The sequence below is a fragment of the Ligilactobacillus equi DSM 15833 = JCM 10991 genome, from assembly GCF_001435735.1.
Taxonomy (GTDB): Bacteria; Bacillota; Bacilli; order Lactobacillales; family Lactobacillaceae; genus Ligilactobacillus; species Ligilactobacillus equi.
Window position 1 is genome coordinate 1 of sequence record NZ_AZFH01000037.1, and the last position, 57671, is coordinate 57671.

The following is a 57671-nucleotide window of genomic DNA, read 5'->3' on the forward strand; positions in this document are numbered from 1 at the left end:
CGTTTGAACTACTGACACGCAAGTGTCGTGAGTTACAAGCCCCCGAACTTGTTCGGAGGTAGTTGACTTTAGATGTGAATCAGCTATAATAACTAAGTTGTCGCTACGATTAGGTGGCGAAAGTAGTTTTGGAAAGATGTGATAAAAATATGACTCAATCAAAGAAGGGGATCTTTTTTGCGGTTTTCGGAACAATGATGTGGGGGTTATCTGGAAACTTTGCTCAACTGTTTTTTGAAAGAACGGGTTTAGAAGCCACGTGGTTGGTTTCGGTACGTATGCTGATTGCGGGAATTTTGTTGACACTAATAGCAGCGTTTAGGGTATCAAGGAAACAATGGCATCGTTATCTACAGGCGAGTAATCTTTTACGCTTAGTAATTTTTGCACTTTTTGGGATGGTTCCGTCACAACTGACATATTTTTTGGCGATACAACATGGTAATGCCAGTTCTGCTACAATTTTACAATTTCTTGGTCCTCTATTTATCATTATCTATTTAGCTTTGAAAAATTGGAAATTACCTCGGCGAATTGATGTAATTTCAATTGTGATGGCGCTAGTAGGAACGGTTTTAGTGGTTACGCAAGGGAATTTAGCTAAGTTGGCCATTGCACCTTTGGGACTTTTTTGGGGAATTATGGCAGGAGTTAGCCAAGCATTATACACGCTTTTACCTCGGAAGTTACTTCAAGAATTTGATGTGGTTTTAGTTACAGGTAGTTCCATGGTAATTGGTGGCTTAGTCTTTACTCCGGCTTTAGTTCAAGAAGGATCAGTCCACTTAGATGGGCTTGAAATAGGCTATATCGCTTTTATTGCTTTAATGGGAACCTTGATAGCATACCTTTTTTATCTCAATAGTTTAAATTACTTGGCTCCTGAGACCACAGGGATGTTATCTTGTTTTGAACCATTGACTGCAACTTTAGTGGCTGTCTTTTTCATGGGGCTACAGTTACAGCTTTGGGGAGCTTTAGGAATTATTATGGTGCTTTCAACGGTTTTTCTACAAGGACTAAGCACTAAAAAACAAAATTCACTTCAAGATCGTTGTTAAGACGGTCTTTTTTAATTGCCAAAGCGGGGGGATTTAGAGTAAGATTAAATTGAGAGAGCGTAAAATAGAAATGGGGTAAAGAGATGTTATTAGATTTTTTAAATGATTATTATCAGGCTGAACTGGAAAATATTCATGATGTTGCCGGTAATCAACATTTGGTTGGCTACAGTCAGCTTTATGATTGCGATTTGTTTGTTAAAATTTTCGAAGATGAAGCCATGTTTTATGCTGAACAACATGTCAATCAAGTTTACTGTCCAGAAATTTACCTAGATAGTGTGCTTTATGAAGATTATTATGTGGTGGTATTGAAGGACCGGAAGATGCAAGAGGTTACCGCTGAAGAAAAGAATTTGCTACCTAAACAAGCGCAAAAATATGGACGGATGTTAGCAGATTTTCATAATCAACTGACAGGGCAAGTTAAAGTTTTCAATGACGAGCGTCCTTTAAGTCAGCGTTTGGCAGAAAAAATAGCAAATTTAAAGGGCACGGAACATGAAACTGACGTTGTTCAGGCTTACCAGATTTTACAAGCTGATTTAGCGGCTGCCGACCAAGAGTATCAACAATTACCTAAGGTTGTGGTTCATGGCGATTTTTCTTTGCGTAACATTATGGTTTACGACAAACATGAAATCCTGATTGATTTTGAAAAAGCGCATATGGGTGTAGCTTACGAAGATATGTTAAAATTTTTTTATAATGAAGTACATGCAGTTACCTTGCGCAAGGAATTTTTGAAGGGTTACCGTCGGCAACGACGTTTTGAAATTCCGCAAATTCAACTTCAAAGAGTGATGCTCTTCTTTGTTGCCTTAGACATTTTGGAATATCATGTGACCCACCCCAAGAAAAAATTTGGTAATATGGCCACGCGGATGTTGCAAACTATTGTGGCAGGTGACGCTTTATTGACTATCTGATTCTGATTAAAAATTTGTAATTAAAATTAAGCATCCTGACAGCGGATGTTTTTTGTGGTAAAATTAGAAAGTAAAAGGTTTCTAATGGTCTTTTTCAGGAAAGACTATAACTGAAAACCAATAATAAAATAACAAAAAGTTAGAGGATGACAGATAATGACAAAAAAACTTCATATTGCCTTGATGTTTGGTGGCAATTCATCTGAACATGATGTTTCCAAGCGTTCTGCCCATAACATTTATGATGCTTTAGATAAGGATAAGTACGACGTTTCTGTTTTTATGTTCACTAAACAAGGTTTCTTATTAGGAAACGAAGATTCCATGAAGATTTTTGATGGTGAAAACGAAGATGAAGTTGTAGCTGAAGCGATGAAGGGTGTGGATATGTCTAACCCATTGGCTAATGTACAAAACTTATCTGAAGTCAAGGATGTAGATGTCTTTTACCCAGTTATTCACGGAAATATGGGTGAAGACGGGACTATCCAAGGGTTATTCCGTCTTTTGAATAAACCATGGATTGGTTCTGGCATCACTTCTTCGGGGATTTCTTTTGACAAAGATTTAACAAAGCAATTGTTAACTTTACACGGTATCCGCAATACAAAGTATGTGGCCTTTACTCCAGAAACGATGGATCAATATCCATGGGAAAAAGTTTCGGCTGACTTAGGAGAAACTTTATTTGTGAAAGCTGCGCGTCAAGGTTCTTCAGTAGGAATCTACAAGGTTCGCAACAAGAAAGAATACGATCAAGCCGTGAAAGATTGTTTGCAATATGACTACAAGATTATGGTTGAAGAGGCTATTAAGAACCCACGTGAAGTAGAATGTTCTGTTTTGGGTAACCGTCAAGCCAAAGCTTCTAAGTTAGGGGCCTTGACAATTCCTGAAGGTGACGACTTCTATGACTACAACAATAAGTTCGTAGATGCTTCTGGGGTGGTTTTCGAATTACCAGTTGAATTACCAGAAGCCTTAACTAAAGAAATTCAACAAATGTCCTTAGATGCCTTCCGCGTCTTAGATAACCGTGGTTTAGCGCGAATGGATTTCTTAGTTGACGAAAATGATGTGCCTTACTTCGGGGAAGTTAATAACTTACCTGGCTTCACCAATATTTCTCTTTACCCTCAAATGTGGGCTGTTTCTGGAATTGAATACAGTGAATTAATTGACCAATTAATCCAATTGGCCATTGATGAATTTAATGACAATGCTAAGTTAAGCTTTGATTTCGTAGAATTAGGTCAAGAAAAAATTGGGAAGGGTCTTTTAAAGAGCCAAAATTAAACTAAGAAGGCAAGTTTCTGAATCGGAACTTGTCTTTTTTCGTGTAAAATTCTTGTAATTAGGGTAAAATTAAAAAATAAACTAAAAAGTAAGGATGGGAGACATGGCGCAAGATTTTGCAAACTATTTAAATCAAAACCTCGCTAAATTAGATTTTGATGGGGACTTGTCCTTGGAGTGGCAAAAAAAAACGCGAACATTTACTTTAGAGATGATTTTTTATGCTGCTAATCCGGATAGTCAGGAGATTGTTGATAGTGATGATGTTTTGACGGATGCGGATTATATTACCTTTATTGATGAAATTCTTTTCTTTGATGAACAAAAACCTGTAAACTTTAATCCGGAAGATTACCTAGCTTGCTTACCTTTTGCGGGAAAACGAGGTTGGACCAAGCAAGAAGCTGACGGTTTCTTGGCTTACTTACAGGAGGTACTCGACAATGGTCAGAGTGATCTTTTGGACTTTTTAAACGATGACACAGCAGAAGAATTTGGTTTGACTTGGGATGGATCGCGCCTGGCTAGCTTGATAGCCCAAACTGCCGGTAATAAAATTATTTTACCTTATCCCAAATTTTAGGAGGAAGAAACGTGGAATGGATTAAATTAGAAGTCGTAACAACTAATGAAGCTAGCGAAGCGGCAGCAAATATCTTAATGGAAAATGGTGCTGGAGGGGTACAATTTGATGATGAACGTAGTGATGATAATGTCGCTTTAATTACCTATTTTCAAGAAAATGAAGCTAGTCCAGAATTGGTGCAAGAATTAACCGTCAAGATTCAAGCTTTAAGTGATTTTGGACTTAACCCCGGTCCTGCAACAGTGACCATTGAAACCACTAATGACGATAAGTGGGCGACGGCGTGGGAAAAATACTATCGGCCGGTGCGTTTAACCCGTTATTTAACGGTCGTGCCTTCTTGGACCGATTATCAAGCAAGTCAAGCTGATGAAAAAATTATGCGTCTAGACCCAGGTAAGGCATTTGGGACGGGGACCCACCCCACAACTAAGCTGTCTTTGCAAGCTTTGGAAACTGTGATGCGTGGTGGTGAAGTGGTCTTAGATGTTGGGACTGGTTCAGGGGTTTTATCGATTGCAGCTAAGTTGTTTGGCGCCGGTGAAATTTATGCGACAGATGTTGACGATGAAGCTGTGAAATCTGCTCAAAAAAACTTGGACTTAAATCCGGTTGCTAAGAATGTACATGTACAAGTTAGCGATTTATTGAAAGGAATTGATATCCAGGCGGACTTGATGCTAGCCAACATTTTACCGGATGTTTTGGTGCGTTTAATTCCTGAGGCACCTAAAAATTTAAAACCCGGTGGTTTATTGATTACTTCTGGAATCATTACGGCTAAGCGGGACTTAATTTTAACAACCATGCAAGACGCCGGCTTTGAAATTTTACAAACTCTAAATGAAGGTGATTGGCATGCTATTATCGGACGTTTAAAGACGGAGGAAAACTAATGCAACGTTACTTTTTAGAGAAAAATTTGCAAGGTCCCAACCTAATTTTACCCCAAGAGATTTTCCACCATGCTATTACAGTTATGCGAATGAGAGTAGGAGCAAAATTTGAAGTTGTGACTCCTGATGAATTTGTCAACATTATGGAAGTGACGGAGATTAAAGGGAAAGTTGCCAAAGCTAAATTAGTATCGAAAAGTCGCCAAACAGTAGAAATGCCTAAACAAGCAGTGATTGTTTGTGGTTTGTCCAAAGGTGATAAGGCGGAATGGATTGTCCAAAAGGGAACCGAAATGGGCGCAGCCAAGTTTATTTTTTTCCAAGGTGATTACTCGGTAGCCAAGTGGGATCAAAAAAAACAAAAGCGCAAATTAGAACGCTTGTATAAGATTGCTCAAGGAGCTGCTGAACAATCCCACCGCACCCAGGTACCTGATGTGGAATTTATTGCCAAGGTGGCTGATTTAGAATTACCAGCAACAGCTTTAGGGCTGGTTGCCTACGAAGAAGAAGCTAAACAAGGAGAAAAGACCATGTTAATGCAAACCTTCGAGAATTTGAAGAATAAGGATGCTTTGTGGGCTGTCTTTGGACCAGAAGGGGGACTAGCACCCAAAGAAGTTGAGACATTGTTAGATAAGGGCTTCGTCAAGGCAGGGTTAGGACCGCGAATTATGCGGGCGGAAACCGCCCCTTTATATTTTTTAGCATCCATGAGTTTCTATCTAGAATTAGCGCATGATTTAGGGTAGAATAGTGATAAATATTAAGAAGAGAGGCTAGTAGAGCATGAAAGCACTCAAACAACTTTTTTCGCTCCAAGCAATTTGGTATTTAGCTTTTGCAGCATTTTTTAGTTATGTCGTTCCAATTATATTTGCAGTTGCAGGTACGAATGATGTCTTACGCATTGAATTTATTTTATTTTTAATTAATGTAGCTTATGCCGTTTTGGTTGGTATTATAATTGGTAAGAAAGATCAAACCATTATCTTTACTATCTTTTTTCCGTTACTTTTTCAAATTAGTTACAGTAGCTTTTTTGGTGGTTTTAGTAGCTATGTGCGCTACTTTGGCCCGGTTTACCTATTGATGACGCTGTTAGCTTACGGTGCAAGTAAAGACTAGTTATGAGGTGATGCTTTATGGAAAAAGATGTATTATGGACAGCTGACGATGTCATTAGCATGTGTCGTGACTACATGAATGAAAAGCATGTGGATATGGTGCAAAGAGCTTATAATTTTGCAGCCTATGTTCATAAAGAACAGGTACGTAAGTCTGGGGAGCCGTACATTATCCACCCCATTCAAGTGGCAGGGATTTTAGCAGAATTAAAGATGGATCCTGAAACGGTTTCGGCCGGTTTTTTGCATGATGTAGTTGAAGACACCAAGGTGACTTTAGGCGATATAGGGGAACTTTTTAATCATGATGTGGAAGTAATTGTTGACGGAGTTACCAAATTAAGTAAAATTCAATACAAGTCTCACCAAGAACAATTAGCAGAAAACCACCGTAAATTACTCTTAGCTATGTCCAAGGATTTACGGGTAATTATTGTAAAATTGGCAGATCGTTTGCATAATATGCGGACTTTAACACATCTACGACCTGATAAGCAAAGACGGATTTCCAATGAAACTTTGGAAATTTACGCGCCTTTGGCAGAACGTTTGGGTATTTCTACTATCAAGTGGGAACTGGAAGATATTTCTTTACGTTATTTAAATCCCCAACAATACTACCGCATCGCTCACTTAATGAATTCCCGACGGGATGAACGGGTGAAATATATTAATGAAGTGATTGTCGACATTAATGATGCTATTAAGGATTTAAATATCGATTGTGATATTTATGGACGACCTAAACATATTTACTCCATTTATCACAAGATGAAGGATTTACACAAGCAATTTGGGGAAATTTATGATCTTCTAGCAGTACGGGTGATTACTAAATCTATTCGGGACTGTTATGCCGTCTTAGGGGCCATTCATACACGGTGGACACCAATGCCGGGGCGTTTTAAGGATTATATTGCCATGCCAAAGGCCAACATGTACCAATCCCTTCATACCACGGTGATTGGGCCAAATGGAACACCATTTGAAGTACAAATTCGGACCGAAGAAATGCATCGTGTGGCCGAATACGGGATTGCTGCTCACTGGGCTTACAAGGAAGGTAACACCCAAGGTGTTTCTCAAACGAGTTCTGGCGACAAATTAAATCTGTTCAAAGAAATTATTGAATTTCAAAAGGAAGCCACGGATGCCAGTGACTTCATGGAGTCTGTTAAGGGCGATTTATTTGGGGATCGGGTTTACGTCTTCACTCCCAAAGGCGATGTGTTCGAATTACCAAAGGGAGCAGGTCCTTTAGATATGGCCTATACTATCCACACGGAAGTCGGCAATAAGACCACCGGAGCAAAGGTTAATGGTAAGATTGTGCCTTTGGATTATCAGGTGAAAAATGGGGACATTGTTGAAATTATGACTTCCCAAAATTCGGCGGGTCCAAGTCGTGACTGGTTGGACTTAGTGCATACTAATAAGGCTCGCAATAAAATTAAGCACTTCTTCAAACTTCACGAACGGGAAGAAAATATTGAAGAAGGGCGTGAACTTTTACAGCATGCCATTGAAGAATCAGGTTACAAAGCTAGTGAAGTTATGACCACAGAAAATCTGGAAAAGGCTGTGGCGAAGAAAAATTTGAAGTTAGTCGATGACTTACTGGCATCGATTGGTTTTGGTGGAATTCAACCTATGGGGATTGCCAACATTATGTTGGAAGATGTACGTCAAGAAGAAGAACGCCTACGGAAAGAAGAACAGGAGCGAGCTGTTCTGGAAGAGCACCAAGAAATCGAAGCCAAACCTGCTAATAATGACAAAAAGCATTCTGAAAATGGAATTAACGTTCAAGGAATTGATTCTATGCTGGTGCGACTCAGTCATTGCTGTAGTCCAATTCCAGGGGACAAGATTATGGGCTATGTGACCAAGGGGCGTGGTGTTTCTGTACACCGTGAAGACTGCCCTAATATCAAGGCGGCTGGTAAAAACGGGATGCCATTGATTGATGTTTCTTGGAATACTATCCCTGATCCTCGTAAATACTATGATGCGGAACTGGAAGTTGAAGGTTATAACCGTAATGGTTTAATCAATGATATCCTTCAAGCGATTAACAATTCTGCCAAGAGTCTATCTTCAATTAACGGACGGGTAGACCATAATAAGCAAGCCGTTGTAACTGCGACTGTGGGAATTAAAAATTCTGAACACTTACAAAGAGTGGTTGATAAGATTAAGCAAATTCCTGATGTTTATGTAGTTAAGCGAGTTATTCACTAGGAGGATTTATGCGCGTCGTATTACAAAGAGTTAAAGAAGCCAAAGTCGAAATTGAAGGTCAAATTAAGGGTCAAATCGGACCTGGATACATGTTATTGGTTGGCTTTACAGAGGGTGATGACAACCAAGACATTGACTATTTAGTGCGTAAAATCATCGGAGCTCGACTTTTCTCCGATGAAGCGGGGAAGATGAACCTTTCCATTGGGCAAGTTGGCGGGGCGATTCTTTCGATTTCACAATTTACTTTGTATGCTGCCGTTAAGAAAGGCAATCGTCCAAGTTTCACAGCGGCTCAAACCCCAGCTTTGGCGGAACCTAATTATTTGGAATTCAACCAAAAGTTGCGCCAAGCGGGCTTGATTGTCGAAGAAGGCATCTTTGGCGCTGATATGCAAGTGAGTTTAGTTAATGATGGTCCAGTAACCATCATCTATGAATCACCAAAGAAGTAAACTGAAAGGATGAGCGATCATCCTTTTTTGAATTTTTTGAAAGGAAAATGTAATGCAATATCGTGATTATTTTTGGGATTTTGATGGTAATCTCTTTGACACCTATCCAGCCATGACTGCATCCTATGTCAAGGCCTGGCAAAGTTTTGGTGTTAGTATCGACGGGACTCAAGCTTACCGCCAAATGCGTCAAAATTCTCTAGGAGCCACCATGCAGGTAGATTTAGCTTCACATCCAGAGATTGATTTGGCAGAATTACGGGCCGAATATGAGTCTATTGAATCTACTTATCAAGCTGATTTTCAACCTTTTGAATATGTTAAAGAGGTTTGTCAAGCCGTGGTGGCGGCGGGCGGACGTAATTTTTTGTTAACTCATCGATCTCAAGGCGCATTAGAGGCTCTGGAAAAACATAATCTAAGTTCGCTTTTTAGTGGTGGGGTGACGGGCAAACAACATTTTGCTCGTAAACCATCACCTGACTCTCTTAACTATTTGTGTCAAAAGTATGGTGTTGATAAGAATCAAGCCGTAATGGTTGGTGACCGCGACTTAGATGTGATGGCGGGACACAATGCGGGAATGGCAGGAATTCTATTTGATCCCGATGATTTAATTATGCCCCAAAGTAAACCAGAACTTAGAATTCGCTCTTTTAAAAGTTTATTGGATTAAAAAAGGCAATGTTTATTTTCAAATGTGAAAAGTAAACATTGCTTTTTATTTGAGATAAGTTTGGACTTGCTTGATTTTGGCCTTAGTAGCAACTTGCATGGTCGAAGGGGTGCCAGCATACCATTTACCTTGTCTTTTTTCTAAGACGAACAGATAGGTATGCTGAGCTTGGGGAATTTTATCACCTTGATAGAGAATGTAGCCCCCGGTGCGGTGTTTTTGGGCGCCTGCCTTATATAAATTAAGTTTCTGCCCGGTAGTTGCGGTACCTTTTAGAACTTGTTTAACTGTGACTTGATAGGAAGTTGCTGGTAGTTTGTCAAAGTTTTTTTGCTTAAGATTTGATTGTTTCACTTCGGCTACAATAATTAAGTCACTCTTTTTGACGACGTTTGCTAAGTTAGTCTTAGGCACGGGTCGGTAATCAACTTGGGGATGGCTCTTGGAGTAAATTACATGTCCTAAGGAGGCTATCCCTAAAATTACGAGTATAATTAGGCTTAGATTAAGGAGTCGTTTTTTATTGGCCATTTACTTCGTCTCGCTTTCATCATCCGCTTTGGCGGTAAAGTAGTTGTTTAAACCTTTAATAATATCATTGGTAGCAGCATTTCTGTATTTGCTGGATTTAATCATGGCGAAGTCATTATCGCTATTGATGTAACCAAATTCCAGTAAGACAGCTGGTCGTTGATTATCTCGTAAGACCTGAAAGTTCCCAAAATCAATTCCTTTGTTATCTAATCCCAGGGAAGAAAATTGGGAAGAAAGATTATAGGCTAAGGAATAAGAAAGTTTCTTGCTGTAGTAGTAAGTTGTCACCCCGGAAGCCGTATTAGCATCGGGCGAAGAGTCAAAGTGAATTGAGATAAAGGCATCGGCGTGGACTCGGTTGGAAAGTTGAGGTCGAGCTGCCAGACTGATATATTCGTCTTTGTTACGGGTCAAATAAACCTTGGCTCCACGCGCCTGGAGTTTACGGGCTAATTCCTTGATGTAGATTAAAGTGTAAGTTTTTTCTTCAGCTTCACCGCTTGATAAGGCTCCGGAATCCCTTCCCCCGTGCCCGGCGTCCAATACAATGGTAGCATTTTTAAGACTAGTTACGGTAATTTGCTTGTCAGTGCTAAAATACCAGTCGGGAATCCAGCCAAGGTGACCATCATCAGTTTTAATGTAGTACCAGTGGTAGCGTGAAGACAAGATAGTAATCCGGCTACCTTGGGGTAAGCTGGCAGTTTTTTGGGAATCAAGGTCGCTTTTTTGATAAAGGTAAGCCTGATTGACGGAAATTACGTCTTGCTTGAAATAGCGACTGACACGAAAAAGAAAAATTGTCAAAATTATCGCTACCAATGCGAGGAGTACAGTGTGACGGGTTGACCATTTTAATGTCGTTTTTTTGGATTGATGTTTACGGGAACGAGGCCCTAAATTATTTTCCATATTATGCACCTTCAAATAATAGCGTATGTGTCTATTATAGCAAATCAACATGTTATAATAAAAGCTGAATTTATGAACTGTTAATTTTTAGGAAAGGTGTGAGGTTTTGAAACCAGGAATAAGAGCACGCTTGCAATCGGGCAAAGCCTATTTTTGTTTACTGGCCAGTGTCGACCTCGTTAATTTCTATATACTTTGGCCACTTTTTCGTCTCTTAACGACGTTTTTACTACAGGAGATTGCGTTACCTTTTATTTCTCTAGCTAGCACACTGACAATTCTTAGCCAACATCCCTTTTTAGTCATGTTGTTGTTATTTGAGCTAGGAATATTTTTAGCTTGCCTTTATGGTCAGTGTATTTATTTGATAGTAGGTGTGGTAGCCATAAAAATGGGAATTACTTCTTTATGGGTAGTTTTAGGTTCGACGTGGATTAAGTTAAAGCAATTAGGTTGGACACCGGTACCGTTTTTTATGGTTGGTTTGGCAGTACTTGGGCCTGGAATAACCGTAGTTTATCACACGCCTCTGTTAGGTAAATTAAACTGGTCTATGCTTTTACATTACCTAATGGTCGAAAAAAGCAGTATGGTTTTGATTTTAGGAATATTATATTTATTTTTACTCTATATTCTTCTTAGTAAAGTTCCTAGAAGAAGCGACTGGCGTCAAATTATCAAGTTGAATCTTGTGGGAATCTTCGGAGTTGGAATTTGTGATGCTGGGATTTTAGGATTGCAGTTTTTTATCGACCATCAAGGAGGACAATGGTCCGGAGTAAGTATCTGGCTGAATCTGACCTTAATTCAGTTCAGTAATCAGCTAATTTTAGGAACCATGATGGTTTTAAATATAAGCCAATTACTTCCAGTAAGTAAGTCGTTACAGACCACTAGCATCCAGAGTCGGTATCAAGGTCTTGTAGTGGCAGTGTTATTAATCTTAGCTGGTGGCGCCATCGGCTGGGAGAGTTGGCTTAATGTACCCGATAGTGGTCAGCGGGGGGCTGAAATTATCTCCCATCGAGGAGTGAGTCAGCAAAATGGAGTTCAAAATAGCTTACCAGCCTTAATCCGAACAGCGCAGATCAAACCTGACTATGTTGAAACTGATTTACATGAAACACGAGATGGTCAATTCGTGGTCTTGCATGACGAAAATCTACAAGGCCTAGCTGGAATCAAACGTGCCCCTTATCAATTAACTTTGAAGCAATTAGAAAAGCTTCACGTTCGAGAAAAAGGACAGACTGCTTCTTTGATTAGTGCGGACCAGTACCTAACGATGGCCCAAAAGAAAAAACAAAGACTTTTGTTAGAAATTAAGACGACCCCTCATGACTCAAGGGGAATGTTAACGCATTTTTGCCAACATTATCAGGCGCTAATTTTACGTAACCACTGGATGGTGCATAGCTTAGATTACCGGGTAATTAAGGACCTTAAGTCTGAAGCTCCACAAATCAAAGTTGCCTACCTCTTGCCTTATAATGTAATTTATCCAATAGGTTTGGCCGATGCCTACGGTGTACAGTATGCGACCCTGACGCGGGAGTTTGTGGCCTGGGCGCATTGGCAAGATAAGCAAGTTTATGCTTGGACGGTCAGTGACCCCGCTAGTGTAAAAAAACTCTTGGCTTTTGGGGTTGATGGCTTAGTCACTGATGATGTTCAACGGGTACGCCAAGCCCAAAAAGATTATCGCCGGCAAAATTCTTCTGTTAGATATTTAGCAAATTATTTAGGCTGGCCAATTTGGTGAAATTTTTCGGAAAAGTCGTGGTCAAAGCTTGACAAAACAAGGAAAAATCAGTAAGGTAAATAATATAAATCAGACCGGAGAAAAAAGAGGAGTAACCAAGTTATACTGACTAGAGAAATGGACCTAGGCTGGAAGTTCATAAGTGGCGCTTGGCCAAAGACACTTTTTGAGGTGTATGGAAACATACCGTTCGTTACGTTATCACGCAGAGTAAAAGTAAAGGTGGTACCGTGCGATTTTGCGCCCTTGTCAGGTGACAGGGGCTTTTTTTTCGGTTGTAAAGGAGGAAAAAAATTGAAGTACCAACGTCCAAAAGGAACTGCGGATATTTTACCCGCACAAGCTAAAAAATGGCAATATGTTGAAGAAAAAGCGCGGCAGCTCTTCGCTAAGTACCGGTATGAAGAAGTGCGAACCCCAATTTTCGAAGCTTTTGAAGTCTTTTCCCGGACTTCAGGGGAAACGTCAGATATTGTAACCAAGGAAATGTATGATTTCTATGATAAAGGTGATCGGCACATTACCTTACGCCCTGAAGGCACTGCGGGTGTCGTCCGAGCTTTTGTTGAAAATAAATTATACGGACCTGAAAACCAAAAACCGGTCAAAACTTACTACATGGGACCTATGTTCCGTTATGAACGTCCGCAATCCGGGCGGTTACGGGAATTTCACCAAATTGGGGTGGAAGCCTTTGGGGTGGATAATCCTGCTTTAGATGTTGAAGTTATGGCCATGGCAGTCGACTTGTTGAAGTCCTTTGGTTTGGACAGTTTGAAGTTAGCTTTGAATACTTTGGGTGATCAAGCTACACGGACAGCATACCGCCAAGCTTTGGTGGACTACTTAACCCCATTTGCGGACCAATTATCCGATGACTCTAAGGAGCGTTTGACTAAAAATCCGTTGCGAATTTTAGACTCTAAAGATGAAGGGGACCAAGAAATCGTGGCCAATGCCCCTCAAATCCTAGATTACTTAACTGATGATGCCAAACAACACTTCCAAACTGTGACGGACTTACTAGATGATCTAGGTATTGCCTACGAAGTCGATGCTAATATGGTGCGGGGGTTGGATTACTACAACCATACCATCTTTGAAATTATGTCCGACGCTAAGTCCTTGGGTGGTAAATGGACAACCGTATGTGCTGGTGGACGGTACAATGGTCTCGTGGAACAGTTGGGTGGTCCCGAAACTCCAGGAATCGGTTTTGGTTTAGGGGTGGAGCGACTCTTATTAATCTTAGCTGACCAAGAACTAGATTTAAATGATGACTTGGATGCCTATGTAGTTGGCATTGGTCAAGAGACAAGTGCCACGAGTTTTGCCTTAGTGCAAGCTATCCGGGCCCAAGGATTTACCGCTGATCGTGACTACTTGGACCGCAAACCTAAGGCCCAATTCAAAACCGCTAGCAAGTTAGGGGCTAAAGTAACCATTACTCTAGGTAAAAAAGAATTGGAAAGCCAAATGGCCAATGTGAAGAACATGGTGACGGGTAATCAAGTGGAGGTACCTTTAGCTGATTTGAAGACTAAATTTACCCAAATTTTGGCAGAAATTACAAAAGAGGAAGCTTAAATATGAAAAGAACAACATACTGTGGTTTGGTAACAGACCAATATCTCGACCAAGAAGTCGTGTTAAAAGGTTGGGTGCAAAAGCGCCGAAATTTAGGAAACTTAATTTTTGTTGACTTGCGGGATCGCGAAGGAATTGTCCAATTGGTGTTCAATCCTGAGGTTGATGCTGATGTGCACAAGTTAGCCGAAAGCTTACGTTCAGAATTTGTTGTGGAAGTTATCGGTAAGGTTAAAGCTCGTAAGACAGCTAACCCTAATTTAAAGACAGGGGCTATTGAAGTTGAAGTCAATGCTTTAAAAATTTTAAACAAAGCCAAAACTGCACCATTTGATATTGATGACAACATTACTGCTTCTGACGAATTGCGCTTGAAGTATCGTTACTTGGACTTACGCCGCCCAGAAATGCAAAAAGCCCTAATGATTCGTAACCGCATTACTCAAACGGTACATGCCTACCTCGATAAGCATCACTTTATCGATATTGAAACTCCATACTTGACGCGGTCCACGCCTGAAGGAGCACGTGATTACTTAGTACCTTCCCGGGTTTATCCTGGCCACTTTTACGCCTTGCCACAATCACCTCAATTGTTCAAACAACTTTTGATGGGGGCGGGCTTTGATCGTTACTATCAAATTGCACGTTGTTTCCGAGATGAAGATTTACGGGGAGATCGCCAACCAGAATTTACTCAAATCGATATTGAAACTTCCTTTATGGACGCTGATGAAATTCGGGAAATGACAGAAGGTCTGTTGAAAGACGTGATGAAGGAAACTTTAGGGGTAGAATTAACTACGCCAATTCCTGAAATCACTTGGAATGAAGCCATGAATCGTTTCGGCTCTGATAAGCCAGATATTCGTTTTGGCATGGAGTTACAAGATATGAGCCAAGCGGTAACAGGTGCCGGCTTTAAGGTCTTTGATATGGCCTTAGAAAATGGCGGGCAAGTTAAGGCTATTACCGTAACTGGTGGGGCTGACAAGTATTCTCGCAAGCAAATCGAAGCTAAACAGGATTACATCAAGCGCTTTGGTGCTAAAGGTTTAGCTTGGGTTAAGGTGACGGAAGAAGGTTTAAATGGTCCAATTGCCAAATTCTTCAACCAAGAGGCCAGTGCCAAGGTAGTTGAAGCCGCCAAAGCTCAAGTTGGCGATTTGATTTTATTTGTGGCTGACAGTCGCAAGGTCGTAGCCGATAGTTTAGGTTACTTACGGGTTGATATTGCTAAGGAATTAGACTTGATTGACCAAGATCAATTTGCCTTTATTTGGGTCGTTGACTGGCCATTATTCGAATATTCCGAAGAATTTGATCGCTATATTGCGGCCCACCACCCATTTACAATGCCAAATGAAGAGGATGTGGCTTTATTAGAAACTGATCCTCACAAGGCTCACGCTCAATCATACGATATTGTCTTGAATGGTTATGAGTTGGGGGGGGGATCTATCCGGATTCACCAACGTGATGTCCAAGAAAAGATGTTTAAGGCTTTAGGCTTTAGCCAAGAAGATGCTGAAGCGCAATTTGGATGGTTTATGGATGCCTTAGATTCAGGTTTCCCTCCTCATGGTGGTTTAGCCCTTGGTTTAGACCGTTTCGCTATGCTCTTGGCTAAGAAGGACAATATCCGTGAAGTAATTGCCTTCCCTAAGAATTCACACGCCTCTGAACCTTTAACGAATGCTCCTTCACTCGTGGCGCCTAAGCAATTAGAAGAATTAGCTTTAGAAGTGGAATTACCTAAAGAAGAATAGCAACGGAAGACCTGGTTTTGACCGGGTCTTTTTAGTAAAATTACAAAAATTTTGACCGCCAACGTTTACTTTTTGTTATAATAAATAAAATTACTTTTAACGGAGGTTTTGCAAATGGAAGAAACAGCCATTTTCGCGGGCGGTTGCTTTTGGTGTATGGTAACACCTTTTGACCAACAGCCGGGAATCAAATCAGTTATTTCAGGTTATACAGGGGGCTTTGTAGAGAATCCTACTTATGAACAAGTCAAAGCCCATGAAACCGGCCATACAGAAGCGGTTAAGATTACTTTTGACCCGGAAGTGATTTCGTATGAGGAATTAGTGGAAATCTACTGGCGCCAAACTGACCCAACAGATGCCATGGGCCAGTTCCAAGACCGCGGGGATAACTATCGTCCGGTCATCTTTGTAAAAGACGCTCATCAAAGAGAAGTTGCTACGAAGTCCAAGGAGGCTCTGGCTCAAAGTGGGGAGTTTAGCGATCCGATTGTCACACAAATTGAAGATGTGCAGCCGTTTTATGTTGCCGAAGAATATCACCAGGATTATTTTAAGAAAAATCCCGATCAATTTGAAGATGAAACTAAATTACGTCGCCAATTTAGCCAGGAGCACTGGAAGGAATAAATAAATGGACGAACTACAGCGAATTTGGCGGCGCCATACCTATATGGCAAAAATTTCCACCGCAATTTTTTATGGAATTTTAGTTTCGGTTGCCATGAATTTCTTTTGGACACCGGGGAAGGTTTATTCATCAGGAATTACCGGCTTGGCGCAACTTTTAGTTTCCTTACTGGCAAAACAAGGATGGCATTTGTCTGCCGGGCTCTTCTTATTTATTTTAAATGTACCCCTATTTATTTTGGCCTGGTTGCGGTTGGGGCGGACCTTTACAATTTTTACCATCATTGCCGTTTTTTCTTCATCTTTGATGATTAAGATCCTCCACCCCTTGAGTTTGACCACCGATCCGATTATTTGTGCCATTTTTGGGGGATGTGTTAATGGTTTTGGGACCGGATTAGCTTTACGGAATGGAATTTCCACCGGGGGACTGGATATCTTAGGGTTAACCATCCGAAAGAAAACAGGTAAATCGATAGGTTCAATTAATCTCATGTTTAATTTTTTGATTGTGATTGCTGCAGGAATGGTTTATGGTTGGCCGCATGCTTTTTACTCTGCCTTGGGAATTTTCATCAATGCCCATGTGATAGATATGACTTTTACCCGCCAACAACTTTTACAAGTTATGATTATTACCGATCAGCCTAAAGGTGTGGTAGATTGCCTACAAAATAGCATCCATCATGGGATTACGGTTTTAAATCATGCTCAAGGAGCTTATACCCATAAAGATAAGAGTGTGTTGATTACGATTATTTCTCGCTATGAAGTCCCTGAAATGCGTCGGGCTTTAGCTGCTTCAGATTCCAAGGCTTTTGTTAGTATTTCTCCCAATATTCAAGTATTGGGGAATTATCGCGACTTCTCTATTTAGGTATGTTAAGTATGACATAATTTTGAAGAGGTTTAAGTTGAAAAGTTAAGCTAGAATAGGGCTTGTAAACAGAGGGTTTACAAGCCTATTGGTTTAAAAAATTGAATGAACAATTTGTGCATTGCCTAAACGTCTTTTAGTATCATGGCAGTATCTGACTGCCAGTGCTAGAAGCTCGGTACTTCAGTACCGAGTTCATTCACGAGCAAAAAACACTGCCATCAAGACAGTGTTTTAAAGCTTTGGAAAACGCACAAAGGTTTGCGTGTCTTCTAGGTTGGGTTGTGGTGTTGTTTTAGCTTCCATAGGTGCAGAATTTGTCACCGTAGGTCGCTCTGAGTTACGCCAGGAGACATAGATAATGTAGTTAGTGAAGTCTTCGGATAGTTTGGTTCTGTAGCCTGCGCCAATCAAGGAGGCGTTAATTCCTTGCATATAGGTTTTGATAGCCACATCAATAGAAGGGGTAATTTTCTTGGTGGTCATGCCGTGTAAGACATCTAATCCTTGGGCAGCTTCGCTATCGTCTTTAATCGTGGGTAAGCTTTTGAAGAAGTCAAAAATATTAATACGACAGTGGTGTTTGGCTTCTAGTTCCACAGATAGAACCAAGCGGCGATTAAAATATTCTTCAAATAATTCATGGTTATGAATGAGGTAGCGTAAAGTAGCTTGAATTTTCGTATAATTTTCCAATTCAAAATCTTTTTGCAGTTGACGGATTTCGTCGGCAGTGAGCATATTTTTCTTCCTTTCTAAGTAGTCTTAACCTAATTATCGTTTTTTTTACGATAAAAGTCTACAAAAAAATCTCCGAAAAAGCGGAGATTTTCAGAAAATTTAAACTTGCGTATTTTGGTTAACCTTTTGTAGGCCATGTTGTGTCAAACTTTCGATAATAAACATGGCCGTTTCTTCGATAGACTTATTAGCCACATTGATTTGTAAACACCCAATCTTGCGGTATAAATCAGTTGCAAAGTCTAATTCAGCTTGAATGGAATCAGTATTGGAGTAAACTGTATCGGGGTTTAAGCCATAGGCAATCATTCTTTGACGGCGAATATTGTTTAAAACGGCCACATCATTAGTTAAACCAAAGACACGGTTGGGGTCAACTTGAAAAATTTCATCTGGAATCTTAGTTTTAGGTACCAATGGTAAGTTAGCCACCTTGTAGCCGTAGTTAGCTAGGTACAAAGAAAGAGGGGTTTTGGAAGTCCGGGAAACTCCTAGGAGAACGATATCGGCTTTGGTGAAGCCTGAGGGATCCTTACCGTCATCGTAAGTTACGGCAAATTCAATGGCTTCAATCCGGTTGAAGTATGATTCGTTGGTATTGTGGTTAATCCCTGATTCACCTAAAGGCTTCTTCCCCGTAATGCTAGCAACAGTATTAATCACATTAGAGATGGCGTCGATGACTGGCAAGTTTTCGGCCTGGCAAAATTCGTTGATAGCGGTAGAAAAATCACTATCAACAAAAGTATGGATAACCATAGCTTTTTTGTTTTTAGCTGAATTTAAAATTCCGGTTAAAATTTCTTTGGACTTAACCATGGGGAATTTTTGGATTTCAAATTTATCTTCTGGGAATTGTACCAGCGCAGCTTGTGCCAGAGAATTAGCTGTTTCCCCTAAGGAGTCAGAAATAATGTAAATATTGTTTGTGGACATAAAGAAACCTCATTTCACATAACTTAGTAAAAATTTTCTATCTATAGTATACAAAAATGAAGGCGCTACCGCAATTAGAAAAGCAATTTAGCTCGCATTTAGGCAATAATTTTATACTGAAAAACTTGTAAATAATTATTGACGCTGTTGAGCAATTTAGATATAATGGAAAAGAACTGTTAAGTTATGTACTGAATTAACGGTTACTTTAAAGCACGGAGGGAGGGAAACAACCATGTCAAAGACAGTCGTTCGTAAAAACGAATCTCTTGATGACGCTCTTCGTCGCTTCAAACGTTCCGTTTCAAAAACAGGTACTTTACAAGAATACCGGAAGCGTGAATTCTACGAAAAACCAAGTGTTAAACGCAAGAAGAAATCCGAAGCTGCTCGGAAGCGTAAGAACAAGCGCCGTTTCTAGTTTCTAGAGGAGGCAGACCGTGATGGCTCATTTTGAGGCATTACCTAAGGACATGATTGCCGCTGATGAAGTAAAGGCCGTTTTACAAGAAACGTTAACGCTCTTGGAGCGACTCTTCATCTGACCTCGAAAATAGGTCAAAGGGCGCTTTGATGCCTAGAAAGAATTATTTAATATAATACTTTGAAAAACCGCTGTTAAGGCGGTTTTTTTATTGCTTTATATTTATGATACCTAACATAAAAAACCTTTTGGATTCTTCGCTCCAAAAGGTTAGGTTAGGACCTATTCTTTAATTTTTAGGGCTTGCTTTAAGTTTTTTTGAACTTTAACTTGCTCGTTTTTAGGAACAATTTCAAAGGAGACGCCATCAATCATTTGGCTTTGTCCTTGGAGTTGGATCTGTTCAATATTATCTGCTGCGCCGTCATTGTAGTTAGCTGCAATTGTCTTAATGTCATCAAAGGTTAAGTCAGTTTTGACATTCGATGAGATGGCATTTAAGATTTGTTGGTATTTAGTCAAACTATCAAAAGAAGCAATCTTTTTCACCATAGCCATGAGGACGATTCGTTGCCGCATTTGGCGACCGTAGTCTCCACGAGAATCCTCATAACGCATGCGGGTGAAAGCAAGGATGTTATCACTATTGATGGTAACCATCCCTTTGTCAAAGTGGTGTCCTAGGTTAGTGAAATCTAGGTCGTTATCAACTTTAACAGGACCAACAGCCTTGGATAATTGTTCCATCCCTTTCATATCCATTTCGACATAGTGGTCAATAGGAATATCAAGGTAGTTTTGTAAGGTGTTAATAGCCCCAGCCACGTCACCGTAAGCATAGGCAGCATTAATTTTGTTATCCGAACCATGATTGGCAATGGCAACTTTGGTATCCCGAGGGATAGAAACTAAGGTTGATTTCTTGGGGGCAATGGCCGCTACCATCATGGTATCTGATCGTCCTTGGTAGGTTCGACCGTATTCACCGGTATCGACCCCCAAAAGTAAAACAGAGAATGGCTGGGACTTTTCAAGGTTCACGCTACCTTCTCGTTTGTCTTGCGTTTTAACAGTTTTATATGTGCTATCAACGGCCTTCTTGGCGTCGAAGTAGAACTTTCCGCCGATGGCCCCTACAATTACGATAAGTGCGACAATCACACCTAAAATCAATTTCCAAGCATTATGCTTTTTATGTTTGTGATGGTGACCGTGATGCTTATGTTGTACTTGGTCTTGATCATTAGCCATATGTATAATTCCTCCCATAAACAACTCTAGCAATGAGTTGATCTAATACTGCTTAAGTATAGCACAAGTTGAGGTTGATGAAAGTACTTAGCAAGACATTTTTTCATCGTTTGACCATGAAAAAAACTATAATACAAAAATAAATTAGAAAAAAATGATAAAACCAATTGACACTTTTCATAATCGATGATAAGATGGAAACCATAAATTACATAAGACGTCAAAGTAGCGTTGAACTTGGGAGTCAGAAAGCCGTTGGGTGATGCGAAACGGTCAGGGGGTAAGCGCCAAATACAGACGTGGTTCAATCTTATGCGGTCTTGATGGGAGCCGTTATCCTCCTATAAGAGTAGGCAGATGCCTAAGCTGGGTGGTACCACGCACGAAGCGTCCTGGTTGAGCACATTAGTGTTTAATCAGGACGCTTTTTGACGTTTAAAGGAGCGATTGTGATGAAGAAGGCCTATCAAAGTAAGTGAAGTTCGGATATTTGAGAGAAATGAGGTAGATTTGCTATGAAAAAGATTAATTTTATGGAAGCATTAAGCATTTTAATTGTAATGATTTTAGTCCTGGGGGTCAGCGTTATTGGCTTGGGACTCTCGCCCCAAGTACCAGTTTTATTTGTAACTGGTCTGATTTTTGCCTGGGCAGCTGTACGACGGATTTCTTTTGAAGAATTACATGAAGGAATTAAGGAGGGAATTAGTACCGCTATTGTACCAATCTTTTTATTCATGTTAATTGGATCTTTAATTGCTGTATGGATTCAAGCGGGGATTATCCCTTCTTTAATGGTTCTAGGTTTTAAATTGGTTAGTGTCCAATTCTTTGTGCCTTCCGTATTCGTGGTTTGTGCTTTAGTCGGAGTTGCCATCGGGAGTGGTTTTACCACGATTTCGACAGTTGGAATTGCTCTTTTTGGGATGGGCCTTACCTTAGGTATCAACCCAGCTTTAGTTGCTGGTGCGATAGTCTCAGGGGCTATTTTCGGGGATAAGACATCACCTTTATCCGATTCGACTAACTTGGCCTCAGCTGTTGCGGGTTCTGATTTATTTGCCCATATTAAAAATATGATGTGGACAACAATTCCGGCTTTTATTTTATCCCTAGTGGTTTTTGCCATCTTAGGTATGTCACATGCAACGGCCAGTTTAACCAAGATTAATCACACAATATCCATTTTGGAAAATAATTTCTCGGTTTCTTGGTGGGCGGCTCTTCCTGTACTTTTAATGTTTCTTTGTTCTTGGCGTAAGATTCCGGCCATTCCAACTTTATTTTTGAACATTATTGTGTCAATCGTGATGGCTTTCATCCAAAGTCCTAAATTAAATATTGCGCAACTAGTGGGCTTAATTCAATCCGGTTTCGTTTCTAAAACCGGCGACAAGACAGTTGATGCTCTATTATCACGTGGGGGCATTGATAGTATGATGGGAACGGTGTCTTTAATTATCATGACTTTGGCTCTCGGGGGAATTTTGATGCGAGTTGGTGTGATTGAAACGGCGATGAAGCCCTTGGTTGACCGCCTTACTAAGCCAGGAAGTCTGATTACGACTGCAATTTTTGCCGGTATTGGGGTAAACCTCTTTGTTGGGGAACAATACTTATCTGTTATTTTACCAGGGAATGCTTTTAAGCCGGCCTTTAAGAAGTTGAACTTAGATCCTTTAGCTCAATCTCGGGTTCTGGAAGACGGAGGTTCAGTGATTAACTACTTGGTTCCTTGGGGCGTGGCCGCTTCCTTTGCAGCTTCAGCCTTAGGGGTTTCAGTTATAGCTTTCTTGCCATTTACGATTTTTGCTTGGTCCTCACCAATTTTCTCCATCCTTTCCGGGGTGACAGGGATTGGTTTAAAGCGACGTGAGGTAATGGCTTAAACCTTAGGAGTATCTGCGGATACTCCTTTTTTGTCTAGTTAGAATTTGGTACAATTAAGAAGAATAAGGAAAATTGTGAAAGGATGAAAATAAGTGGATGCACATAATTTATCACAACGCCTCTTAACGGTAGCTAGTTTTGTTGAGGAGGGGGCACGGTTAGCTGATATTGGCTCCGATCACGCTTACTTGCCAGCTTATTTAGCCTTAAACGGTAAGCTTAGCTATGCGGTAGCCGGTGAAGTTGTTAAAGGACCTTATGAAAATGCTCAGCACGTGATTCGTAAGGAAGGTTTAGAAAATCAGGTAGTAGCACGTTTGGCCGATGGTTTGGCTGCAATTACGGAAGCTGATGAAATCGACACGATTACGATCTGTGGTATGGGTGGACCATTAATTGTTGATATTTTGAGTCGAGATCCAAGTAAGCTGGCTCGGCACCCCCGTTTGATTTTGCAACCAAATGTCGGTGAAAGTAGTGTCCGCCAGTGGTTATGTCAAAATAATTATCATTTAGAAAACGAAGTGATTTTGTCTGAAGATAAGCACACATATGAAATTTTGGTGGCCAACTACCAATCTGGTCCACAAATGGTGTTAACTGCTCAGGAACTTAAGTATGGTCCGTACCTAATGACCGAAAAGAATTCGGCCTTTGTTGCTAAGTGGCAAGCCAAAATTACTAAATTACAAAAGGTGCAAGCTCAATTACAAAAGGCTAAGGAAGTACCTACGATAAAGATGGCCGCTTTAACAAGTGAAATTGAAGAAATCGAGGCGATGTTATATGGTTAAAGCAAGTGAAATTATAGCCTGGATGGACGAAATTGCTCCGCCTACGATTGCCGAACAAGGAGATCCGATAGGTTTGCAACTAGGGGATGTTAACCAAGAGGTCCAAACTGTTTATGTGACTTTGGATGTCCGTCCTGAAACCGTATCTGCTGCTATAGAGGCGGGGGCCGACATGATTTTAGCTCATCATCCGGCCATGTTTGTGCCGGTCCGCAAGTTTGACATGCGTAATCCCCAAAATCGTATGTATGCAGAGATTATTAAGCATGATTTAGTGGTTTATGCCGCGCATACCAACTTAGATAACGCACCTGACGGGATGAATGACTGGCTGGCCCAAGCTTTGAATTTAAGTGCGACTAGTGGATTATTGCCAGCTCAAAAAGGCCCTGTGGGAACTTATGCTATGGGACGGGTAGGTGACTTGCCCCAAGCCATGACAGTTGCAGAATTTAGTAATTATTGTAAAAAAACTTTTCATTTATCTGGATTACGCTTAATCTCCAAGGATTTAAATGCTACAATTAAAAAGGTTGCGGTATTAGGTGGTTCAGGGGGCAAGTTCTATTCTGAAGCCCTAAAGCAAGGAGCGGATGCCTATGTGACTGGAGATATTTCTTATCATACCGGCCATGATATCTTAGCGAGTGGCTTACATGGTTTTGATTTGGGTCACCATATCGAAGCGATTTGTGAAGTGAAACTAAGTGAAGGCTTGACGAACCAAGCGCAAAAAGCTGGCTGGCAGTTAAAAATTGTCACCAATCAAATTAATACCGACCCATTTACTTTTAGATAAGAGGTGCACTTTTGATGGAAAAGTATGAAAATTTAATTCCCCGTTTTTTAAAGTATGTCAAAGTTAATACCCGCTCAGATGAAGCTTCTAAGACGGTTCCTTCCACCCCTAGTTTAGTGGAATTTGCTAAAAATTTAGCCCAAGAGCTTGAAGAAATTGGTTTGCAAGATGTGCAAATCATGGATGATGGCTATGTTTTTGCGACTTTGCCAAGTAATTTGGATTATGACGTTCGGACTGTAGGTTTCATCTCTCACTTTGACACTGCGGATTTCAACGCTGAAAATGTCAATCCGCAAATCGTGGAAAACTATGATGGTCAGTCAGTGATTAATTTAGATGCTGAGGGTAAATTTGTTTTAGACCCGGCTGAATTTCCAAGTTTAAAAAAATACCAAGGCCACACCTTAATTACGACAGATGGGTTGACCTTATTAGGGGCCGATGATAAGGCTGGCGATGCTGAGATTATTACTGCGATGGAATACTTGATTCAACATCCAGAAATTAAACATGGTCCTGTGAAAGTTGCTTTTGGACCGGATGAAGAAATAGGGACTGGGGCGGATAACTTCCATGTCAAAGAATTTGGTGCAGATTTTGCCTACACTGTGGATGCTGGCCCTCTAGGTGAGTTGGAATATGAAACTTTTAACGCGGCCCAATTGGAATTAACCTTCCATGGTAAAAATGTGCACCCCGGTTCAGCTAAGGGCTTGATGATTAATGCCTTACAATTAGCGGTTGATTTCCAAAACCAATTACCAGCTAATGACGTACCTGAAAAAACCGATGGTCGTCAAGGTTTCTATCACTTGCTTAAAATTGAAGGAACTGTTGAGGAAGCTAAAGCGGTTTACATTATTCGCGATCACGATCGCCAAATTTTCGAAGCACGTAAGAAATTAGTTGAAGATATTGTGTCCTTTATGAACGAAAAAGCTGGCCGTGGGGTGGTCTCTTACGAAATGTATGATCAATACTACAACATGCGTGAAATCTTAGAAAAAGACATGTCAGTGGTAGAAGTAGCCAAAAAAGCGATGGAAAACTTAGATATTAAGCCAATTATTGAACCGGTTCGTGGGGGGACTGATGGCTCTAAGATTTCATTCTTAGGTTTACCAACACCTAACTTCTTTGCCGGTGGTGAAAATATGCACGGTCGTTACGAATACGTATCAACTACGGTAATGGCCCAAGCTACAGATACCATTTTAGAAATTATTCGTTTAGTTGCTGCTGAAAAAGCTTAGGTATAAAGTAAAGCTGACATGCTAGAAAAAGAGCCTAGCACGTCGGCTTTTACTGTTTTTGCCAAAATTTGACGGTCAGGGTAAATAAAAGGACGCTAATGGTTAGATGGCAATAAAAGATTTGAAATTTTGTATACTAATGTTATCAGCAACCCCAAGATTTCCCCTTGAAAAAGCTGATTGCTAATTAACATAAATCTAACTTAACCCAATTCCCCTTAAAATGGGTTAGTTACATCTTTATTTGACCCTTGATTTTCCCCTATCGAGGGTCTTTTTGTCGTTGCATATTCATAATGAATATATGGCACAAATAGTGTTAAGTTTGAGGATTTTTGACTATGTTAAAGGTACATGCTATATTGGAATTGTGAAATAAAAAACAAGTAGAAATTGGAGGAATTCAAGATGGTGGAATACCGTGTTGAGTCAGATACCTTAGGTGACGTAAAAATTCCCGCTGATGCTTTATGGGGACCACAAACTGAAAGGAGTCGGCACAATTTTCCAACCGGGAAACTTATGCCCTTGAATTTAATTCGGGCTTTAATTCAATTAAAAAAGGCAGCCGCGCAAGCTAATTTTACTTTGGATAATTTAACTGCTGAAAAGAGTACTTTAATTGTTAAAGCTTGTAATGAATTGTTAAATTTAGGCGATGAAGAATTACAAAAAGCCTTTCCCTTGAAAATTTATCAAACAGGTTCTGGAACCCAGACAAACATGAATACCAACGAAGTTATTGCTCATGTGGCTGCCAAGTTGGATGACAGTGTGGAAATTTTACCAAACGACGATGTTAATCGAGGCCAAAGTTCAAATGACATCTACCCAACAGCCATGAATATTGTGGCAATTGAAGCCGTAAAGAACTTAGAAGAATCGGTGCAAACTCTAATTGCTGCATTGGAAGAAAAGCAAGCAAAGTACTGGTACACTGTGAAAATTGGGCGGACGCACTTACAAGATGCAACCCCATTGACTTTCGGGCAAGAAATTTCTGGCTGGGTTTCTATGTTGGAACATGATTTAGAATACCTCAGGCAATTAGCTCCAACTCTAAATGAATTAGCTATTGGGGGAACTGCAGTGGGAACTGGTTTGAATGCTGTACCTGGTTTTGCCGATATAATTGCAAAGAAGATGTCTGATATCTATCATACGGACTTTACGGCTACTTCTAATAAATTTTATGGATTAGCAGCCCACTCCGGCCTAAATGTTGTGCACGGGGCTTTCAAGTCTTTGGCTAGTGATATGATGAAGATTGCTAATGATATTCGTTTTTTGGCTTCTGGTCCACGAGCTGGGTATGGTGAATTGAAGATTCCTGCTAACGAACCAGGCTCATCTATCATGCCAGGAAAAGTTAACCCAACTCAATGTGAAGCTGTAACTATGGCTGCTGTGCGTGTTATGGGGAATGATGTAGTAGTAACGATGTCTGCTTCACAAGGTAACTTTGAAATGAACGTCTTTAAACCTGTTTTGATTGATGCCTTCCTAGAGTCGGCAGATTTATTAGCTGGTACGATTGATGGTTTTACGGAACACTTAGTTAAAGGCTTAGAAGTCAATGAAAAACGCATGGAAGAATTGGTTGAAAATTCTTTGATGACTGTGACGGCTTTATCACCACATATCGGTTACCACGACAGTGCGGTGATTGCGCAAACCGCCGAAAGAAATGGGGTTACTTTACGGCAAGCCGCCTTGGAATCTGGTAAGGTAACTGCAGAACAATATGACGAATGGGTGAATCCCTTAAAGATGACCAACGTCGATTAGCGAGGTAGGAATATGACTGGAAAATTTGTTTTTATACCTCAAGAATTTACGAGTTTAAAAAATCAATATGATGCCGTGATTATAGGTTCGGGCGCGACAGGTTTAGTAGCGGCTTTACAAGCACGTGAACTAGGCATGCGGGTTGTAGTTTTAGAAAAGCTGGACAAATTAGGTGGGAACACTAATCGGGCTTCGTCAGGGATGAATGCCGCCGAAACTTATGTCCAATCACGTAAGGGGATTGTTGATGAAATGGATAAGTTTTATCAAGAAACTTATCAAGCAGGGGGAAAGATGAATGATCAAAATCTTTTGAGGTACTTCGTTTCTCATGCCGGCTTAGCGGTAGACTGGTTAGCAGCTCACAGTATTTTTTTAAATGACTTAACGGTTACCGGAGCCATGAGTATTAAGCGGACTCACCGACCAACAAGTATGGTTCCGATTGGGGGCTTTTTAATTACAGAACTTTTAAAAGTAGTTCAAAGATATGATATTCCTGTTGTCCATAAAACTTCAGTCACCGAATTGGTACAAGTAGATGGTAAGATTTGTGGAGTTAAGGTCATCAATCAGGCTGGTCAAGAAAAGACGATTGTAGCTAAAGCTGTGCTCTTAGCGACTGGTGGTTTTGGCGCTGGTAAAGAAATCATCGCTAAATATCGGCCTGACCTGTTGGCTTACAAGACTACTAACCATGAAGGAGCCACTGGGGATGGTTTGGTCTTAGCCCAAAAAGTGGGTGCCCAGTTAGTTGATATGAATTTAATTCAGGTTCACCCGACGGTCCAACAAGATCAACCACATGCTTTTCTAATTGGGGAAGCTGTTCGGGGAGAAGGAGCAATTTTGGTTAACCAAAAAGGGCGACGTTTTGTTAATGAACTGGATACACGCAAGGTTGTTTCAAATGCGATTACCGCTTTGCCTGAACAAAGTGCCTACTTAGTCTTAGACCAATCGGTCCGTAACCGGGTCAAGGCCATCGAATTTTACGACAAGACAGGTTTGGTGGAAAATGCTACAAGTTTAGAAGAGCTAGCTGAAAAGATTAGGGTGCCGGTTAAAACTCTCTTGGCTACTGCTAAACGCTACAATGAGTTAGTAGCTAAAGGTGAAGATGAAGATTTTAGTCGTAGCATGAGTCTTCATACTTTAGAAAAAGGTCCATTTACCGCGATTCACATCGCGCCTGCTGTTCACTACACTATGGGTGGGATTCATATTACGGACAAAACGGAAGTGCTTGACAGTGATGGAAAAGTGATTGCCGGTCTCTTTGCAGCTGGGGAAGTTGCGGGCGGTTTACATGGAAATAATCGTGTTGGGGGAAATTCGATTGCCGAAACGGTCGTTTTTGGGATGCAGGCTGGCCGTCAAATGAAGGTTTATACTGATAGCCTTAAACGATGAAAGTGAAGATAAGCTTTATAGCTGTATTTAGTTAATAGTAACAAAAAACGGTTTTCGCACGAAAACCGTTTTTTATGAATAGGATACTATTTTACCCTTCGTAGCCGACCATGAGACCACCTTCTTCTGCATAGTAAGAGCAAAGTCCCCGTAACTCTACGATATCAACTTGGCTTTTAGGGTGAGCGGCTCGGATAGCAGAAGCTAAGGCTTGGGCGCCGTCAGGATTATTGTTGTGACCAATTTTAGCTCGTCCGTGGTCAAAACCATGGGCTTCCATTTCGGAAAGTAACAGGCGGATAGCCTTTTTAGCACCCCGTGCTTTACCGACGGATTCTAAGTCCCCGGAATCACTAGCACGACCGACCATACGAATTCCTAACATACCGGCTAGTTTAGCGATAGTTCCGTTAACACGTCCGTTACGGGCTAAGTTAGTTAAATCTTCTAGGGCAAAAGCTAAATGGGTACGTTGGTGGTAAGCAGTCATTTGGGCGGAGATTTCTTCAAAACTCAAATCTGCTTTGACTAATTCCGCCATTTTTTCTACTAAAAGTCCCATTTCGGGACCAGCTGATTTGGAGTCAAGCATGAAAATTTTTTGGTTGTTTTTTTCTTCTTGATTAATGCTAGCGGCTTGCTGAGCGGCGTTGTAAGAACCGGAAAGTTGGCTGGTAATGGTTACCCCGTAAACTTCATCGGCATCTCCGAAAGCTTCTTGCCAGCGGTGAACATTGGGGCAAGAAGTACTGGTTTTATCGTTAGTAGCCTTTAATTTAGTTTTTAGTTTTTTTAAATCGAGATTTTGGTCATCATGAATTTCTTGACCATCAATAATTAAGGTTAATGGCACATTTTCAAAGTTAACGCCATCAAGAGCCAGAATATCGGCGCTCGAATCCGCAATGATTTTTTTGATCATAGTTTACTTGTCCTTTTTCTTTGTAATATCTTGTTTAAAGTGTACCTGGAACGTAGTTTCTTGTCAAGGGTTACGGTATAACCGATGACCGGTTTTGGCTTGACTTTTGATTTTTTTTTGGTTAAATTATTAAGCAAAAGCAAGAGAAAGGGTACAAGATGGAAAGAGAAATTTTACCGGCTTACACCGAAATTCCTGATGTAGGCTTGTATTTAGAGCAGACCAGTAACTATCTAAATCGTTATTTGGAACCTTTAGATATCAAGGTGACCAATTCAATGTTGAGTAATTATGTTAAAAAACACATAATCACTAGTCCTGAAAAAAAACAATATTCACGGCAACAAATTTGTTATCTATTTTTCATTACTTTGACTAAAAGTGTGATGTCTTTAGACGAACTAAAATTGGCAGTAGCGATGCAACAATCAAGTTATGAAACCGAAGTGGCTTATAACTATTTTCGAGCAGAATTAAAGAAGGTTGTCGATCACGTTTTTGAGGGAACGAATTTACCACCTCTAGATTGTCAAAAAGCACACCCTAATAAAATTTTTTTGCGAAATACAATTTTAGCAACGGTTTATCAGGTGTATATTAAGCGTTATTTACACGAGGCCAACTTGTTAACGGAGACAAACTAAGGTAACATTAGGAAGAAGAATTTAGTAAAGAGGTTTTTTATATGTCACAAGATAAATTAGTTGATTTACACTGTCATATTTTACCAGGATTAGATGATGGCTCCCCTGATTTAGAACATTCCTTGAACCTTGCACGTGAGGCAGTGGCGGATGGTGTGACGCATATTTTGGCGACACCTCACCATTTAGATAATGAATACGTAAATCACGCGACGGATGTTGTTAAAGCAGCGGCGGATTTTCAAGCTCAATTAGATGCCCAAGGAATTGAGCTCGCAGTCTTTCCTGGTCAAGAAGTTCATATCAATGGTGATTTACTTCAACGTTATGATGACCTATTGGGGATTGATGAAAATAAGCGTTACATGTTACTTGAATTTCCTCATGGTGAAGTACCTGGCTATGCTAAGCGTTTGATTTTTGATTTGCGTAAGGTGGGGACTACGCCGGTCATTGTTCATCCAGAACGTAATCGTGGTTTTCAAAAAAATTTGGATTTACTTTATGATTTCATTAGTGAAGGTGCCTTAGCTCAGTTGACTGCTACCAGCTATTTAGGAGGGTTTGGGAGCAGAGTACAAGAAATTTCCGAACAATTGGTGGCACATAATTTAGTGCAAATCATGGCTTCAGATGCCCATACCCTAAAGGGACGGAAGTTTGTGTTGGGAGAGGCTTTCGATAAATTAACCAAAAAAATGGGGTCAGAAGTGGCGCAGCAGTTTGAACTTAATGCCGAAAACTTAATCAATGGTCAAAGAGTTGTGGCCCAGGATTTCACTCGTCCTAGTCAAGGATCCATTAGTCAAAGAAAGGAACGGAAAAAGAAGCGATTCTTTTTCTTTTAAGAGGTCGTTTATGCAATTAATTATTTCACCCTCCAAAAAAATGCAAATTAATCAGGATGATTTTGAGGTTTTTGACCAGCCTTACTATCAAGATCAGTCCAACTATTTGCGAGATGTTTTACGCAAAATGGATTTTGCGGAATTAAAGAAACTCTGGCAAGTTAGTGATAAATTAGTGAGTGCCGGTATCGAGGATCTGAAGCGCTTGGATTACGCTCAAGGTCTCACACCTGCGATTATGGCTTATACAGGTTTGCAATACCAAGCTATAGGCGCAGATTTATTGACCCAAGCGCAGTTAGATTACCTCCAAGACCACTTGTGGATTTTATCCGCTTTTTATGGAGCCTTGCGACCTTTCGATGGGGTTCAACCACATCGTTTAGACATGAAAGATAGTTTGAATGGTGAAAAAATGTATGATTTTTGGGGCGAACGTTTAGCCGATTTAGTAGCTGAAAATGGTCCTGTGATTAATTTAGCCTCTGATGAGTATGCTAAGTCAGTTCAACCTTATTTAGAAGCGAAGAACTTTATCACCATTGCTTTTAAAGAAAAAAATTCCAACGGGAAATATGTCACTAAAGCAACGAATGCTAAGCGGGCTCGGGGATATTTTGTACGTTGGTGTGCCGAAGAAGGAATTAGTGATGTGACTCAACTCAGAAATTTCGATTTAGTCGGTTGGACTTATAATTCCGAACTTTCACAGGATAATTTATTAACCTTTATCAAGTAATCATAATCCTTGCTAGTTAATCTGGTAAGGATTTTTTGGCAATTTGTCTTGCAATAATAGTTATTTTTGTGATATCATTATGATATCAAAGGAGGAAATCAGATGACTGCAGATAAAAATACCTCCTTTCTCTTACGCTTGCCCGCCAAGATGAAGGAGTTGTTAGAAAATCGTGCCAAGGCCGAAAATCAAAGTTTGAATGGTTATCTCAATTCCGTTTTAGAAGCTGAATTAAATACCGAAAATCAAACCGAAACCTTGGAGCAGCGGCAGTTTATGGGGCAAAAAATCCCCGCTAGTAAGATTGATCTTAAGAATGGTTTGGTCGAGATTGCTGGAATCTATTATCGTTACCTGATTGAGGGTAATCAGCCTGCAGAAAAGCGGGACTATATTGTTTTAGAGGTGACTGGTAATATCGTCACTTTACGCCCCTTAGTATAAATGAAAGTAGGGAAGAAGTTATGTTAGGAGTTAAAATTGTTAAGCAAAATTGTCAAGGTTTGGTGGAAACTTTAGGGAAGTATTCCCGGAGTGTGGATGCAGGTTTGCATTTCTATGTTCCTTTAATTCAAAGGATTGTTCCGGTGGAGATGGCCATGCACCCTTTAAAGTTACAAAAATATTCTGTAATTACTAAGGATAACGCGGATATTGAAGCATCGGTAACTTTGAATTATCATGTTACAGATGCTCGTAAGTACACTTATGAGAACAGTGATTCAGTAGAATCAATGGCCCAATTAGTTCGCGGACACTTACGTGATATCATTGGGCGTCTGGATTTGAACGAGGCCCTAGGATCAACTTCTAAGATTAATGCCGAATTGGCCCAAGCTATTGGGGACTTAACAAATATCTACGGAATTAATGTTGACCGGGTCAATATTGATGAATTAACGCCTTCGATTGAAATTCAAAGAGCTATGGACAAGCAATTGACAGCTGATCGGGAAAAAGTGGCTGCTATTGCTCGTGCTGAAGGGGAAGCGCGTAATATCAAATTAACAACTGATGCTAAGAATCAGGCTTTGATTGATACTGCGCAAGCGCAAGCGCAGGCCACCAAAACTAAAGCTGATGCGGAAGCTTACCGGATTGCTAAGATTCAAGAAGCTTTAGGACAAGTTGATGAGAATTACTTCAAGGATCAAAGCTTAGAAGCTTTTGCTCGCTTGGCAGATGGTAACAACAACTTAGTGGTTTTAAGTAAGGACGAAGTAACCAAGCTTGCTGATCTTCCTGCAGCTAAGAAAATTTGGGAAGAATCATAGGAGGTACATGTCCAATGAAAAAAGAGCAAAGATTCGAGGTTATCTACCGTCAAGGAATTGTAACGGATTATAAAATTGTGGTGGATAGGGTGACTGGGGTCAATTATCTTATATATAACAGTGGCGAAGGTACGGGCTTAACGCCACTGTTAGATGCACAAGGAAACGTTGTCGTGACGCCTGTTACGTCTATAGCCACTAATCGTAGTTATTGACGAGGGGAGGAAAAGTTATGCTAAAAGTTTTAAAAATGTTAGGATATTTTCTTTTTGGAGGTTGTCTATTAGCCCTGTTTTTGCTCGTGCAAGGAAATGGTAGTTACCATGTTGAATTTCTGCATTTATACTTAGGTTTGATGTTACTAACCTATCCTATTTTTCGCATCAAAAATCCGAACTGGTTTAGTGCTCAAGTAGCTAATTATCGGCAAAATAATTTTGATAATTACCAAAATCAAAGAGCTAAATATCAAAAAATCGGTCCTTGGTCCAGTCCAGGTGTGCGAGTTAATCCCTACGAATACAGTACAGTTTATCCCATTTCTTATGATTGGGGCTACGGTCTAGGTAAGAGCATTTTATTAACTGTGTTATACTTATTTTTAGCACCAGCTTTTTGGTTGTTGGCTTACTTCATGCAAAGAAATAAGTAAAGAAGGTGATAATTTGAAATTAAAAGCGTATCTCTTACGTAGCCAAGCTGCTTATGCTAGTTTAGGTGCAGAAAGCTATTTGGAAGATGGGCAGACTTTGGCACAGGCAGATTTGTTTGCCAAATATGGACGCATTATTTTAGCTCAAACGGGTCAAGGAACCTATAAGATGATTCCCATTTCCAAATACAATGGGGATGCTATGTATACTCAAATACCTTATGAATTAGTTGTTTTAGACTAGAAGTAAAATTATTTAAAGAAATACCGGTTAAATTAACAAATTACCGGTATTTTTTGGTAGAATGAGGTGTGATGCAAAAAAATGGAGGGAAGAAACACGTTGAATAGTTGGTTATTTTTAGCCCTAATTTTATTAGTGGCCTACCTGGGAAAAAACTCTTCACTAATTATTGCTACGGTTGCGGTTATGCTTTTTAAGCTTTTGCCTCAAAGTGACAAATTATTAAATCTCATCCATGCTAAAGGAATTAACTGGGGGGTGACCATCATTACGGTTGCCGTTTTGGTGCCGATTGCAACTGGTGAGATTGGCTTTGAGGATTTAATTAAGGCTTTCAAGTCACCAGCTGGTTGGATTGCGGTGGCCTGTGGGGTCTTAGTGGCAGTGCTCTCCAAAAATGGGGTTGGGCTTTTAGCGACTTCACCTCAAGTGACGGTGGCTTTAGTTTTAGGAACTATTGCCGGTGTCGTTTTCCTGAAAGGAATTGCGGCCGGACCAGTGATTGCGGCCGGAATCACTTACTGTATTATTACTTTATTTAAATTAAGCTTTTAAAGAGGAGACTATATGTTACAAGATTTAATGGGACGCGAAATTACGGCCATGGTTACTGATGAAAATGACCAGGCCATTTTCGCTCAAAAAGATGGCCATACGTTCCGTTTAGCCAAAAGTGAACTTAAAAAGGTGCCTAAACCCGGTGCGATGATTACTGGTTTTGCTTATGAGGATGAAAACCACCACTTGGCTTTGACAAAAACTTTACCTAAAAGTCGCCTAGACTGGTATGATTGGGGTACAGTCGTTAAAGTTAACCGCTCTTTAGGGGTTTTTGTTGATATTGGTTTACCTAATAAGGATGTGGCAGTATCTTTAGATGACCTACCAACTATTACAGAATTATGGCCTAATGTGGGTGATAAGCTATTATTAGCCTTAAAAGTTGACGCCAAGGGTCGTTTATGGGGGGAATTAGCTACAGAAGAACAAATTCGTCAAGTTTCCGTACGAGCTGATCGCAAAATGAAAAACCGCAATGTGACCGGAACGGTTTACCGGTTGAAGATGGTAGGAACTTTTATTTTAACAGATCACTACAATCTTGGTTTTATTCACCCTTCTGAAAGAGAACAAGAACCCCGTTTAGGGCAAGTTGTTTCTGGGCGGGTAATTGATGTCAAACCTGACGGTAGCCTCAATATTTCTTTACGTCCGCGTGCCTTTGAGGCTATTGGCGATGATGCCCAAATGATTTTAGCTGCTTTGCAACACACGCCGGGGTATGTCCTGCCGTTTACAGATAAATCTTCTCCTGATGAGATTAAGGCATATTTTGGAATTAGTAAGGGTCAATTTAAGCGGGCTGTGGGTCATTTAATGAAGGCCGGTGTTGTGAAGCAGGCTGATGGACTATTGGAATTAATTCAACAAGATTAGGCAGAAAGGGTTACGGTAAGGTAGTGGATGATGCTTTATAAATACAAAGAAAGTTATAAAAAAATTGCCATGGGCTTGCTGTCTTTTATTCCTGACTTAAAGGAATTATCCCATTTGCAAGAAGTGATGGATTGGTATGCTCAGAGTGAGGAACGTCAACTATATCTTTGGCAAAATGATCATGGTGATTTTGCTGGAGTCGTAGGAGTAGAGGTTGTGCCGGACTTAGTTTTAGTGCGTGAAATTGCGGTTTCTCCCGCCCAACGCCAAGAAGGTGTGACCTACTTGATGTTAGATGAATTAGAAAAGCTCTACCAGCGTAAATTGATGGGGAGTATTGAAGTTAGCAGTCTAATTACGAAGTGGGAACAAAGGAAAAATGGCTAATGAAGAAGATGTTTTGACCTTTAAATTGCAAAGTTTTGAAGGTCCGCTAGATTTATTGTTGCACTTAATTAAGCAAAATGAAATGGATATCTACGATATTGAGATGGTTGCTATTACCAGTCAGTACTTAGACTATCTCCACCGCATGAAAAAAATGCAACTAGACATTGCCGGTGAATATTTGGTAATGGCGGCAACTTTGTTAAATATTAAGAGTCGCTTACTTTTGCCAAATGAGCAAGCGCCCCAAGTTGAAGATGAAACTTATGAAGATCCGCGTGAAGAATTGGTGCAACAATTACTTTTACACCAAGCCTTTAAGGAGGCAGCCGCAAATCTTAAGGGCTTTGCTGATGAACGCCAACAATTAATCAGTCGCCCCCAAGCGTTGGTACCTGAAGACGCAAAATTAGGGCAACTTGAGGATGGGCTCGAAGTGAAGGCTTTACAGCAGGCTTTCGTTCGTTTATTGACTAAAAAGAAACTAGAAGTAGTTCAAGCACCTCGGCAAGTTCAAGCGGAACGTTATACTATCAAAGATGAGATGCAACGTTTAAATAGGTTATTACAAGAAAATCACAAGCCTGTTTTATTTACGGCTTTATTTGAAAATGGTGACCGTGAAGAAATTGTAACGACTTTCTTGGCACTTTTAGAACTAGTCAAGCGCAAGAAAGTCGTTGCTAGCCAGAGTGAAGTACTGGGTGATTTAATGATTGAGAGGAAAGTCGATGCTATCGAATCAAGCTAAAGTTGAAAGTCTACTTTTTGTGAGTGGAAGCGAAGGAATCTCAGCCAGTCAGTTAGCACAATTGGTTGGCTTGATGAAGCCTGCAGTTTTGAGTCAAATTGAAAAACTGCAGGAAAAATATAAACAGGATACTTCTTGTTCCTTTGAAATTCTTCAAACGGGTGAAAATTTTAAGCTCGTAACTAAAAAGGGCTTTGCCCCTTTGGTGCGTCACTATTTTGAACAACCGACCACGACCAATTTGACGCCCGCTGCATTGGAAACCTTGGCGATTATTGCCTACGAACAACCGGTGACGCGGGTGGCTATCGATGAAATTCGAGGAGTATCTTCAAGTGGGATGATTCAAAAACTCTTGTTATTGAATTTAATTAAAGAAGATGGACGTTTAGATGTGATAGGGCGACCAATCTTATATGCAACCACCCAGGAATTTTTAGATTACTTTGGTTTAAAATCAGTGGCGGATTTACCCGAATTACCTAAAGAGGTAGAAGGTGGGGATGAAAAGCGCACAGAAGGCGAATTCTTAGAACTTTTCCAACAAACTTTGGATGAAGAAGCAACGGAGGAATAATGGAAGAAAGATTACAAAAAGTTATGGCTAACGCAGGGATTGCTTCCCGTCGGGCCAGTGAGAAATTAATTTTAGATGGTAAGGTTATGGTCAATGGTCAAGTCATCAAGGAACTTGGAGTAAAAGTGAGTCCTAGTGACGTGGTTTTAGTTAATGGTCAAGCCATTGACCGTGAAGATAAGGTTTATTACTTGCTTTACAAGCCACGTGGGGTGATTACAGCTGTTAAAGATGATAAAGGACGCAAAACCGTAGTCGATATTTTGGATGATGTGTCACAAAGGGTCTACCCGGTGGGACGGTTGGACTACGATACTTCCGGTCTCTTATTACTAACTAATGATGGTCAAATGGCTAATCGTCTTATGCACCCCCGTTACAAAGTTAATAAAACTTATGTAGCTAAAGTTAAAGGAATTCCTAGCAATGATGTTTTGAAACGGTTGCGCTTAGGGGTGATCATCGAAGGCAAAAAGACGGCGCCTGCTAAAGTGAAGGTAATTTCTAGTGATCGTCAGAAGCAAACCGCTATCGTGCAATTAACTATTCACGAAGGTCGGAATCACCAGGTAAGAAATATGTTAAAGGCTGTGGGGCACCCAGTACAAAAATTAAGCCGAGAAACTTATGGTTTCCTAACCTTAAAAGGTTTAACCTCTGGTGATTACCGGGCCTTAACTCGGGATGAAATTGATGAGTTGAAGAAAATGACCGGTTTGAAATAATTGAAAGTCTCCCTGGGGGACTTTTTTATTAAGGGGGATTTTTGATGGAATTAAGAAAGGCTCGGTTAGGTGATGCGAGTGCGATTGCGAAGTTAGAAGCTTTGAGCTTTCCGGTATCTGAGGCTGCGAGTTTAGCTAGTATCCAAGCCCGCATTCGAGTTTTTGGTAACCATTTTTGGTTATTGTTTAGCGATACCGGGAAACTTTTAGCTTTCGCTAACGGGATGGTTACAGATTGTCCTAATTTAGAAGATCGCATGTATGAACAAGCAGATTTACATCAAGAAACAGGAGCTTGGCAAATGATTTTTAGTTTGGTCACTCATCCAGACTATCGTAAACAAGGGTTAGCACAACAATGCTTGCAAGCTGCGATTGAGGATGCTCGTGTTCAAAAACGTCAGGGTGTGGTTTTAACCTGCAAGGATCATTTGATATCCTACTATGAAAATTTTGGGATGGTTAATGAAGGTTTTGCGGGCTCGACTCATGGGGATGTTAATTGGAATCAAATGCGCTTAAAATTTTAGCACTCGTTAATATCGAGTGCTATTTATTTGTATTTTTTGAGGGAAATCATTATAATAGAATATGAATTTAGGTGAAAGATGAGGGAAAAATATATGAATCCAGAAAAATTAACGGAAGCGACCCAAGCTTTGATTGGACAAGCCCAACAAATTGCTCAAACGCGCAAACATCAGGAAGTTGATGTGGCTCACCTATTGAAATTTGCTTTACAACCAGGTGAGCTGGGGCAGGATCTTTTTAAGCGGGCTGGGATTGACGTGGTTGATTTTGAAGGCCAAGTTGACCAGGAATTGGATAAAATTTCGGTCGTTCAAGGCAATGTTCAATATGGTACAAATCTGTCACCAGCTTTAAACCGCTTGTTTACTGAAGCAGAAGCTAAGCGTAATCAATTAGGTGATAGCTACATTGCAGTTGACACTTTATTATTGGCCTTGATGGACTTAGATGGTAATCCTTTGACTCGTTGGTTACAAGAGCAAGGGTTAACAGCTAAAAAACTAGCTAATGTAGTTAAAGATTTGCGTAGTGGTGAAAGAATTGTTGATAAAAATCAAGAAGGTCAATATAAGGCTTTAGAAAAATATGGGGTTGATTTAGTTAAGGAAGTCCGTCAGGGAAAACAAGACCCTATCATTGGAAGAGATGAAGAAATTCGTGATGTAATTCGGATTTTATCCCGGAAAAGTAAGAATAATCCCGTTTTAATCGGGGAACCAGGGGTCGGAAAAACGGCGATTGTCGAAGGGTTAGCTCAAAGAATTGTCCGGCGGGATGTACCAGAAAACCTTCGTGATAAAACGATTTTTTCTTTAGACATGGGCTCTTTAATTGCTGGGGCAAAATATCGTGGTGAATTTGAGGAAAGACTTAAAGCTGTGCTCAAAGAAGTCAAGAAATCTGAAGGTCGGATTTTGCTTTTTATTGATGAAATTCACACCATTGTTGGTGCCGGCAAAACGGAAGGTAGCATGGATGCTGGAAACCTTTTGAAACCAATGCTTGCCCGGGGAGAACTCCACTTGATTGGAGCCACAACCTTAGATGAATATCGTGAAAATATTGAAAAGGATCAAGCTTTAGAAAGACGTTTCCAAAAAGTACTGGTACAAGAACCAAGTGTTGAAGACACGATTGCAATCTTACGGGGCTTGAAAGAACGATATGAAATTCACCATGGAGTGAAGATTCATGACAATGCCTTAGTGGCTGCGGCTAGTTTATCTAATCGTTACATTACCGACCGTTTTTTGCCAGATAAAGCCTTAGATTTAGTGGATGAAGCCTGTGCAGAAATTCGTGTGGAATTAAACTCCGTACCCAATGAACTAGACGTTATTAATCGTCAAGTCTTACGCTTACAGGTTGAAGAAAATGCCTTGGAAAAGGAAAGTGATCCGGCTTCAAAAAAACGTCTGGAAGAAGCCCAGAAGCAATTAGCTGAGGCGAAGGAAGAAGCCCGCGTCCTTCAAGCCCGTTGGGATAATGAAAAAGAAGCTCTTAACCAGATTAGTGAAGTCAAAAATCAAATTGACCGTAAACAGCATGAATTAGAGCAAGCTCAAAATGATTATGATTACGAAAAAATTGCTCAAATTCAAAATGGTGAATTGCCTGCCTTACAAAAACAATTAGCACAGCTTCAGGTGGATACAGATAAGCAAAATAAGTTAGTGGAAGAATCAGTAACTCAAAATGAAATTGCTGCGGTTATTTCTCGTTTAACGGGGATTCCAGTGGCTAAGCTAGTTCAAGGTGAAAGAGAAAAACTCTTACATTTGGCAAATAGTTTGCATGAACGTGTTATTGGCCAAGATGAAGCTGTAGAAGCGGTGGCCAATGCCGTTCTTCGCTCCCGCGCTGGTCTTCAAGATCCGGGTAAACCATTGGGTTCATTCATGTTTTTAGGACCAACAGGGGTAGGGAAGACAGAATTAGCTAAAGCCTTGGCTGAAAATCTTTTCGATTCAGAAAGACATTTAGTTCGTATTGATATGAGTGAGTATATGGAAAAGACCTCTGTTTCACGTTTAATTGGAGCGGCTCCCGGTTATGTAGGTTATGAAGAAGGGGGGCAATTAACTGAGGCCGTACGACGTTCGCCTTACACGATTATCTTGCTTGATGAAGTAGAAAAAGCTCACCCGGATGTTTTTAATGTTCTCTTACAAGTTTTAGACGATGGACGTTTGACTGACGGGCAAGGTCGGACTGTTAACTTTAAAAATACTATCATGATTATGACTTCCAATTTAGGTAGTGATTTATTGCTCGAAGGTGTGAAAAACGATCGAATTAGTGAAAGCACCAAGGATGCGGTTTTGAAATTAGCTCAAGGTCACTTCAAGCCAGAATTCTTAAATCGAATTGATGATATTATCATGTTTACGCCATTAAGTTTGGCTGCAATCGAAAAGATTGTGGTTAAGATGGTGAAAAATTTAGCTAATCGCCTGGTTGAACAAGATATTGATTTGGAAATTTCTGATACGGCTAAGCACTACCTGGCTCAGGAAGGTTATGTACCAGAATATGGTGCACGGCCACTGCAAAGATTTATTACTAACCAAGTGGAAACTCCCTTAGCAAAAGAGATTATTGCAGGTCAAGTCCTACCGGGAGATCGAGTTACCATTGATTTAAATGACAAAAAGCAGTTAGAATTTAGTACCCAAAGAAAGGGTATTTAAAAAAGAGATAGGATATTGATCCTATCTCTTTTTTGGCGCTATTTTTCTGCAGGAGTATCGATGAATTTTTGGACTAGGGCTACGAATAACCAACCCGCGATGGCTGGAATCAACGCGCTAATGCCCATAGTAAAGTGTTCACCCGTTAAAGATGATACTAAGAAACCTAAGACTTCACCATAAATAGCACCCCAAAACATTGCTGTTAAATGTTTCATGAAAATCCACCTCTTTTAAATACAATTAGTAGTTTAGCATAAAAAAGGACGGATTGCATTAGGTAGAGGTGCGGTTTTACAAAAAAATATTTTTTTCAAAAACAATTTCGTATATTTTAAACTAAAATTTTCGAAATATATTGTTGGAAATTTACGCATAAGTTATTTATTAACGACAATGAAAGTTGATTTATCGCCACCTTATAACATGTACATGCAAAAACAAGGTTATAAAAATTTTATATATCACCAAGAGTTTGCTTTTACCAAACATGTATAGTCAAGTTTGAGGGAGTCTGGGGTGTTGTGCTTTTTCGAAGTCGTGTTATTATACGTGTATAAACATGTTCGGACTAAAAATAATAACAAATGGAGATTATGAAAATGAAAGTGAATAAAAAATCAATTGTAACCGGAGCATCACTTGCCGTATTAGTTAGTGGATCAGTTATTGCAGCTCCTCAAATTCAAGCTGACGATATCAACAATAACCAAACAAGCAATGAATTTAACTCATACATGTCAAGTCAAGTTAATGAAGATTTAAATCAAGCTAATAATAAAGTATCAACTCTCGAAAATAGTGTATATACAAATTCCGAGAATGTTAGTCAAAAGCAAGCAGCTTCTCAAGCTGCTACCCAAAATGTTGAAGAAGCTCAAGCTCAAGTCGTAGCCTCCCAAGTCTTGGTTAACGAAGCTCAAGCCAACACTGCAAAAGTTCAAGCTGATTATTCTCAGAGTCAAACTGAATTAGCACAAATGCAAGCTCAAGCAGAGGCTACTCAAGCCGCCTTCGATGACGCCTCCCAAGCACAGGTTGCAGCTCAAAAGCAAGTTGACGTAGCTAATTCCCACTTACAAGCTATTCAAGCCCAAATTGACGCTAATAATAATAAAATTGCTGATTTACAAGGTAAAGTAGATTTAGAACACTTACAGGCTAATGTTGCCCAAGCTCAACAAGTTGCAACTAATCAAGAAGAAAAATTAGCGCAAGCTCAGGCTGTAAAAGCGGATATTGAAGCGACTCAAAAAGAAATGGCTCAAGCGACTCAAAACTTAGCCACTGCTCAAACTCAAAAAGATGTTGCTCAAAAACAAGTTGCCAGTTTAAAAGACCAAATTAATATGGCTAATACGACCATTGTTAACGCGCGGAAAGCTGATCAAATTTTAGTTCAAGCCCAAAGTGCCTTGGCTCAAAATCAAACTGATGTGGTTAAAGCTCAAACAGCTCAAATTAAAGCGGAAACTAAGGTTAAAAGTTTACAAGACGCGGTGACTGTTGCTCAAGCTCAAGTTAATGATCTAACAGTAGCTAAAGCAAGTTTAAATGCTGATTTAACTAAGGCTAATGCTAATTTACAAAGTACTTTGAAGTTATTAAACGATGCAAGTGCTGCGGTGTTGGCTGATGATACTGAAATTAAAATAAGCAACCAATTTGTAGCAGCCTTGAAGAATTACGCTCACGGTCAAGGGGTAACTTCTGAGCAATTAACAACCTTAGGCGAAAAAGAATACAACAATAATTTATTTATTGATAGTGAAGTAGATAAGACTATTGTTTTTGATAGTTACAATGATATCTCTGAAGACTACATGTTGTACTTGAACGAATATACTTTAGTTTTAATTAATAACATGCGACGTCAATTTGGAATGCCTGACCTTAAATTAAGTAACGGTTCAATCAAGGTGGCTAATGAAGTTGCTAAGGCTTACGATGCTGACGGTTGGTCACTTTACACTTACCGGGCTCACGATGTTAAACGGTTAAACGAAGTTGGGAAAGCTAACCATGTAGGCGTGGGAGAAAATATTAGTGCTGGATACTTACGTAAAGGTCAAATTAGCTTAAACGATCTGAAGCGCGGAATTTATCGGACGATTATTAGCATGATGTTTAATGACGCTCATGTTTCTTGGGGACACGCTACAAACTTTGTGACTTATGCAGGCTATGAATATGTTGGTTTAAGTATCGACTCTATGGGGCAAATTCACTACAACTTTGAAGCTTATATTAAAGATGGCTTTGACTGTAGTCCAGTTAGAAAGTCAAATGTCAACCGAAGTAACTTTGTTAACCAAACAGCACGTTACCAAAAGGTGGAAACCAACTACAAGCAAGCTCAAAGTGAAGTCACAAATCTTAAGAACCAAGTGGCTAATAAGCAAAGCCAGGTAAACCAAGCCCAAAAGCAAGTTAATAACTTACAAAGTCAACTAAAACAAGCTCAAAAAGACTTGACAGCCGCTAAGACAAAGATGAGTCAAGTGCAAAATCAACAAGCGCAAGCTCAAACTAAGCTTCAAAAGGCGCAAACATCAGCCAACCAAGCTCAAGTAATTATTAAGAACACATCTGCTAAGTTAGTAAACTTAAAAGCAGAACTAAAAGCAGCGCAAGTAACTTTAGATACTAAGCAAAAGGCGTTAGCTGTGGCTCAAGTAGCTCAAAAGCAAGCTGCTACTAACTTAACACAAAAAATTGGTAGTTCAAATCAATTAAGTCAAGCTAAATTATTAACATTGGCTGCACAAGCTCAAAGACAAGCGACGCAAGCTGTCCAAGTGGCTAAGCAGGCCGTCCAAGTAGCTCAAAAGCAAGTTGCTACAGTTCAAGCTGATTATCAAGTTGCAGCAGCTGTGCAAGGTCAAAACCAAGCAGCTTTGGTGGCGGCCCAAGCTCAAGTGAGTGAATTACAAAACCAAATTAGTAGCGCTCAAGCTGATTTAAAAGCTAAGCAAACACAATTAGTTCAAGCAACAAAGACGTTAAATGCTACTCAAGTAGCCCTTAAACAAAGTCAAAAGCAAGTAACAGCGAAAAAAGAGCAAATTGTAAAGTTGCAAAACCAATTAGCTACTTACCAAGCAGCTCCAGCACAATTGAAGCAAGCCCAAGCTAACCTAGTTGCTGCTCAAAAAGCGCAAGCTACTGCTCAAGCAGAATTGACTCTTGCCCAAGAAGTTTTAGCCAGCCAACAAGCTGACTTAGAAGTGGCTCAAACTAAATTAACTAAGATTCAAACTGCTCACCAAGCGTTATTGGCTATTAAAGAAGTTGAAATGAAGTTAGCTCAATCTAATGGTCGTATCTTAGTGGCCTCCGCTTACAAGGAGCCGGTAGCTAATACTACTGACACAACAGCAGTTGAAAATACCGCAGATTTGGTAGCAGAAAATACAGATCACGTAACTGTTGCATCGACTGCAACGGATTTAGGACCAACAGTGGCGCCAACATCTGTAGCTGAATCAGTAGTATCGACTCCTAATGGTAGTGTAGCTTCTGCGTATAAGCCTGTTTCAGCTACTTACCACGTAAGCAACACTATCCAAGCAAGCGCCAATGTTCCAATGGTAAGTAAGTCTGTCAATTTTAAGGAAAGTGTTAATCAAAACACTGTTAAAGTAGTGGATTCATCAGTTGAGTCAACTAACCAAGCAACTAACCAAGCGCAAACAGTTGCCTTAAAGCAAGCAGATGACCAAATGTCCGTTGAGAAAGCTCCAGTGAAGTTAGCTAAAACTGTGAATAGTCAAGCAGATCAAGTGGCTGGTGGGGCTATTAACAAAATTTTACTCGGAGTAACGACTGTCTTGGCTACTTTAGGCGCAGGGGTTACTTTTAAGAAAAGCCGGAAAGGCTAGTATTTTTTGGCCCTAAAAACTTGTATATACTTCGATTGGAAGTTGTATATCCTTTTTAATGTAGTGCAAAAAGCGCTACATTTTTTTATTAGTTCTTTAGATTGTTGAGTACGCGAATGCGTGTGAAATGATTTCTAGAGCTTTTGAGGGAATAATTATCCAAAAAGCTAGAATTATGGTAGAATAAAGAAGAATACTAGGATAAATAGGAGGGATTGTTTTGGCCGCAGAAGAAATGGTTGAAAAAGAATTTCACCTGGAAAAGCCTAACTTAGTGTTGGCTTTGTGTGGAGTGAATGATGGCAATCTCAAATTAATCGAAGAAGAAAGTGATGTAAGTTTAAACCCTTTTGGTACTAAAATTAAGATTGAGGGGTCCAAAGAAAATGTGTCCATGGTTTTGGAAGTTTTACGTCAATTAGAGAATTTACTCCTACAAGGGGTGAGCTTGTCAGAAGCTGATGTGGTTTCGGCTATGAATATGGCGCAACGAGGAACTTTGGAGTACTTCCAAGATCTATATAGTGATGTTTTATTAAAAGATAATCACGGCCACGCGATTCGGGTTAAAAATTACAGTCAACGACAATACGTTCAAATGGTCCGTCACAATGATTTGACCTTTGGTATTGGTCCAGCAGGGACTGGAAAGACTTACCTCGCAGTCGTTATGGCTGTGGCTGCCTTAAAACGTAAGGAGGTTGATCGACTGATTTTAACTCGTCCAGCCGTAGAAGCAGGGGAATCATTAGGCTTTTTACCCGGTGATTTGAAAGAAAAAGTTGATCCTTATTTACGTCCGATTTATGATGCTTTAAATTCAATCTTGGGAGCCCAACATACCGAACGTCTAATTGAAAGGGGCATTATTGAAATTGCACCTTTAGCTTACATGCGGGGGCGAACTTTAGATAAAGCTTTCGTGATTTTAGATGAAGCGCAAAACACTACCCGGGCGCAAATGAAGATGTTCTTAACGCGGTTAGGTTTTGGCTCGAAGATGGTGGTTAATGGTGATGAAACCCAGATTGACTTACCCAAAGGTCACAGCCAATCGGGCTTAGTTGATGCCAAACGAGTTTTGCAAGGAGTTAAAAAGATTGGTTTTGTCGAATTTGATGCCAAAGACGTGGTCCGTCATCCGGTAGTTTCGGCAATTATTTCTGCCTACGATCGGCCCCAAGAGCAAGAAGAAAGTAAAAAAACAGAAGTTCCAATGAAAGAGGAAGATTAAGTACATGGATTTAGAAATTTATGATGAAACAAAAACCGTACCTCAAGCTAAATTAGATATGGTGGCTGATTTGATTGAGTTTGCTGGAAATTTTATTAAGTTACCTTCCGAGACTGAAATGTCAGTTACTTTAATGGATAATGAAGCAATCCATCAAATTAATAAGGAATATCGTGGGGTTGATAAACCGACGGATGTCATTTCCTTTGCAATTGAAGAAGATAATCCCGATGAAATGGAGATTATCATACCAGAAGATGCTGATTTTAAAATGCCTAAAAACATCGGTGATATCATGATTTCTATGGATAAAGTCAAAGAACAAGCAGAGTATCTCGGCCACTCTGAAGAACGAGAATTAGGTTTTTTAGTGGTGCATGGCTTTTTACATTTAAATGGTTATGATCATATGCGGGCGGCTGATGAAAAGGAAATGTTTGGCTTACAAAAGGAAATCTTAGATGCCTATGGACTTAAAAGAGACTAAAAAAGAAATCATCAAAAAGCCTGAAAATGTTAGTGGTTGGAAGAATCGTCACTTTTTCCATTCACTAGGATTTGCTATTCTAGGTTTGGTGACTGCTTATCGAGAAGAACGAAATGTTCGTTTTCATGTGACGTCAATAATTTTAGTGGCCGTTTTAGGTTGGTGGTTTCACTTAATAACCATGGAGTGGCTTTGGTTGACAAGCGCCATCTTCGCAGTTTTATCCAGTGAAATCTGGAATTCGGCTTTAGAAAATGTCGTTGATTTAACGACCGGGATGGAACGGCATCCCCTCGCTAAAAAGGCCAAAGATATGGCTGCGGGTGCGGTCTTACTGGCGGCTATTTATGCCATGATTGTAGGTGCGATTATTTTTGTACCACATTTATGGCAGTTGTTAAGTTTATAAAATTAAAAAGAGGAAGGAATTAATACTTTGACAGATCAATTTCATTCAGGCTTTGTAGCGATTTTAGGACGACCTAATGTCGGCAAGTCAACATTTTTAAATCACGTTATTGGCCAAAAGATTGCCATTATGAGCGACAAGGCTCAAACGACTCGTAATAAGATTCAAGGAATTTATACAACGAATAGCTCCCAAATTGTCTTTATTGATACACCAGGGATTCATAAACCACAAAGTCGTTTAGGTGACTTTATGGTGGAATCAGCCTTGTCAACATTGAACGAAGTTGACGCTGTTTTGTTTATGGTGAATGCTACGCAAAAGCGGGGCAAGGGGGATGACTTCATTATTAATCGTCTCAAAAACGTCAAAAAGCCAATATATTTAGTTATTAATAAAATTGATCAAATTCATCCCAATAAATTATTAGAAATCATGGATGATTACAAGGATACCTTACCATACGCGGAAGTTTTTCCTATTTCAGCTTTACAAGGAAACAATGTTGAAGAATTATTACTTTCGCTTGAACAACATTTACCAGAAGGTCCGCAATTCTATCCTGAAGACATGATTACTGACCACCCTGAAAGATTTATTATGAGTGAATTAATCCGGGAAAAAATTTTGGAATTGACCCGTCAAGAGGTACCTCACTCTGTGGCTGTTTTAATTGAGGGAATCAATCGAGAAGATGAAGAAAAACTACATGTTCAAGCTTCAATTATTGTTGAAAGAAAGAGTCAAAAAGGAATTATCATTGGTAAAGGTGGCCAAATGTTGAAAAACATTGGGGTTAAAGCTCGCAAGGATATTGAACTCATGTTGGGAGATAGAATTTATCTTGAATTATGGGTCAAGGTCCAACCTAATTGGAAAGATCGTAAGGTCGACTTACAAGCATTTGGTTATAACGAAAACGAATACTAAATATGAGAAAAGAGGCTAGGAGAAAGGTCTCAAAGCTAAAAACGTTAGAAATTACGTTGCTAATAACGTTAATTTCTAGCGTTTTTTGATAGAAATTTTTTAAAATTTAATTGAAAATATAGTTTTTTCCCACTCTCTTTTGGTTGTTTGAATAAAAATAAGGAAAAAACTTTGTAAAATTCTTGTCAAAATTATGAAAGCGTTGTATCATATAGGTGTTAATAAAATTTATATTGGTTTATCTTCAGGGCAGGGTGTAACTCCCGACCGGCGGTGATAGTCCGCGAACCTTCGGGTTGATTTGGTGCAATTCCAAAACCGACAGTAAAGTCTGGATGAGAGAAGGTAGGATAGGAAGGTCCTATTTTCACAAATAGGACCTTTTCTTTATTCTAAGCATGAAGGTAATCTAAGAAAGGATGCTTAACCATGAGTAAACAAGCTACAACTGTTCGTCAATCAGTAATTATTGCCTGCTTAGCAGCAATTTCTTATCTACTGATGTTTTTCCACTTCCCAATCATTCCGATTGTCCCTTGGATGTCGATTGATTTCGCTGATGTGCCGATTTTATTAGGTTTCTTTGCCTTAGGGGGTTTCGGCGGGTCAATGATTGCTATTGTGAGGTCGGTTTTATATCTGGTAATTAAGGGATTAGCTTTACCATCAATCATTGGGGTCGGTAGCAACTTATTGGCGACATTTGCTTTATGCTTACCAATCTACTTCTTGTTAAAAGATAAACAGCCTAAACTTTTCGATTACTTCAGGGCAATTGCAGCTGGAACTGTTTCTTTAACTTTCTTCTTGTCCTTGGCTAATTGGACGGTGATTACTCCGGTTTACATGGCAGTTTTGGGTTTAAAGATTAATGTTCCTTTACCAACCTTAATTTTAACAGGGGTTGTGCCTTTTAACCTTATTAAAGGGATTTTAGTAGGGACGGTCTTTGCCCTAATTTATGTTAATTTATATCATTGGATTACCAAAAAACATCGGCAATTCTTATAGTATTAGAAAAGCATCTCTCAACCAAATTTGGTTTGAGAGATGTTTTTAATTTGGCTTAATTTATTGTAGAAGGACTTCATACATTTCATTGGTGTGACTATTTGTAAGTTCTGCATACAAGAGTAATATAAAAAGTCCCCGTAAGGACTTTTATTAGTTATTGAAAGCTTGATAATCTTTGAGTTGCCCTGTCAAGATGTAAGGCACTTGTTGAAGTTCAGCAATTGTCTGACAACCAAGTAGGAGCATAATGAGTTTGATTTCTTCTGTTAAACGATGAATTTCTTCTTCAAGACCGACTTCACCTTGTTTGAGTAAGACGTGCAGGAAGTGACCGGAAATTCCTACATTATCTGCGCCTAAAATTAAGGCTTTAACGATATCTTGGGCAGTCCGAATGCCACCGCTAGCAGTTAAGGACAATTTCTCTCGGTAAGGTTGAGCCAAAATCAGGCTTTGTGCTGTGGTTAAAGCTAAGTTATCCAGAAAGGCTAGTTCTTTTTGGGGGCGACGGAAGTTTTCAATCTGTACAAAAGAGGTACCGCCTTTACCAGCCAAGTCGACATACTTAACGCCTAGGTTAGCAAGTTTCAGTAAGGACCGTGGGCTCATACCAAAGCCAACCTCTTTAACTATTACGGGAACTAAAAGAGAATTAACTGCGGTTGCAATATTATCTTGCCAGAAAAAATCACGGTCGCCTTCAGGCATGGTTAATTCTTGGGCTGCATTAACATGAAGTTCTAAAATATCAGCTTGGATTTGGTCGACAGCTTTTTGGGCGTTTACGAGGGGGTGGTGAGCTCCTAAATTAGCTAACAATAGTCCATCAGGATTTAATTCCCGCACCCGAGTAAAAGAAGGTAAGCTTTCTTCAAATTTGAAAGTAATACTCTGGGAGCCGACAGCCATGGCCAAGCCGGTCTTAGCAGCGACGCGAGCAAAACTTTCATTGATTTTTTGAGCTTGGGGACTCCCGCCGGTAACCGCATTTAAAAAGAAAGGCCGGGTCATCTTTCTTCCAGCTAATCGACTGTCCAATTGGATATCAGCTAAAGCTAGTTCGGGTAAATTTTGGCTCAACGGTTGAACTTGGTCGAAGCCGTTGTCCTTAGCTTCGGCATAAAATTTTTCTGCTAGGGAAATGTGTTCATACTTACGATGCATATGTGGATCCATAAGTTACCTCCTCACGATTCTTGATCGAGTTTGAGCTGTAAGGGAATAATCCCATTTTTACGCCAAATTCGGCGAGTCCTGATAGCGTCATTTTGACTTTCAAAAAAAGCGAAGCCACAATCACCACCACCAGCTCCTGATGTTTTGGCAGCACCATTTCTTTCTAAAGCGAGTTCAATCAATTGATTTAAAGCCGGTGTTTCCAGTGTGAAGTGTCGTTTTTGAGCCATATCCAAGAGAAACTGGCGATTTTTAGCGAAACCGGGCCATAAGAGAGGATGTAAGCCGTTTTTAAAGGCTATAATTAAGGCTTCAACGACGGCTTGAGACTCTTTTAAGAATTCTGCTTGGTCTGCAGGTGATAGAGCTTTCTTTTTCAAAAGTTGACTTGTGTCTGCAACCTGATTAGTCCAACCAACTTCGAAAAAAAGTTCATGAGGCCAAGGTAGGTTTTCAATTTTTAAGTTAGGCCAGTCGGTAGCTAACAATTCTTTAATATTAAGGATTTGTCTCCTGGCTTGGAGCCATTGACGATCATAACTGTGGTAGCCAATCAGACCTCCGAAAGTTGAGGCCGCAATATCGCCACCAGAGCCCGAACCTTGAATTAAGAGATGACTTAGGGATGCAAGCTTAAAAATAGCTAATTTGGAGAGCTTTAGGTTATAAAAATCATTGAGAGCCTTGACAGTGGCAACGGTTACTGCTGCTGAAGATCCGAGTCCATATTTATGTCCGCTGACAGCGTCATTTAACTGGCTAGTGAAATGAAGCGTAAAATTTTTGCGGTTGGCCGGGGCAACTAATTGTTCCACCTGTTCTAAAGTAGTCATAATAAAGTCAAAGTGTCGGTCTTCTTTAAGAAAAAGAAGGTCACCGTTGGCTTTACGAGTGAATTTTTGGACCTTGCCCGGGTATTGATTAGAAGTGATAAATCCTTCGAGACTGGGCGTAATCTGGGCAGTGAGGTAGCGATCTACGGCCATGATGATGGCTGGTTGCCCCGGGTGAGTGACAGCGTATTCTCCAGCTAGGAAGAGCTTGCCTGGAACTTTAATCTTAGCCATGAAGATCACCTTCCAAGAATTTTACTCCTTGTCCTGGTCGAGCAAAGAGCAGATTTTCCGTTCCAAAAGCCGGTGCCAAATAGGCCTTGATAGTTGGTAAATCCTCTTCTTGACATAAGACTTTGACATTAGGGCCCGCGTCCATAGTATAGTAACATGACACTCCTTGGGCGCGAAGTTCCTCAATCATGGTTATTGCCCTGATAGTGCTAGCCTCAAAGTAAGAAAATGGTGGGCGCGCTGCTAAGTTTAGTGCGTGCATGCGTAAGGCGTTACTTTCCGAAATCTCTCCTAATTGAGTAAAATCACGGTTAGCGATGGCTTGTTTTAAAGCATCAATATCAGCTTGACTTTCTTTAACCCAGGCGGGGTAGTAAGGTGAAGTTTTTACGACATGTTGCATTCCTGCACGACTAGCGATTTTCTTGACCCCAGCATTTAGAATAATAGCGAGCATACCAATCTTCCAGTCTGTTTCTTCTTCAATTGGAACAGCCACTGAAGTGAGATCGTCGTGGCCTTCTTGCCACTCTACAAAACCACCGTAAATGGAGCGACTGGCCGAACCAGATCCGCGTCGCGCTAAGCGTGAAAGTTCGGGTCGGGTGAGCTCGAGACCGGCAGCTTTGCTAGCTGCCGCTGCCAAAGCTGCATAGGCAGAAGCCGAGGAAGCCAGTCCGGCTTGATTAGGTACGTGGTTAAAGGACTTAACGGCCGCAAAAGTTTTAATCCCAGCTTTTTGTCGTACTAAGTCTAAAAAAGGAGTTAACTTAGTGGCTGGTAAAGTTCGATTATCAAGTTCAAAGAGATCAGCAGTAAGACTGTCGTCAAAAGTGACTTGAGTATCGGTGTAAAAGTGATCTAGAGTTAAGGATAAAGAAGAGTTCATAGGGATAATGAGCTCTTCGTCTCTTTTGCCCCAATATTTAGCAAGGGCAATGTTGGTATGTGCACGGGCACTAGCGCTGTTTAACATCGAAAATTTCCTTTCTTAATTTAATTGGTTTAAAGCTTGAATCCAAATTTGGCGTACGCCAGCGGCTTTGAGCTGAACCGCTAAGTTTTTGGCACTCGCGTAGTCTGGTAAGAGGTTAATAAAGCAGCCTCCTCGACCACCGCCAGTTAATTTACTGCCAATTGAGCCGTTTTGACGGGCTATGGTAATGAGGTTATCGAGTGCTGGTAGACTAACACCAAGTTTTTGAAGTTCGTGATGGGCGGCGTCAAAGGCTTGACCTAGGGATTGAATCTGATTTTTGGCCAAAAACTCGCGACTTTTATAAGCCAATTGTCCGAGCTTTGTGAGAGTCGTTTGGCCTGCTTGGGGTGATTCTATCAGTTTTTTTTTGACAATTTGGATAGCTTGACTGGTTTGGCCTTTGATTCCACTATCACAAATTACCAAGTAGGCATTCATCTTAATCGGGATGGGCCGGGGTTTTTGTCCGCGAATGAGCCAAATTGGTTGGTTACTAGCTGCTGTAGCGGCGTCAAGTCCACTAGGATTTTTATGGGTGGCTTTTTCGGCGATATTGGCCAAGTCTAGGAGCTCGTCGTGGCTGAGCTGATCTTGGTAGAAATTAGTCAGGGCTTTGACCAAAGCTACGGCTACTGCTGCTGATGAACCCATACCTCTTTCGGCTGGCAATTGGCTAGTAAGTGTTAATTTAAATCCCGGACTGTTAGGATGAGCGGTAATTAGGTGCATAATGAGGTCTTTAAAGCCCTGCATTTGGGTTGGTAAATCGGCTACCGCGCCGGAATAGTAGTCACTTTCTAAGAGAAATTGTTGGCAAGGTAAAGTTGTGACTGTAACTTGAGTTTGGACGGTCAGTAAGGGTAGGGCGATAGCAGGTTGGCCGTAAACAACGGCATGTTCCCCCATTAAGATGATCTTAGCATGACTAGTACCACGGGCACCCGAAATGACTGGATACATAGAAATTTTCCTTTCAAAAATTTATTTTTATGCTTAAAAATTGTAATCAAATTAATTATACAAAGAAAGTCTTGGAACGACAAGCTAAAGCAATCCTTACCTAAATGTGGTAAAATAAATACAGATTACACACTAGAAAGTAGTGAGCATGGTGAACAACCAAACAACTTATGCTGTCGTAGATTTAGAAACGACGGGGACCAGTCTTGATGGTCAAAACCGGATTATTCAATTTTCCTGTGTGTTAATGCAGGCAGGCGAAGTAGTCAATACTTTTGATACCTTAGTGAATCCTTTATGTCCGGTAAGTGAGGAAGTCCAAAATTTAACAGGTATCAAGCAAGCTGATTTAAAACAAGCTCCCACCTTCGAAGAAGTGGCTGGCAGTATATATGCTTTTTTACAAGAGACGGTCTTTGTCGCGCACAATATCCAATTTGATTATCGTTTTTTGAATTATGAACTCGAAAGAGTAGGATATCCATCTTTAGATTTACCAGGTTTAGATACGGTTCAATTAGCCCAGATTGTTTACCCCAAATTTATTTCATATCGCTTGGAAGATTTAAGTCGTACGCTCAAACTTGCACACCAACCGCATCGGGCTGATAGTGATGCCTTGGTGACGGCGCAAATTTTAACTAAAATTCTTCAAAAAGTAGCAACTTTACCGCAAGCAACGCTTAAGCAATTGGCATTCTTAGGGCAAAGTCTAGTTTATGAAACCGGGCGAGTCTTTCAAATAGCGGCGCGCCAGAAACAAAGCGAAAGTTTGGCTAATGAATGGGTTTTGGTGCAAGATATCGTGATTAGACGTCCCCAAAGCCAGACTGCTACTAGTCAAGGAGCTACTTATCCGCAAAGTGACCAGGAAAAAGTTGCTTTTTTCAAAAATAAGCTAACCTTACGGAAGAAGCAGGGAGCCATGATGGATGATTTACAGACCTTTTTTAAACAAAAAAAAAGTCGCGAAATGCTCCTGCAAGCACCGACCGGTTCAGGAAAAACGGTGGCCTATCTTTTACCTGCTAGTTTCCAGGCTTTAGCTGGTAAGAAGGTAGTTTTAGCAACATCAACCATGACTTTAGCTAAACAATTAGGAGAAGAATACCAGACAAAGGTGGCGCCACTATTTGATATCCCACCACAATTGGTTGAAAGTAAGGCTAAAAGCCATTTTCTAAGTTTGAAAGATTTTTGGTCAAGCTTAAAAATTCCTCAAAATGAACATGTTCGACTTTTGCAGATGAAAATCTTGGTGTGGCTCTTAGAGACTCAAACCGGAGATTTGGATGAATTACATCTAAATCAAGAACCTTACCTTGATAGTATGGCGGCTAGTGATTATCTCAAAAATGACGATATTTTTTATCCGTATGACTTTTGGCAAAGACAAACAACCCGTATTAAGCAAGCTCAAATGGTGGTGACCACCCATGCCAACTTGGTTAGTCATGCGGCAGAACTCAGCAGTGGTCAAGCTGTGCTGGTTGTCGATGAAGCTCATCACTTGGTGCAAGCAGCTATTAAGAGTAATCAAGAGGTTTTAGACTTTGATGCCATTAAGATTCTATCCGACAAAATTGCGGTTAAGATGCAATCGCATGTCAGCGTTTCTTTTTATGATTTGATTAACCAGCTTTTATTAAGTAAACAACAATTTAGTGAATTGTTACGTGCATTACGGGTGATTGACCATGAAATTATCGCCATACGAACCTTATTTATGGCTTATCTAATGCCAAAAAAACATCAGAAATTTGGGATTACCGAGGTCAGAGTAGAAAATTCCAAGTTACGGGGACTAATTAAAGCCAATATTGCAGATTTTCAACGGATTTACAAGGCTCAAGCAGAATTTAGCCGTTTAAATCAAAGTCTCAAGACTCGGATGTTAGCGGCACAAAATCTCGGAGGACTGAGCCAAAGTCATGCTGATTTACTGCAAGATTATTTTCACTTGGTAAGTCAATTAGAACAAGCTATGATTTTGTACCAAAAGTTAGTCTTAGAAAAAGTTGAACAGCTCCAAAATCCAGAAATTTTTTGGTTAAGCTTTGTTTATGGGCAAGAAAATGCCCACTTACGTCTTCATTTTGGTTTATTAAGTGGACGTGATTACTTGCAAAAACAAGTTTACCGTCATTTTAATAAGGTTGCTTTTGTAGGGGCTGGGATTTTTACCCGTGCTACGAAAGCTTATGTTTTGGATCAGTTAGATCTTAACCCCGGTTTACAAGAACAAAGTTATGAGGAAGCTTTTGACTATCGAAATCAAGCTCAAGCTTTCTTAGTTAACGATGGTCCAGATTTTACGCGGATTGAAGAAAGCCAATATGTAGAGTACCAAGCGCAAATGTTGGCGCAAATACTTCGTGATACCAAGCGTCAAACCTTAGTTTTGTTCAATTCTTTGAATAGTATTGCTCAAGTTTACGAAAAACTAGCACACATGGGTTTGACCAAAGAAAGGGTGATTTATGCTCAAGGTGTAACTGGTGGCCCCAAGAAATTAGCTAAGCGTTTTCGTCTTGATCAGGATAAGAAAGCCGTGTTGCTAGGGACGGGGACCTTCTTTGAAGGAATTAATTTACCCAATGAGCAACTAGAGCTCTTGATTATTGCTCGTTTGCCTTTTCAGGTACCAGATTCCTTTATTAATACGGTGCGTTATCAAAGAGTGCAAATGCAAGGTAAAAATCCTTTTAGCCAAATTTCCTTACCTGAGGCGATTTTACGTTTTCAGCAAGGTTTTGGACGTTTAGTCCGTTCGGAAGATGATTGGGGGGCTTTAGTAGTTTTAGACAGTCGAGTGGTTACGAAAGGTTATGGTCAGCAGTTCCGTCATGCCTTACCATCGGCTTTACTACAAAAAGAATTTACTAGTCAAAAAATTAGTCAAGCAGTGAAAGAATTTTTTGAAAATCATCATTCTCATACAAAATAATGGTATAATCAAAGTGTTGTGAGAAAAAGTCACAAACAATAATAAGGATTGAGTGAACATTTATGCGCAGAACACGAAAAAGGGCAGTTAATTGGCGCAATTTAGGGTGGATTTTGACTTTGATTACTGTATTAGGTGCGATGCTATATATATATATCGCGGCCCAACTACCTTACTTTAATGCTAAAAGACAAGCTCAAAATGTTGCAGCCAAGTACGCCAAAATCACTAAGGTTGATGACTTTTATTGGTTTGAACGTGGTGACGATTACTATGCAATCAGTGGGCGTGACCAAAAGGGTGAGTCGTACTATGTTGTTATGGCAGTTAAGGACCGGAAAATTAGTAAAGTTAACATTTACTCCCAAAATAAGGGAATTTCTGTCCAGCAAGCCCGCCAGCTGGTAGCTAAAAATCGCCATCCGCAAAAGATTACCCAAGTTGCCTTAGGTATGTGGACGCAAAAGAAACACAAATTTCCGGTTTGGGAAGTTACTTACTATAACAAAAATCATCAACTGTGTTATGACGTAATTTCCTTCAAAGAAGGAACGGTTATTCAAACCATTCAAAATCTTTAGTGCTTCAAGAAAGGGTCGTGAATATGGTAGAATTTTCAAAACGAGCATTAAATATTACTCCCTCTGCAACTTTAAGCCTCTCAGCTAAGGCAAAAGAAATGCAAGCTCAGGGTTTAAAGGTCTTAAACTTGTCCATTGGGGAACCAGACTTTGAAACTCCAAATTTTATTAAGCAAGCTGCCATTCAGGCAATTACACAAGATAAAGCTAATTCTTATACTCCTGCTGCCGGGATTCCTGAATTAAGACAAGCTGTGGCTCAAAGAACTAATTTAGATTATGGTACTGATTACGTTGCCGAAAATGTAGTTATCACGACGGGAGGGAAGTTAGCCCTCTATGCCTTGGCCCAAGTTTTATTGAATCCCGGCGATGAAGTCTTGATTCCTCTGCCTTATTGGGTAAGTTATGGGGAACAAGTTAAATTGGCGGAAGCTAAGCCCGTTTTTGTCCAACCTTCTCAGAATTTGAAGGTCACAGTCGCAGATTTAGAAGCTAAGCGCACGGATCATACAAAACTATTAATTCTAAATACCCCTCAAAATCCGGCCGGTTTAATTTATAGTCGTGAGGAGTTAGAAGCGATTGGAAATTGGGCGGTGAACCATAAAATTCTCTTGCTAGCAGATGACATGTATGGCAAGTTAGTTTATAATGGTAATCGGTTCGTTTCTTTAGTTGAACTGTCAGCAGAGATTCAAGCAAATACAATTTTAGTTAACGGCTTATCCAAAGCTTATGCCATGACTGGTTGGCGGGTCGGTTATGTGGTGGCATCTCAGGAAGTAAGTGCTAAGCTTACAGCTTTTCTAGGACACGTAACAAGTAACATCACCGCCGCTAGCCAGTACGCAGCTTTGGCGGCGGTGACAGGTGACCAATCATGTGTGGAAGAAATGCGCAAAGAGTATGAAGCACGTTTGAATTTAATTTATCCAATGCTTGAAAATCTTGC

General features: G+C 40.2%; 58 protein-coding genes and 1 riboswitch (1 of these 59 running past the window's edge). Of the genes, 47 read left to right on the plus strand and 11 right to left on the minus strand.

Annotated features, from left to right (window positions below):
• Positions 1 to 149: 149 nt before the first annotated feature.
• From FC36_RS04495 to FC36_RS04540, 10 genes are all read left to right on the plus strand, one after another.
• The gene (locus FC36_RS04495) at positions 150 to 1061 is read left to right on the plus strand and encodes an EamA family transporter (protein WP_025021459.1); all 912 of its coding nucleotides are present in this window, start codon (positions 150 to 152) and stop codon (positions 1059 to 1061) included.
• A gap of 83 nt (positions 1062 to 1144) precedes the next feature.
• Positions 1145 to 1990, plus strand: coding sequence for a phosphotransferase (locus FC36_RS04500; RefSeq protein ID WP_025021458.1), 846 nt, complete (start codon positions 1145 to 1147; stop codon positions 1988 to 1990).
• Between the two features lie 153 nt (positions 1991 to 2143).
• Positions 2144 to 3286 (plus strand): D-alanine--D-alanine ligase family protein, encoded by a 1143-nt coding sequence (locus tag FC36_RS04505; protein WP_025021457.1) that lies wholly within the window; start codon positions 2144 to 2146, stop codon positions 3284 to 3286.
• Between the two features lie 103 nt (positions 3287 to 3389).
• Positions 3390 to 3869: a DUF3013 family protein gene (locus FC36_RS04510; protein ID WP_025021456.1), complete on the plus strand. Its 480-nt coding sequence runs from the start codon at positions 3390 to 3392 to the stop codon at positions 3867 to 3869.
• Between the two features lie 11 nt (positions 3870 to 3880).
• Positions 3881 to 4768, plus strand: coding sequence for a 50S ribosomal protein L11 methyltransferase (prmA, locus tag FC36_RS04515; RefSeq protein WP_025021455.1), 888 nt, complete (start codon positions 3881 to 3883; stop codon positions 4766 to 4768).
• On the plus strand, positions 4768 to 5520 hold the full coding sequence (locus FC36_RS04520; protein WP_056986735.1) for a 16S rRNA (uracil(1498)-N(3))-methyltransferase: 753 nt from the start codon (positions 4768 to 4770) through the stop codon (positions 5518 to 5520). The genes prmA and FC36_RS04520 overlap by 1 nt, the downstream gene beginning before the upstream one ends.
• Before the next feature lie 37 nt (positions 5521 to 5557).
• Positions 5558 to 5896, plus strand: a complete 339-nt coding sequence (locus FC36_RS04525; protein ID WP_023860587.1) for a hypothetical protein — start codon at positions 5558 to 5560, stop codon at positions 5894 to 5896.
• 17 nt (positions 5897 to 5913) lie between these two features.
• Positions 5914 to 8136, plus strand: a complete 2223-nt coding sequence (locus FC36_RS04530; protein WP_056986736.1) for a RelA/SpoT family protein — start codon at positions 5914 to 5916, stop codon at positions 8134 to 8136.
• A gap of 8 nt (positions 8137 to 8144) precedes the next feature.
• Positions 8145 to 8591 carry a D-aminoacyl-tRNA deacylase gene (gene dtd / locus FC36_RS04535; protein ID WP_023860589.1) on the plus strand — a complete coding sequence of 149 codons (447 nt, stop codon included), beginning with the start codon at positions 8145 to 8147 and terminating at the stop codon, positions 8589 to 8591.
• Positions 8592 to 8643: 52 nt separating this feature from the next.
• Positions 8644 to 9267, plus strand: coding sequence for an HAD-IA family hydrolase (locus tag FC36_RS04540; protein ID WP_025020560.1), 624 nt, complete (start codon positions 8644 to 8646; stop codon positions 9265 to 9267).
• Between the two features lie 45 nt (positions 9268 to 9312).
• On the opposite strand, the gene FC36_RS04545 is transcribed toward FC36_RS04540, so the two are convergent.
• Together FC36_RS04545 and FC36_RS04550 are read right to left on the minus strand one after the other, a co-directional pair.
• Positions 9313 to 9798 (minus strand): hypothetical protein, encoded by a 486-nt coding sequence (locus tag FC36_RS04545; protein ID WP_023860591.1) that lies wholly within the window; start codon positions 9796 to 9798, stop codon positions 9313 to 9315.
• A complete protein-coding gene (locus tag FC36_RS04550) occupies positions 9799 to 10713 on the minus strand; it encodes an N-acetylmuramoyl-L-alanine amidase family protein (RefSeq protein WP_023860592.1) in 915 nt (304 codons plus the stop codon). It lies immediately after the preceding gene.
• Between the two features lie 130 nt (positions 10714 to 10843).
• On the opposite strand from FC36_RS04550, the gene FC36_RS04555 reads away from it, so the two are divergent.
• The 5 genes from FC36_RS04555 (at position 10844) to FC36_RS04575 (ending at position 17338) form a co-directional block, all read left to right on the plus strand.
• Complete coding sequence (locus tag FC36_RS04555) at positions 10844 to 12475, plus strand: glycerophosphodiester phosphodiesterase (RefSeq protein WP_225349914.1); 1632 nt, start codon at positions 10844 to 10846, stop codon at positions 12473 to 12475.
• Positions 12476 to 12769: 294 nt separating this feature from the next.
• On the plus strand, positions 12770 to 14062 hold the full coding sequence (hisS, locus tag FC36_RS04560; protein WP_025020562.1) for a histidine--tRNA ligase: 1293 nt from the start codon (positions 12770 to 12772) through the stop codon (positions 14060 to 14062).
• 2 nt (positions 14063 to 14064) lie between these two features.
• Positions 14065 to 15831: an aspartate--tRNA ligase gene (aspS, locus tag FC36_RS04565; RefSeq protein WP_056986737.1), complete on the plus strand. Its 1767-nt coding sequence runs from the start codon at positions 14065 to 14067 to the stop codon at positions 15829 to 15831.
• Between the two features lie 114 nt (positions 15832 to 15945).
• Positions 15946 to 16461, plus strand: coding sequence for a peptide-methionine (S)-S-oxide reductase MsrA (msrA, locus tag FC36_RS04570; protein ID WP_025020563.1), 516 nt, complete (start codon positions 15946 to 15948; stop codon positions 16459 to 16461).
• 4 nt (positions 16462 to 16465) lie between these two features.
• The gene (locus FC36_RS04575) at positions 16466 to 17338 is read left to right on the plus strand and encodes a YitT family protein (RefSeq protein ID WP_023860597.1); all 873 of its coding nucleotides are present in this window, start codon (positions 16466 to 16468) and stop codon (positions 17336 to 17338) included.
• A 234-nt stretch (positions 17339 to 17572) separates the two neighbouring features.
• On the opposite strand, the gene FC36_RS04580 is transcribed toward FC36_RS04575, so the two are convergent.
• Positions 17573 to 18079: a hypothetical protein gene (locus tag FC36_RS04580; protein WP_023860598.1), complete on the minus strand. Its 507-nt coding sequence runs from the start codon at positions 18077 to 18079 to the stop codon at positions 17573 to 17575.
• A 99-nt stretch (positions 18080 to 18178) separates the two neighbouring features.
• Complete coding sequence (locus tag FC36_RS04585) at positions 18179 to 19015, minus strand: pyruvate, water dikinase regulatory protein (protein WP_023860599.1); 837 nt, start codon at positions 19013 to 19015, stop codon at positions 18179 to 18181.
• Positions 19016 to 19250: 235 nt separating this feature from the next.
• Here FC36_RS04585 and rpsU point away from each other — a divergent pair, with 235 nt between their 5' ends.
• A complete protein-coding gene (rpsU, locus tag FC36_RS04590; RefSeq protein WP_003694124.1) occupies positions 19251 to 19436 on the plus strand; it encodes a 30S ribosomal protein S21 in 186 nt (61 codons plus the stop codon).
• A 285-nt stretch (positions 19437 to 19721) separates the two neighbouring features.
• On the opposite strand, the gene FC36_RS04595 is transcribed toward rpsU, so the two are convergent.
• Positions 19722 to 20690, minus strand: a complete 969-nt coding sequence (locus FC36_RS04595; RefSeq protein WP_056986738.1) for an LCP family glycopolymer transferase — start codon at positions 20688 to 20690, stop codon at positions 19722 to 19724.
• 515 nt (positions 20691 to 21205) lie between these two features.
• Between FC36_RS04595 and nhaC the strand changes: the two genes are divergently transcribed.
• The 6 genes from nhaC (at position 21206) to FC36_RS04625 (ending at position 28630) form a co-directional block, all read left to right on the plus strand.
• A complete protein-coding gene (gene nhaC, locus FC36_RS04600; protein ID WP_025020564.1) occupies positions 21206 to 22579 on the plus strand; it encodes a Na+/H+ antiporter NhaC in 1374 nt (457 codons plus the stop codon).
• A gap of 93 nt (positions 22580 to 22672) precedes the next feature.
• Positions 22673 to 23374, plus strand: coding sequence for a tRNA (adenine(22)-N(1))-methyltransferase (locus FC36_RS04605; protein ID WP_025020565.1), 702 nt, complete (start codon positions 22673 to 22675; stop codon positions 23372 to 23374).
• Positions 23367 to 24173, plus strand: coding sequence for a Nif3-like dinuclear metal center hexameric protein (locus tag FC36_RS04610; protein WP_056986739.1), 807 nt, complete (start codon positions 23367 to 23369; stop codon positions 24171 to 24173). Before FC36_RS04605 ends, FC36_RS04610 begins: the two co-directional genes overlap by 8 nt.
• A 14-nt stretch (positions 24174 to 24187) precedes the next feature.
• On the plus strand, positions 24188 to 25429 hold the full coding sequence (gene pepT / locus FC36_RS04615; RefSeq protein ID WP_025020566.1) for a peptidase T: 1242 nt from the start codon (positions 24188 to 24190) through the stop codon (positions 25427 to 25429).
• A gap of 408 nt (positions 25430 to 25837) precedes the next feature.
• Positions 25838 to 27217, plus strand: a complete 1380-nt coding sequence (locus FC36_RS04620; protein WP_025020567.1) for a class II fumarate hydratase — start codon at positions 25838 to 25840, stop codon at positions 27215 to 27217.
• Positions 27218 to 27229: 12 nt separating this feature from the next.
• Complete coding sequence (locus FC36_RS04625) at positions 27230 to 28630, plus strand: flavocytochrome c (protein ID WP_025020568.1); 1401 nt, start codon at positions 27230 to 27232, stop codon at positions 28628 to 28630.
• Positions 28631 to 28721: 91 nt separating this feature from the next.
• Here the strand turns inward: FC36_RS04625 and FC36_RS04630 are convergent, their stop codons facing one another.
• Positions 28722 to 29552: a DegV family protein gene (locus FC36_RS04630; RefSeq protein ID WP_023860607.1), complete on the minus strand. Its 831-nt coding sequence runs from the start codon at positions 29550 to 29552 to the stop codon at positions 28722 to 28724.
• 158 nt (positions 29553 to 29710) lie between these two features.
• Between FC36_RS04630 and FC36_RS04635 the strand changes: the two genes are divergently transcribed.
• From FC36_RS04635 to clpB, 16 genes are all read left to right on the plus strand, one after another.
• Positions 29711 to 30196 carry a DUF1836 domain-containing protein gene (locus FC36_RS04635; protein WP_051527946.1) on the plus strand — a complete coding sequence of 162 codons (486 nt, stop codon included), beginning with the start codon at positions 29711 to 29713 and terminating at the stop codon, positions 30194 to 30196.
• 41 nt (positions 30197 to 30237) lie between these two features.
• Entirely contained in the window at positions 30238 to 31044 is an 807-nt protein-coding gene (locus FC36_RS04640) for a tyrosine-protein phosphatase (RefSeq protein WP_025020570.1), read from the plus strand.
• Between the two features lie 10 nt (positions 31045 to 31054).
• Positions 31055 to 31783 carry a peroxide stress protein YaaA gene (gene yaaA / locus FC36_RS04645; protein WP_025020571.1) on the plus strand — a complete coding sequence of 243 codons (729 nt, stop codon included), beginning with the start codon at positions 31055 to 31057 and terminating at the stop codon, positions 31781 to 31783.
• Positions 31784 to 31885: 102 nt separating this feature from the next.
• Positions 31886 to 32227, plus strand: a complete 342-nt coding sequence (locus FC36_RS04650; RefSeq protein ID WP_025020572.1) for an Arc family DNA-binding protein — start codon at positions 31886 to 31888, stop codon at positions 32225 to 32227.
• Between the two features lie 20 nt (positions 32228 to 32247).
• Positions 32248 to 33057: an SPFH domain-containing protein gene (locus FC36_RS04655; protein ID WP_023860612.1), complete on the plus strand. Its 810-nt coding sequence runs from the start codon at positions 32248 to 32250 to the stop codon at positions 33055 to 33057.
• Positions 33058 to 33071: 14 nt separating this feature from the next.
• Positions 33072 to 33272, plus strand: coding sequence for a DUF6440 family protein (locus FC36_RS04660; RefSeq protein ID WP_025020573.1), 201 nt, complete (start codon positions 33072 to 33074; stop codon positions 33270 to 33272).
• 17 nt (positions 33273 to 33289) lie between these two features.
• Positions 33290 to 33709, plus strand: a complete 420-nt coding sequence (locus FC36_RS04665; protein ID WP_025020574.1) for a hypothetical protein — start codon at positions 33290 to 33292, stop codon at positions 33707 to 33709.
• Positions 33710 to 33722: 13 nt separating this feature from the next.
• A complete protein-coding gene (locus tag FC36_RS04670; RefSeq protein ID WP_023860615.1) occupies positions 33723 to 33953 on the plus strand; it encodes a hypothetical protein in 231 nt (76 codons plus the stop codon).
• A gap of 99 nt (positions 33954 to 34052) precedes the next feature.
• Positions 34053 to 34508: a DUF441 domain-containing protein gene (locus FC36_RS04675; RefSeq protein ID WP_035191601.1), complete on the plus strand. Its 456-nt coding sequence runs from the start codon at positions 34053 to 34055 to the stop codon at positions 34506 to 34508.
• Between the two features lie 12 nt (positions 34509 to 34520).
• The gene (locus FC36_RS04680; protein WP_023860617.1) at positions 34521 to 35390 is read left to right on the plus strand and encodes a CvfB family protein; all 870 of its coding nucleotides are present in this window, start codon (positions 34521 to 34523) and stop codon (positions 35388 to 35390) included.
• A gap of 30 nt (positions 35391 to 35420) precedes the next feature.
• A complete protein-coding gene (locus FC36_RS04685; protein ID WP_025020576.1) occupies positions 35421 to 35777 on the plus strand; it encodes a RibT protein in 357 nt (118 codons plus the stop codon).
• Positions 35770 to 36528, plus strand: a complete 759-nt coding sequence (locus FC36_RS04690; protein WP_023860619.1) for a segregation and condensation protein A — start codon at positions 35770 to 35772, stop codon at positions 36526 to 36528. The genes FC36_RS04685 and FC36_RS04690 overlap by 8 nt, the downstream gene beginning before the upstream one ends.
• On the plus strand, positions 36509 to 37105 hold the full coding sequence (gene scpB / locus FC36_RS04695; protein WP_023860620.1) for an SMC-Scp complex subunit ScpB: 597 nt from the start codon (positions 36509 to 36511) through the stop codon (positions 37103 to 37105). The genes FC36_RS04690 and scpB overlap by 20 nt, the downstream gene beginning before the upstream one ends.
• On the plus strand, positions 37105 to 37830 hold the full coding sequence (locus FC36_RS04700; protein ID WP_025020577.1) for a pseudouridine synthase: 726 nt from the start codon (positions 37105 to 37107) through the stop codon (positions 37828 to 37830). Before scpB ends, FC36_RS04700 begins: the two co-directional genes overlap by 1 nt.
• Positions 37831 to 37874: 44 nt before the next feature.
• A complete protein-coding gene (locus tag FC36_RS04705; protein ID WP_025020578.1) occupies positions 37875 to 38360 on the plus strand; it encodes a GNAT family N-acetyltransferase in 486 nt (161 codons plus the stop codon).
• 93 nt (positions 38361 to 38453) lie between these two features.
• Positions 38454 to 41051, plus strand: coding sequence for an ATP-dependent chaperone ClpB (gene clpB / locus FC36_RS04710; protein WP_025020579.1), 2598 nt, complete (start codon positions 38454 to 38456; stop codon positions 41049 to 41051).
• A gap of 38 nt (positions 41052 to 41089) precedes the next feature.
• Here the strand turns inward: clpB and FC36_RS04715 are convergent, their stop codons facing one another.
• Positions 41090 to 41269: a DUF2929 family protein gene (locus FC36_RS04715; protein ID WP_023860624.1), complete on the minus strand. Its 180-nt coding sequence runs from the start codon at positions 41267 to 41269 to the stop codon at positions 41090 to 41092.
• 384 nt (positions 41270 to 41653) lie between these two features.
• Here FC36_RS04715 and FC36_RS04720 point away from each other — a divergent pair, with 384 nt between their 5' ends.
• From FC36_RS04720 to FC36_RS04745, 6 genes are all read left to right on the plus strand, one after another.
• The gene (locus FC36_RS04720) at positions 41654 to 44932 is read left to right on the plus strand and encodes an SEC10/PgrA surface exclusion domain-containing protein (RefSeq protein ID WP_025020580.1); all 3279 of its coding nucleotides are present in this window, start codon (positions 41654 to 41656) and stop codon (positions 44930 to 44932) included.
• A gap of 220 nt (positions 44933 to 45152) precedes the next feature.
• Entirely contained in the window at positions 45153 to 46166 is a 1014-nt protein-coding gene (locus tag FC36_RS04725; RefSeq protein ID WP_056986740.1) for a PhoH family protein, read from the plus strand.
• Positions 46167 to 46170: 4 nt separating this feature from the next.
• Positions 46171 to 46653, plus strand: a complete 483-nt coding sequence (ybeY, locus tag FC36_RS04730) for an rRNA maturation RNase YbeY (protein WP_023860627.1) — start codon at positions 46171 to 46173, stop codon at positions 46651 to 46653.
• Positions 46634 to 47062 carry a diacylglycerol kinase family protein gene (locus tag FC36_RS04735; RefSeq protein ID WP_025020581.1) on the plus strand — a complete coding sequence of 143 codons (429 nt, stop codon included), beginning with the start codon at positions 46634 to 46636 and terminating at the stop codon, positions 47060 to 47062. Before ybeY ends, FC36_RS04735 begins: the two co-directional genes overlap by 20 nt.
• 27 nt (positions 47063 to 47089) lie before the next feature.
• Positions 47090 to 47992 carry a GTPase Era gene (gene era / locus FC36_RS04740; RefSeq protein WP_025020582.1) on the plus strand — a complete coding sequence of 301 codons (903 nt, stop codon included), beginning with the start codon at positions 47090 to 47092 and terminating at the stop codon, positions 47990 to 47992.
• Positions 47993 to 48228: 236 nt separating this feature from the next.
• Positions 48229 to 48343: riboswitch (FMN riboswitch) on the plus strand.
• Between the two features lie 78 nt (positions 48344 to 48421).
• Positions 48422 to 49003: an ECF transporter S component gene (locus FC36_RS04745; RefSeq protein WP_023860630.1), complete on the plus strand. Its 582-nt coding sequence runs from the start codon at positions 48422 to 48424 to the stop codon at positions 49001 to 49003.
• 153 nt (positions 49004 to 49156) lie between these two features.
• Here the strand turns inward: FC36_RS04745 and fni are convergent, their stop codons facing one another.
• Genes fni through mvk form a run of 4 tightly spaced genes read right to left on the minus strand, consistent with a single transcriptional unit; the run spans position 49157 to position 53188 of the window.
• On the minus strand, positions 49157 to 50182 hold the full coding sequence (fni, locus tag FC36_RS04750; protein ID WP_025020583.1) for a type 2 isopentenyl-diphosphate Delta-isomerase: 1026 nt from the start codon (positions 50180 to 50182) through the stop codon (positions 49157 to 49159).
• 11 nt (positions 50183 to 50193) lie between these two features.
• Positions 50194 to 51249, minus strand: a complete 1056-nt coding sequence (locus FC36_RS04755; protein WP_025020584.1) for a phosphomevalonate kinase — start codon at positions 51247 to 51249, stop codon at positions 50194 to 50196.
• Entirely contained in the window at positions 51242 to 52225 is a 984-nt protein-coding gene (gene mvaD, locus FC36_RS04760; protein ID WP_025020585.1) for a diphosphomevalonate decarboxylase, read from the minus strand. The genes FC36_RS04755 and mvaD overlap by 8 nt, the downstream gene beginning before the upstream one ends.
• A 15-nt stretch (positions 52226 to 52240) precedes the next feature.
• Complete coding sequence (mvk, locus tag FC36_RS04765) at positions 52241 to 53188, minus strand: mevalonate kinase (RefSeq protein WP_025020586.1); 948 nt, start codon at positions 53186 to 53188, stop codon at positions 52241 to 52243.
• Between the two features lie 148 nt (positions 53189 to 53336).
• Here mvk and FC36_RS04770 point away from each other — a divergent pair, with 148 nt between their 5' ends.
• The 3 genes from FC36_RS04770 to FC36_RS04780 form a co-directional block, all read left to right on the plus strand.
• On the plus strand, positions 53337 to 56135 hold the full coding sequence (locus FC36_RS04770; RefSeq protein ID WP_025020587.1) for a helicase C-terminal domain-containing protein: 2799 nt from the start codon (positions 53337 to 53339) through the stop codon (positions 56133 to 56135).
• Positions 56136 to 56197: 62 nt separating this feature from the next.
• The gene (locus FC36_RS04775) at positions 56198 to 56716 is read left to right on the plus strand and encodes a cell wall elongation regulator TseB-like domain-containing protein (protein ID WP_023859020.1); all 519 of its coding nucleotides are present in this window, start codon (positions 56198 to 56200) and stop codon (positions 56714 to 56716) included.
• 23 nt (positions 56717 to 56739) lie between these two features.
• On the plus strand, positions 56740 to 57671 hold the 5' portion of the coding sequence (locus FC36_RS04780) for a pyridoxal phosphate-dependent aminotransferase (protein WP_023859019.1). Its footprint extends 256 nt past the window's final position; only the first 932 of its 1188 coding nucleotides appear in the window; its start codon is at positions 56740 to 56742; its stop codon lies off the right edge, out of view.

Bases quoted from the DNA above. Each gene is read 5' to 3' on its own strand.
- FC36_RS04495 (WP_025021459.1), top strand. From the start codon at position 150: ATGACTCAATCAAAGAAGGGGATCTTTTTTGCGGTTTTCGGAACAATG.
- FC36_RS04500 (WP_025021458.1), top strand. From the start codon at position 1,145: ATGTTATTAGATTTTTTAAATGATTATTATCAGGCTGAACTGGAAAAT.
- FC36_RS04510 (WP_025021456.1), top strand. From the start codon at position 3,390: ATGGCGCAAGATTTTGCAAACTATTTAAATCAAAACCTCGCTAAATTA.
- FC36_RS04520 (WP_056986735.1), top strand. From the start codon at position 4,768: ATGCAACGTTACTTTTTAGAGAAAAATTTGCAAGGTCCCAACCTAATT.
- FC36_RS04525 (WP_023860587.1), top strand. From the start codon at position 5,558: ATGAAAGCACTCAAACAACTTTTTTCGCTCCAAGCAATTTGGTATTTA.
- FC36_RS04530 (WP_056986736.1), top strand. From the start codon at position 5,914: ATGGAAAAAGATGTATTATGGACAGCTGACGATGTCATTAGCATGTGT.
- dtd (WP_023860589.1), top strand. From the start codon at position 8,145: ATGCGCGTCGTATTACAAAGAGTTAAAGAAGCCAAAGTCGAAATTGAA.
- FC36_RS04540 (WP_025020560.1), top strand. From the start codon at position 8,644: ATGCAATATCGTGATTATTTTTGGGATTTTGATGGTAATCTCTTTGAC.
- FC36_RS04545 (WP_023860591.1), bottom strand. From the start codon at position 9,798: ATGGCCAATAAAAAACGACTCCTTAATCTAAGCCTAATTATACTCGTA.
- FC36_RS04550 (WP_023860592.1), bottom strand. From the start codon at position 10,713: ATGGAAAATAATTTAGGGCCTCGTTCCCGTAAACATCAATCCAAAAAA.
- aspS (WP_056986737.1), top strand. From the start codon at position 14,065: ATGAAAAGAACAACATACTGTGGTTTGGTAACAGACCAATATCTCGAC.
- msrA (WP_025020563.1), top strand. From the start codon at position 15,946: ATGGAAGAAACAGCCATTTTCGCGGGCGGTTGCTTTTGGTGTATGGTA.
- FC36_RS04575 (WP_023860597.1), top strand. From the start codon at position 16,466: ATGGACGAACTACAGCGAATTTGGCGGCGCCATACCTATATGGCAAAA.
- FC36_RS04580 (WP_023860598.1), bottom strand. From the start codon at position 18,079: ATGCTCACTGCCGACGAAATCCGTCAACTGCAAAAAGATTTTGAATTG.
- FC36_RS04585 (WP_023860599.1), bottom strand. From the start codon at position 19,015: ATGTCCACAAACAATATTTACATTATTTCTGACTCCTTAGGGGAAACA.
- rpsU (WP_003694124.1), top strand. From the start codon at position 19,251: ATGTCAAAGACAGTCGTTCGTAAAAACGAATCTCTTGATGACGCTCTT.
- FC36_RS04595 (WP_056986738.1), bottom strand. From the start codon at position 20,690: ATGGCTAATGATCAAGACCAAGTACAACATAAGCATCACGGTCACCAT.
- nhaC (WP_025020564.1), top strand. From the start codon at position 21,206: ATGAAAAAGATTAATTTTATGGAAGCATTAAGCATTTTAATTGTAATG.
- FC36_RS04610 (WP_056986739.1), top strand. From the start codon at position 23,367: ATGGTTAAAGCAAGTGAAATTATAGCCTGGATGGACGAAATTGCTCCG.
- pepT (WP_025020566.1), top strand. From the start codon at position 24,188: ATGGAAAAGTATGAAAATTTAATTCCCCGTTTTTTAAAGTATGTCAAA.
- FC36_RS04620 (WP_025020567.1), top strand. From the start codon at position 25,838: ATGGTGGAATACCGTGTTGAGTCAGATACCTTAGGTGACGTAAAAATT.
- FC36_RS04625 (WP_025020568.1), top strand. From the start codon at position 27,230: ATGACTGGAAAATTTGTTTTTATACCTCAAGAATTTACGAGTTTAAAA.
- FC36_RS04630 (WP_023860607.1), bottom strand. From the start codon at position 29,552: ATGATCAAAAAAATCATTGCGGATTCGAGCGCCGATATTCTGGCTCTT.
- FC36_RS04635 (WP_051527946.1), top strand. From the start codon at position 29,711: ATGGAAAGAGAAATTTTACCGGCTTACACCGAAATTCCTGATGTAGGC.
- FC36_RS04640 (WP_025020570.1), top strand. From the start codon at position 30,238: ATGTCACAAGATAAATTAGTTGATTTACACTGTCATATTTTACCAGGA.
- yaaA (WP_025020571.1), top strand. From the start codon at position 31,055: ATGCAATTAATTATTTCACCCTCCAAAAAAATGCAAATTAATCAGGAT.
- FC36_RS04650 (WP_025020572.1), top strand. From the start codon at position 31,886: ATGACTGCAGATAAAAATACCTCCTTTCTCTTACGCTTGCCCGCCAAG.
- FC36_RS04655 (WP_023860612.1), top strand. From the start codon at position 32,248: ATGTTAGGAGTTAAAATTGTTAAGCAAAATTGTCAAGGTTTGGTGGAA.
- FC36_RS04660 (WP_025020573.1), top strand. From the start codon at position 33,072: ATGAAAAAAGAGCAAAGATTCGAGGTTATCTACCGTCAAGGAATTGTA.
- FC36_RS04665 (WP_025020574.1), top strand. From the start codon at position 33,290: ATGCTAAAAGTTTTAAAAATGTTAGGATATTTTCTTTTTGGAGGTTGT.
- FC36_RS04680 (WP_023860617.1), top strand. From the start codon at position 34,521: ATGTTACAAGATTTAATGGGACGCGAAATTACGGCCATGGTTACTGAT.
- FC36_RS04685 (WP_025020576.1), top strand. From the start codon at position 35,421: ATGCTTTATAAATACAAAGAAAGTTATAAAAAAATTGCCATGGGCTTG.
- FC36_RS04690 (WP_023860619.1), top strand. From the start codon at position 35,770: ATGGCTAATGAAGAAGATGTTTTGACCTTTAAATTGCAAAGTTTTGAA.
- scpB (WP_023860620.1), top strand. From the start codon at position 36,509: ATGCTATCGAATCAAGCTAAAGTTGAAAGTCTACTTTTTGTGAGTGGA.
- FC36_RS04700 (WP_025020577.1), top strand. From the start codon at position 37,105: ATGGAAGAAAGATTACAAAAAGTTATGGCTAACGCAGGGATTGCTTCC.
- FC36_RS04705 (WP_025020578.1), top strand. From the start codon at position 37,875: ATGGAATTAAGAAAGGCTCGGTTAGGTGATGCGAGTGCGATTGCGAAG.
- clpB (WP_025020579.1), top strand. From the start codon at position 38,454: ATGAATCCAGAAAAATTAACGGAAGCGACCCAAGCTTTGATTGGACAA.
- FC36_RS04715 (WP_023860624.1), bottom strand. From the start codon at position 41,269: ATGAAACATTTAACAGCAATGTTTTGGGGTGCTATTTATGGTGAAGTC.
- FC36_RS04720 (WP_025020580.1), top strand. From the start codon at position 41,654: ATGAAAGTGAATAAAAAATCAATTGTAACCGGAGCATCACTTGCCGTA.
- ybeY (WP_023860627.1), top strand. From the start codon at position 46,171: ATGGATTTAGAAATTTATGATGAAACAAAAACCGTACCTCAAGCTAAA.
- FC36_RS04735 (WP_025020581.1), top strand. From the start codon at position 46,634: ATGGACTTAAAAGAGACTAAAAAAGAAATCATCAAAAAGCCTGAAAAT.
- FC36_RS04745 (WP_023860630.1), top strand. From the start codon at position 48,422: ATGAGTAAACAAGCTACAACTGTTCGTCAATCAGTAATTATTGCCTGC.
- fni (WP_025020583.1), bottom strand. From the start codon at position 50,182: ATGGATCCACATATGCATCGTAAGTATGAACACATTTCCCTAGCAGAA.
- FC36_RS04755 (WP_025020584.1), bottom strand. From the start codon at position 51,249: ATGGCTAAGATTAAAGTTCCAGGCAAGCTCTTCCTAGCTGGAGAATAC.
- mvaD (WP_025020585.1), bottom strand. From the start codon at position 52,225: ATGTTAAACAGCGCTAGTGCCCGTGCACATACCAACATTGCCCTTGCT.
- mvk (WP_025020586.1), bottom strand. From the start codon at position 53,188: ATGTATCCAGTCATTTCGGGTGCCCGTGGTACTAGTCATGCTAAGATC.
- FC36_RS04770 (WP_025020587.1), top strand. From the start codon at position 53,337: ATGGTGAACAACCAAACAACTTATGCTGTCGTAGATTTAGAAACGACG.
- FC36_RS04775 (WP_023859020.1), top strand. From the start codon at position 56,198: ATGCGCAGAACACGAAAAAGGGCAGTTAATTGGCGCAATTTAGGGTGG.